At 63.9% G+C, this 56,533-nt stretch carries 53 protein-coding genes (2 of these 53 cut by a window edge); 35 read left to right on the forward strand and 18 right to left on the reverse strand.

Annotated elements, in window-relative coordinates; genetic code table 11:
- Positions 1-511, reverse strand: partial view of a LacI family DNA-binding transcriptional regulator gene (locus AC27VQ_RS01820; RefSeq protein ID WP_488714958.1) — the 5' end (the start) only. It extends 536 nt beyond the left edge of the window; 511 of the gene's 1,047 nt are visible here — the first part of the coding sequence; it begins with the start codon at positions 509-511; its stop codon lies beyond the left edge, outside the window.
- 252 nt (positions 512-763) lie between these two features.
- Positions 764-1,456 (reverse strand): fumarylacetoacetate hydrolase family protein, encoded by a 693-nt coding sequence (locus AC27VQ_RS01825; protein WP_488714959.1) that lies wholly within the window; start codon positions 1,454-1,456, stop codon positions 764-766.
- A 130-nt stretch (positions 1,457-1,586) separates the two neighbouring features.
- Between AC27VQ_RS01825 and hpaR the strand changes: the two genes are divergently transcribed.
- Positions 1,587-2,087, forward strand: a complete 501-nt coding sequence (gene hpaR, locus AC27VQ_RS01830) for a homoprotocatechuate degradation operon regulator HpaR (RefSeq protein WP_488714960.1) — start codon at positions 1,587-1,589, stop codon at positions 2,085-2,087.
- A gap of 18 nt (positions 2,088-2,105) precedes the next feature.
- Here hpaR and AC27VQ_RS01835 read toward each other — a convergent pair whose 3' ends face one another.
- Complete coding sequence (locus AC27VQ_RS01835) at positions 2,106-3,512, reverse strand: pyridoxal phosphate-dependent decarboxylase family protein (RefSeq protein WP_488714961.1); 1,407 nt, start codon at positions 3,510-3,512, stop codon at positions 2,106-2,108.
- A gap of 303 nt (positions 3,513-3,815) precedes the next feature.
- Between AC27VQ_RS01835 and AC27VQ_RS01840 the strand changes: the two genes are divergently transcribed.
- The 5 genes from AC27VQ_RS01840 to AC27VQ_RS01860 are packed head-to-tail and all read left to right on the forward strand — an operon-like array spanning position 3,816 to position 9,351.
- On the forward strand, positions 3,816-5,072 hold the full coding sequence (locus AC27VQ_RS01840) for a Tm-1-like ATP-binding domain-containing protein (RefSeq protein ID WP_488714962.1): 1,257 nt from the start codon (positions 3,816-3,818) through the stop codon (positions 5,070-5,072).
- Positions 5,069-5,713, forward strand: coding sequence for an HAD family hydrolase (locus AC27VQ_RS01845; RefSeq protein ID WP_488714963.1), 645 nt, complete (start codon positions 5,069-5,071; stop codon positions 5,711-5,713). Before AC27VQ_RS01840 ends, AC27VQ_RS01845 begins: the two co-directional genes overlap by 4 nt.
- Before the next feature lie 12 nt (positions 5,714-5,725).
- Entirely contained in the window at positions 5,726-7,084 is a 1,359-nt protein-coding gene (locus AC27VQ_RS01850; RefSeq protein WP_488714964.1) for an aspartate aminotransferase family protein, read from the forward strand.
- Position 7,085: 1 nt separating this feature from the next.
- Positions 7,086-8,369 carry an aspartate aminotransferase family protein gene (locus AC27VQ_RS01855; protein WP_488714965.1) on the forward strand — a complete coding sequence of 428 codons (1,284 nt, stop codon included), beginning with the start codon at positions 7,086-7,088 and terminating at the stop codon, positions 8,367-8,369.
- Between the two features lie 4 nt (positions 8,370-8,373).
- A complete protein-coding gene (locus AC27VQ_RS01860) occupies positions 8,374-9,351 on the forward strand; it encodes a phosphotransferase enzyme family protein (protein ID WP_488714966.1) in 978 nt (325 codons plus the stop codon).
- 36 nt (positions 9,352-9,387) lie between these two features.
- On the opposite strand, the gene AC27VQ_RS01865 is transcribed toward AC27VQ_RS01860, so the two are convergent.
- The 11 genes from AC27VQ_RS01865 to AC27VQ_RS01915 all read right to left on the reverse strand — a co-directional run bounded on the left by AC27VQ_RS01865 (position 9,388) and on the right by AC27VQ_RS01915 (position 19,219).
- Entirely contained in the window at positions 9,388-9,576 is a 189-nt protein-coding gene (locus AC27VQ_RS01865) for a hypothetical protein (RefSeq protein ID WP_313532026.1), read from the reverse strand.
- Between the two features lie 136 nt (positions 9,577-9,712).
- Positions 9,713-9,976 (reverse strand): cell division topological specificity factor MinE, encoded by a 264-nt coding sequence (gene minE / locus AC27VQ_RS01870; RefSeq protein ID WP_313532028.1) that lies wholly within the window; start codon positions 9,974-9,976, stop codon positions 9,713-9,715.
- Complete coding sequence (minD, locus tag AC27VQ_RS01875; protein WP_313532030.1) at positions 9,973-10,788, reverse strand: septum site-determining protein MinD; 816 nt, start codon at positions 10,786-10,788, stop codon at positions 9,973-9,975. The genes minE and minD overlap by 4 nt, the downstream gene beginning before the upstream one ends.
- 28 nt (positions 10,789-10,816) lie before the next feature.
- The gene (gene minC, locus AC27VQ_RS01880; RefSeq protein WP_488714967.1) at positions 10,817-11,572 is read right to left on the reverse strand and encodes a septum site-determining protein MinC; all 756 of its coding nucleotides are present in this window, start codon (positions 11,570-11,572) and stop codon (positions 10,817-10,819) included.
- Positions 11,573-12,056: 484 nt separating this feature from the next.
- Positions 12,057-12,515 (reverse strand): D-erythrulose-4-phosphate isomerase, encoded by a 459-nt coding sequence (derI, locus tag AC27VQ_RS01885; protein WP_488714968.1) that lies wholly within the window; start codon positions 12,513-12,515, stop codon positions 12,057-12,059.
- Positions 12,516-12,530: 15 nt separating this feature from the next.
- Complete coding sequence (locus tag AC27VQ_RS01890; protein WP_488714969.1) at positions 12,531-13,301, reverse strand: triose-phosphate isomerase; 771 nt, start codon at positions 13,299-13,301, stop codon at positions 12,531-12,533.
- Positions 13,298-14,071 (reverse strand): DeoR/GlpR family DNA-binding transcription regulator, encoded by a 774-nt coding sequence (locus AC27VQ_RS01895; RefSeq protein ID WP_488714970.1) that lies wholly within the window; start codon positions 14,069-14,071, stop codon positions 13,298-13,300. The genes AC27VQ_RS01890 and AC27VQ_RS01895 overlap by 4 nt, the downstream gene beginning before the upstream one ends.
- Before the next feature lie 79 nt (positions 14,072-14,150).
- On the reverse strand, positions 14,151-15,095 hold the full coding sequence (locus AC27VQ_RS01900; RefSeq protein ID WP_488714971.1) for a sugar-binding transcriptional regulator: 945 nt from the start codon (positions 15,093-15,095) through the stop codon (positions 14,151-14,153).
- 72 nt (positions 15,096-15,167) lie between these two features.
- Positions 15,168-16,103 (reverse strand): sugar phosphate isomerase/epimerase family protein, encoded by a 936-nt coding sequence (locus AC27VQ_RS01905; protein WP_488714972.1) that lies wholly within the window; start codon positions 16,101-16,103, stop codon positions 15,168-15,170.
- A gap of 7 nt (positions 16,104-16,110) precedes the next feature.
- Complete coding sequence (locus AC27VQ_RS01910; RefSeq protein ID WP_488714973.1) at positions 16,111-17,619, reverse strand: glycerol-3-phosphate dehydrogenase; 1,509 nt, start codon at positions 17,617-17,619, stop codon at positions 16,111-16,113.
- Positions 17,620-17,668: 49 nt separating this feature from the next.
- Positions 17,669-19,219 carry an FGGY-family carbohydrate kinase gene (locus tag AC27VQ_RS01915; RefSeq protein WP_488714974.1) on the reverse strand — a complete coding sequence of 517 codons (1,551 nt, stop codon included), beginning with the start codon at positions 19,217-19,219 and terminating at the stop codon, positions 17,669-17,671.
- 777 nt (positions 19,220-19,996) lie between these two features.
- Here AC27VQ_RS01915 and AC27VQ_RS01920 point away from each other — a divergent pair.
- The 15 genes from AC27VQ_RS01920 (at position 19,997) to apnL (ending at position 38,769) form a co-directional block, all read left to right on the forward strand.
- Positions 19,997-20,647, forward strand: a complete 651-nt coding sequence (locus AC27VQ_RS01920) for a DUF2291 family protein (RefSeq protein WP_488714975.1) — start codon at positions 19,997-19,999, stop codon at positions 20,645-20,647.
- Positions 20,644-22,185, forward strand: coding sequence for a sugar ABC transporter ATP-binding protein (locus AC27VQ_RS01925; protein WP_488714976.1), 1,542 nt, complete (start codon positions 20,644-20,646; stop codon positions 22,183-22,185). Before AC27VQ_RS01920 ends, AC27VQ_RS01925 begins: the two co-directional genes overlap by 4 nt.
- 13 nt (positions 22,186-22,198) lie before the next feature.
- Positions 22,199-23,236, forward strand: coding sequence for an ABC transporter permease (locus tag AC27VQ_RS01930; RefSeq protein WP_313532262.1), 1,038 nt, complete (start codon positions 22,199-22,201; stop codon positions 23,234-23,236).
- Between the two features lie 119 nt (positions 23,237-23,355).
- A complete protein-coding gene (locus tag AC27VQ_RS01935; RefSeq protein ID WP_313532260.1) occupies positions 23,356-24,303 on the forward strand; it encodes a D-ribose ABC transporter substrate-binding protein in 948 nt (315 codons plus the stop codon).
- Between the two features lie 117 nt (positions 24,304-24,420).
- On the forward strand, positions 24,421-25,275 hold the full coding sequence (locus AC27VQ_RS01940) for a DeoR/GlpR family DNA-binding transcription regulator (protein ID WP_488714977.1): 855 nt from the start codon (positions 24,421-24,423) through the stop codon (positions 25,273-25,275).
- A gap of 68 nt (positions 25,276-25,343) precedes the next feature.
- Positions 25,344-26,864: an FGGY-family carbohydrate kinase gene (locus AC27VQ_RS01945; protein ID WP_488714978.1), complete on the forward strand. Its 1,521-nt coding sequence runs from the start codon at positions 25,344-25,346 to the stop codon at positions 26,862-26,864.
- A 14-nt stretch (positions 26,865-26,878) separates the two neighbouring features.
- Positions 26,879-28,552: a glycerol-3-phosphate dehydrogenase/oxidase gene (locus AC27VQ_RS01950; RefSeq protein WP_488714979.1), complete on the forward strand. Its 1,674-nt coding sequence runs from the start codon at positions 26,879-26,881 to the stop codon at positions 28,550-28,552.
- A gap of 90 nt (positions 28,553-28,642) precedes the next feature.
- Positions 28,643-30,343 (forward strand): dihydroxyacetone kinase family protein, encoded by a 1,701-nt coding sequence (locus tag AC27VQ_RS01955; protein ID WP_488714980.1) that lies wholly within the window; start codon positions 28,643-28,645, stop codon positions 30,341-30,343.
- A gap of 316 nt (positions 30,344-30,659) precedes the next feature.
- Positions 30,660-31,487: a phosphogluconate dehydrogenase C-terminal domain-containing protein gene (locus tag AC27VQ_RS01960; RefSeq protein WP_488714981.1), complete on the forward strand. Its 828-nt coding sequence runs from the start codon at positions 30,660-30,662 to the stop codon at positions 31,485-31,487.
- Positions 31,488-31,610: 123 nt separating this feature from the next.
- The gene (locus AC27VQ_RS01965) at positions 31,611-32,552 is read left to right on the forward strand and encodes a D-ribose ABC transporter substrate-binding protein (protein WP_313528739.1); all 942 of its coding nucleotides are present in this window, start codon (positions 31,611-31,613) and stop codon (positions 32,550-32,552) included.
- A gap of 69 nt (positions 32,553-32,621) precedes the next feature.
- Positions 32,622-33,260, forward strand: coding sequence for a DUF2291 family protein (locus AC27VQ_RS01970; RefSeq protein ID WP_488714982.1), 639 nt, complete (start codon positions 32,622-32,624; stop codon positions 33,258-33,260).
- Between the two features lies 1 nt (position 33,261).
- Positions 33,262-34,806, forward strand: a complete 1,545-nt coding sequence (locus tag AC27VQ_RS01975) for a sugar ABC transporter ATP-binding protein (protein WP_488714983.1) — start codon at positions 33,262-33,264, stop codon at positions 34,804-34,806.
- Positions 34,806-35,873: an ABC transporter permease gene (locus AC27VQ_RS01980; RefSeq protein ID WP_488715239.1), complete on the forward strand. Its 1,068-nt coding sequence runs from the start codon at positions 34,806-34,808 to the stop codon at positions 35,871-35,873. The genes AC27VQ_RS01975 and AC27VQ_RS01980 overlap by 1 nt, the downstream gene beginning before the upstream one ends.
- Before the next feature lie 2 nt (positions 35,874-35,875).
- On the forward strand, positions 35,876-36,910 hold the full coding sequence (locus AC27VQ_RS01985) for a Gfo/Idh/MocA family protein (RefSeq protein ID WP_488714984.1): 1,035 nt from the start codon (positions 35,876-35,878) through the stop codon (positions 36,908-36,910).
- Positions 36,907-38,769 (forward strand): D-apionate lactonase, encoded by a 1,863-nt coding sequence (gene apnL, locus AC27VQ_RS01990; protein WP_488714985.1) that lies wholly within the window; start codon positions 36,907-36,909, stop codon positions 38,767-38,769. The genes AC27VQ_RS01985 and apnL overlap by 4 nt, the downstream gene beginning before the upstream one ends.
- A gap of 3 nt (positions 38,770-38,772) precedes the next feature.
- Here apnL and AC27VQ_RS01995 read toward each other — a convergent pair whose 3' ends face one another.
- Entirely contained in the window at positions 38,773-39,489 is a 717-nt protein-coding gene (locus AC27VQ_RS01995) for a transcriptional regulator NanR (protein WP_313528731.1), read from the reverse strand.
- A 150-nt stretch (positions 39,490-39,639) separates the two neighbouring features.
- Between AC27VQ_RS01995 and oiaX the strand changes: the two genes are divergently transcribed.
- The 3 genes from oiaX (at position 39,640) to AC27VQ_RS02010 (ending at position 44,100) form a co-directional block, all read left to right on the forward strand.
- Positions 39,640-40,896, forward strand: a complete 1,257-nt coding sequence (gene oiaX / locus AC27VQ_RS02000; RefSeq protein WP_488714986.1) for a 3-oxo-isoapionate-4-phosphate decarboxylase OiaX — start codon at positions 39,640-39,642, stop codon at positions 40,894-40,896.
- Positions 40,897-40,899: 3 nt separating this feature from the next.
- A complete protein-coding gene (locus tag AC27VQ_RS02005; RefSeq protein WP_488714987.1) occupies positions 40,900-42,201 on the forward strand; it encodes a four-carbon acid sugar kinase family protein in 1,302 nt (433 codons plus the stop codon).
- Between the two features lie 108 nt (positions 42,202-42,309).
- Positions 42,310-44,100, forward strand: coding sequence for a diguanylate cyclase (locus tag AC27VQ_RS02010; RefSeq protein WP_488714988.1), 1,791 nt, complete (start codon positions 42,310-42,312; stop codon positions 44,098-44,100).
- A 10-nt stretch (positions 44,101-44,110) separates the two neighbouring features.
- On the opposite strand, the gene AC27VQ_RS02015 is transcribed toward AC27VQ_RS02010, so the two are convergent.
- Positions 44,111-45,694 (reverse strand): Na+/H+ antiporter, encoded by a 1,584-nt coding sequence (locus AC27VQ_RS02015; RefSeq protein ID WP_488714989.1) that lies wholly within the window; start codon positions 45,692-45,694, stop codon positions 44,111-44,113.
- A gap of 109 nt (positions 45,695-45,803) precedes the next feature.
- Here AC27VQ_RS02015 and AC27VQ_RS02020 point away from each other — a divergent pair, with 109 nt between their 5' ends.
- The 9 genes from AC27VQ_RS02020 (at position 45,804) to AC27VQ_RS02060 (ending at position 53,508) form a co-directional block, all read left to right on the forward strand.
- Positions 45,804-46,451 (forward strand): SDR family oxidoreductase, encoded by a 648-nt coding sequence (locus AC27VQ_RS02020; protein ID WP_488714990.1) that lies wholly within the window; start codon positions 45,804-45,806, stop codon positions 46,449-46,451.
- A 42-nt stretch (positions 46,452-46,493) separates the two neighbouring features.
- Positions 46,494-46,691, forward strand: coding sequence for a hypothetical protein (locus tag AC27VQ_RS02025; RefSeq protein WP_488714991.1), 198 nt, complete (start codon positions 46,494-46,496; stop codon positions 46,689-46,691).
- Positions 46,692-46,783: 92 nt separating this feature from the next.
- The gene (locus AC27VQ_RS02030; RefSeq protein ID WP_488714992.1) at positions 46,784-47,785 is read left to right on the forward strand and encodes a LacI family DNA-binding transcriptional regulator; all 1,002 of its coding nucleotides are present in this window, start codon (positions 46,784-46,786) and stop codon (positions 47,783-47,785) included.
- A 161-nt stretch (positions 47,786-47,946) separates the two neighbouring features.
- Positions 47,947-48,981 carry a sterol desaturase family protein gene (locus AC27VQ_RS02035; protein ID WP_488714993.1) on the forward strand — a complete coding sequence of 345 codons (1,035 nt, stop codon included), beginning with the start codon at positions 47,947-47,949 and terminating at the stop codon, positions 48,979-48,981.
- On the forward strand, positions 48,978-49,289 hold the full coding sequence (locus AC27VQ_RS02040; protein ID WP_313528717.1) for a MocE family 2Fe-2S type ferredoxin: 312 nt from the start codon (positions 48,978-48,980) through the stop codon (positions 49,287-49,289). Before AC27VQ_RS02035 ends, AC27VQ_RS02040 begins: the two co-directional genes overlap by 4 nt.
- A gap of 76 nt (positions 49,290-49,365) precedes the next feature.
- Positions 49,366-50,310 (forward strand): substrate-binding domain-containing protein, encoded by a 945-nt coding sequence (locus AC27VQ_RS02045; RefSeq protein ID WP_488714994.1) that lies wholly within the window; start codon positions 49,366-49,368, stop codon positions 50,308-50,310.
- Positions 50,311-50,365: 55 nt separating this feature from the next.
- The gene (locus AC27VQ_RS02050; protein ID WP_488714995.1) at positions 50,366-51,571 is read left to right on the forward strand and encodes an NAD(P)/FAD-dependent oxidoreductase; all 1,206 of its coding nucleotides are present in this window, start codon (positions 50,366-50,368) and stop codon (positions 51,569-51,571) included.
- Positions 51,568-52,413: a sugar phosphate isomerase/epimerase family protein gene (locus tag AC27VQ_RS02055; protein ID WP_488715240.1), complete on the forward strand. Its 846-nt coding sequence runs from the start codon at positions 51,568-51,570 to the stop codon at positions 52,411-52,413. Before AC27VQ_RS02050 ends, AC27VQ_RS02055 begins: the two co-directional genes overlap by 4 nt.
- Before the next feature lie 147 nt (positions 52,414-52,560).
- Entirely contained in the window at positions 52,561-53,508 is a 948-nt protein-coding gene (locus AC27VQ_RS02060) for an MYG1 family protein (protein ID WP_488714996.1), read from the forward strand.
- 84 nt (positions 53,509-53,592) lie between these two features.
- Here AC27VQ_RS02060 and AC27VQ_RS02065 read toward each other — a convergent pair whose 3' ends face one another.
- Positions 53,593-54,117 carry a MarR family winged helix-turn-helix transcriptional regulator gene (locus tag AC27VQ_RS02065; protein WP_488714997.1) on the reverse strand — a complete coding sequence of 175 codons (525 nt, stop codon included), beginning with the start codon at positions 54,115-54,117 and terminating at the stop codon, positions 53,593-53,595.
- Between the two features lie 716 nt (positions 54,118-54,833).
- Between AC27VQ_RS02065 and AC27VQ_RS02070 the strand changes: the two genes are divergently transcribed.
- Entirely contained in the window at positions 54,834-55,520 is a 687-nt protein-coding gene (locus AC27VQ_RS02070; RefSeq protein ID WP_488714998.1) for a DUF2848 domain-containing protein, read from the forward strand.
- Between the two features lie 99 nt (positions 55,521-55,619).
- On the forward strand, positions 55,620-56,318 hold the full coding sequence (locus tag AC27VQ_RS02075) for a GntR family transcriptional regulator (protein ID WP_488714999.1): 699 nt from the start codon (positions 55,620-55,622) through the stop codon (positions 56,316-56,318).
- Between the two features lie 92 nt (positions 56,319-56,410).
- Here AC27VQ_RS02075 and AC27VQ_RS02080 read toward each other — a convergent pair whose 3' ends face one another.
- Positions 56,411-56,533, reverse strand: the final stretch of a protein-coding gene (locus tag AC27VQ_RS02080; protein WP_488715000.1) for an amidase. It continues 1,224 nt past the right edge of the window; 123 of the gene's 1,347 nt are visible here — the last part of the coding sequence; its start codon lies beyond the right edge, outside the window; its stop codon occupies positions 56,411-56,413.

A 56,533-nucleotide genomic window follows, 5' to 3' on the forward strand; every position in this document is an offset into this window, starting at 1 on the left:
TCTTTTGCGTGGCAAGCCCGACATCGGAGAAGACGCTGTCGAGATGATCGCTCTTGGGGTCGAAATCGGCGAAGACGACGTGGCGGGCATGTTGCCGCAGCCAAGCGATTTCATGATCGGAATGTTTGCCGATGACGATGACCCCGGAAGCGCTTTCGAGCAGCGCCGCCTCCGGCAGGTCGTCGGAATGGAAGACCTTCACGATCTCCGTCTTGAGATCGCGGCAACGCGTTTCGATGCCGAGGCGCACGCCGACATAATAGGGGTCGGAGATCTCGTCCGACGGCTCCAAGAAATGCACGATGACGAGTTTGGTAAGCAGGCTTGGCGCGACAGGGCCGTTCGCCTTGTTGCGGTTGCGCGGCGTCTCGTAATTGAGCGCCTCGGCCGTCTCGATGATCGCCTGCCGCTTGACGGGCGAGATCGACAAACCAGGGTCGTAGTTCAAAACGCGCGAGACCGTAGCGGAGGAGACCCCGACGGCCTTGGCGATTTCCTTGATCGTCACCATCCCGACATTCCGTTCCTTGCTCGCCGCAATGTGACACGGATTTGGGAAAATCGAAATCGCTTTCAGTAAATTTTTACTTCGGCACGACGCGCGAAAAACCCGCCCGGACGGCGATAACGGCGTGAATGCCGTATCTTGCCGGTATAACCAAGCGGTAAAATCTTCTCAAGGCGCGACGAAAGATTGACGCGGGAATGGCCAAACCGTCGCCGGTGGTAAAAAGCGCTGGTAAAAGCTCTTCGAGCGCCGTGCTCAGAGAACGGTGACTGAGATCGCCCCGAGCCCGTCGATTTCACCGCGCATCACATCACCCCGCTGTACGGCCCCGACGCCGGCCGGCGTGCCGGAGAAGATCAAATCGCCGGGTTGCAGCGTGAAGAGGCGGGAGAGATAGGCGATCATTTCCGGCACCTTCCAGATCATCTGGTTGAGATTGCCGTCCTGACGCACCGCGCCGTTGATCGAGAGCCGGATCGCGCCCTCGCTAAGGGGGCCGACAGCGCTTGCCGCATGCAGCGGGCCGCAGGGCGCGGACTTTTCGAAGGCCTTGGCAACCTCCCAGGGGCGGCCGTGTTTCTTCGCTTCGGCCTGGAGGTCGCGCCGCGTCATGTCGAGGCCGATGGCATAGCCGAAGACGCAGTCGAGTGCCTTTTCGACCGGAATGTCGCTGCCGCCGCTTTTCAGCGCGACGACCAGCTCGATTTCATGATGCACGTCCGAGCTGGCGGAGGGGTAGGGAAAGCCATCGGCGGGTGCCACCAGCGTGTCGGGGTTCTTCTGGAAGAAGAACGGCGGTTCCTTATCCGGGTCATGGCCCATCTCGATGGCATGGTCGGCGAAGTTGCGGCCGACGCAATAGATGCGATGCACCGGAAAAAGCGCCGCGCTGCCGTCAACCGGCAGGGTGGGCACCGCGGCGGGGGCGAAGACATAGGCTTGGGTCATGGCGGCTGCACTTTCGAGAGGCTGATTTGCGGCGGACCGTAGCATGGCGCCCGGCGGCAATCGACCCGTTCGTCCTGGCCTATACTGGCTTGCGATTGCGCGAACTCTAAAAATCGCGGATAGAGGCAGAATGACGAAGGATGCCTCAGTGGACATGGCCACCCCCAACACGACGGACAAGCCGCGGCGCGAACGCCGGCGGTCCCTGGCAATCGGTCTTCTCAAGGCGCGTGAAGCCGTCATGAGCCATTTCCGGCCGATTCTCGCCGATCATGACGTGACGGAGCAGCAATGGCGCGTGCTGCGGACGCTGTCGGATGCCGGCCTGCTCGATGCGACGGAAGTGGCGGAGAAGGCCTTCATCCTGGCGCCGAGCCTGACGCGCATGCTGCGCTCGCTGGAAGAGCGCGGCTTCATCAGCCGTCACAAGGACAAGGCCGACGGGCGCCGCGTGCTGCTCAGGCTCGAGCCGGCTGGGCAGGCGGTTATCGACGAGGTGATGCCGGATTCGCGCCGCGTCTATGCCGATCTCGACGCGCGCTTCGGCGGCGAGCGGGTCGAGCAGCTGCTCGACATGCTGGAAGAACTGGCCGCCCTCAAGCTCGAGGGCAAGGCGGGCGGCGAGGAATAACCCCGCCGCCGCGAGGGCTTACGTCAATCTGCGGGCGATTTCGGTGATCACGGCGAAAGCCGTGTCCGCGTCGTCGCGCGTCATCTCGAACTGGCCGGCCTGGAAGCGGATGGCGATGCGGCCGTCCACGCGTGTCTGTGTGAGATAGATGCGGCCGTCGTCGTTGATGGCATTGGTGAGTGCGATATTGTGCTGGTCGGCATCCGTGCCGCCCGTGTGGCGGAAGGAGAACAGCGACAGGACCGGCGCGCTGACGATCTCGAAATCCGGCTCCTTTGCAAGGCGTTCGGCCAGTTCCTCGGACCAGGCGACATGGTTGCGGATCATCGTGCGCAGGCCTTCCAGCCCGTGATAGCGCATCAGGAACCACAGTTTCAGCGCGCGGAACCGGCGGCCGAGCGGCACGGACCATTCCGAATAGTTGATGATGCCGTCATGGCCGTGGGTCTTGAGATATTCCGGCTGGATGGCGAGCGTGCGCACCTGATCCTCGGGGCTCCTGATGAACTGCACCGAGCAGTCGAAATTGGCGCCAAGCCATTTGTGCGGGTTGAAGACGATCGAATTGGCCTGCTCGACGCCGTCCCAGAGCGTGCGGAATTCCGGGCAGATCATCGCCGAGCCCGCCCAGGCCGCATCGACATGCAGGTAGAGGCCATGCGCCTTGACGACGGCGGCAACGTCTCGGATCGGGTCGCAGGCGCCGATCGAGGTGCCGCCGGTGCAGGCGATGACGCCGGCCGGGATATGGCCGGCGGCGAGATCGGCCTTGATGGCGGCGTCGAGCGCTTCCGGATCCATGCCGTTGAGCAGGCCCTTGGTCGGGATGCGCACGAGGTTCGCCTCGCCGATGCCGGCAATCCAGATCGCCCGGTCGATGGAGGTGTGCACCTGTTTCGAGGCATAGACGCGCACGGCCTTGTGCGCGGCAAGCCCTTCGCTGTTGCCCTTCCAGCCGAGCGCCTTCTCACGCATCACGAGGACGGCGGCAAGCGTTGCGGTGGAGGCGGAATCCTGGATGACGCCGGCAAAACCGTCCGGCAGGCCCATCGCCTGGCGCAGCCAGTCGACGACGCGGGTTTCCAGTTCGGTAGCGGCGGGGGATGTCTGCCACAGCATGCATTGCGCGGCCACCGAGGTCACGAGGTAATCGGCAATCACCGAGACCGGCGCGGCATTGGCCGGGAAATAGGCGAAGAAGCGCGGATGCTGCCAATGGGTCAGGCCATCGGGAATGATGCGCTCGAAATCCGCGAAGATCGCCTCCATTGCTTCACCGGCCTCCGGTGCCGCGACGGCAATCTGCCTGAAAATGTCGCCCGGTTGCGTCTGCGCGCGGACCGGCCGCTCGCGCAGTCCGGCACGATAGTCCGCACCCCAATCGGCCACCGTTCGCGACCATTGACGGAATTCTTCGCTGTCCATGTCTCACTCCCTGTCCGGTTGCCTTTCTCGGCGGTCGGATGCGCAATTGCAATGCCCCTCACGCGTGTCTGGGGATGAAATACTAAATATGTTAAATATCAAGCGAGTGCATTCAGGGTTCATTATATGAACCGTCGCTTCAAATATAGACTTGCAATGCGTTTCGTTTCTTGTCAGATTAATTCGCATGTTAAGTAATCTGCCGTGCCGCCGGAGGGGCGGGATGGGCAGGTCGGGCTTGACGCCGGAAGGACCAATGGATGTCCTGGCAGGGCCTGTCATAACAACAAGGAGGAATGGTTGATGAGCCTGAGCGCCCGTCCGCCGAAGATTCTGGTGATCGGTACCGGCGACACCAAGAGCGAGGAATTGCTGTTCATGGCCGAGATCATCGGCACGGCCGGCGGTGTTGCCGTCATGGTCGATGTCAGCGTACTCGGCGAGCCGCCCTATGCCCCCGCGCATTCCAAGCATGATATCGCGAGCGCCGCGGGCACGAGCATTCAGAACATCATCGACAGCGGCGATGAAAACACCGCCATGTCCTTGATGGCGAAGGGGGCGGCCGCGCTGGTGCGCGGGCTCTCCGAGGCCGGTGAGGTCGATGGCATGATCGCGCTCGGCGGTTCGCTCGGCACGGATCTCGCGCTTGACGTTGCCGCCGTGCTGCCGCTCGGCGTGCCGAAATTCATCGTCTCCACCATCGCCTACTCTCATCTCCTGCCGCCGGAGCGCATCGCGCCCGACCTCATGATGATCCTGTGGGCCGGCGGGCTCTATGGGCTGAACCCGATCTGCCGGGCGGTGTTATCGCAGGCCTGCGGCGCCGTCGTCGGCGCGGCGAAGGCGGCCGAACGGCCGGACCGTGCGCGGCCGCTGATTGGCATGACCTCGCTCGGCTCCTCCTGCCTCAAATATATGAAATTCCTCAAGCCGGAGCTGGAAAAGCGCGGCTACGACGTCGCCGTCTTCCATTCCACCGGCATGGGCGGCCGCGCCTATGAGGCTGTGGCCGCCGACCGGGGCTTTGCCGCCGTCTTCGATTTCTGCATCCAGGAAGTCACCAATGCGGAAAACGGCTCGGTCGTCACTTCGGGCCCGGATCGCCTGGAAAATGCCGGCCGTGCCGGCATTCCGCAGATCGTCGCGCCTGGCGCCGTCGACATGGTGGACATGCCCGCCTGGCAGGACACACCCGCGCGCTTTGTCGGGCGCCCCTATCATGCCCACAACCGGCTGATCGCCTCCGTCACCGTCTCGCCGGAACAGCGCCGCGACGTCGCCCGCGTCGTCGCCGCCAAGATGGCCGGCGCCATGGCCCCGGTCGCTTTCCTCCTGCCGACGCAGGGCATTCAGGAATGGGATCAGGAGGGTGAGCCGCTGCACGAGCCCGCCGCCCTCGAGGCCTTTCTCGACGAGATGCGCAAGGCCATGCCGGCAAGCGTCACCTTTGAGGAAGTGGATACGCATATCAACGCCCCCGACTTTGCCGTGAAGGCTTTGGAAGTCTTTGATCGCTGGGTCGTCGAGGGCATCGTCGTAAAAGGGCGCATCGCATGAGCAAGGCATTGATCCTCGATTTCGGTGGGGTCGTCACCCGCACGCTGTTCGAGACGCATGACATCACCGAACGTGCGCTGGGCCTGCCGGCAGGCACTTTGACCTGGCGTGGTCCGTTCGATCCTTCGACCGACCCGCTCTGGGTGTCCATGCAGGCGCGCGAGATCACCGAGCGCGACTACTGGATGACCCGCACCCGCGAAGTGGGCGCGATGCTCGGCGAAGACTGGACGGATATGAAGACCTTCGTGCAGCGCGCCCGTGGCGCGGATGCCGAGCTGGTGCTGCGCCCGGAAGCGCGCGACGCGATCCTGAAGGCGAAGGAGGCCGGCCTGACGCTCGCCATCCTCTCCAACGAACTCGACCTCTTCTACGGCGTCGAGTTCCGCAAGCGCTTCCCGCTGATCGAGCTTTTCGACGTCATCGTCGATGCCACCTATACTAAGATATTGAAGCCCGATCCGCGCGCCTATGAACAGGTGATCGCCGAGGTCGGCATCGACCGCGCCGACTGCGTGTTCGTCGATGACCAGTTGAAGAATATCGCGGGCGCGGCTGCCGTGAACCTACCCTATGTGCATTTCGACGTGCTCCAGCCCGCGCAATCCTATGCGCAAGCGCTGAAAATGCTTGGACTCTGAAAGGATATCCCCATGCGCGATTCCAACTTCCTGATCGAAAACAACGCCCGCCATCTCTGGCACCCCATGGCGCATCCCGCCGAAATGCAGGCCAAGCCGCCGCGCATCATCAATGGCGGCGCGGGCGTCGAGGTGGTGGATATCCACGGCAAGACGGTGCTGGATGCCGTCGGTGGCCTGTGGAACGTCAATCTCGGTTATTCCTGCGAGCCCGTGAAGCAGGCGATCCGCGACCAGCTCGACGCGCTACCCTACTATTCCACCTTCCGCGGCACGACCAATTCGCCGCTGATCGAGCTTTCCTATGAGCTTGCCGAATTCTTCAAGGAAGACGGCCTGACGCGCTCCTTTTTCACCTCGGGTGGGTCGGATTCGGTGGAGACCGCGCTCAGGCTCGCGCGGCAGTACCACAAGATCAACGGTCAGCCGGAGCGCACGAAATTCGTGGCGCTGAAGAAGGGCTATCACGGCACGCATTTCGGCGGCGCCTCGGTCAACGGCAATGCCAATTTCCGCCGCAACTACGAGCCTCTGCTGCCCGGCGTCTTCCACCTTGCCGCACCCTTCCCCTACCGCAACCCCTTCAACACGACCGATCCGGCCGAGATCGCGCAGGCGATCGCCCGCCAGTTCGAGGACGAGGTGGCCTTCCAGGGCGCCGACACCATCGCCGCCTTCATCATGGAACCGGTGCTGGGTGCCGGCGGCGTGATCGTGCCGCATGAGACCTTCATGCCGCTGATGCGCGCCATCTGCGACAAACACGGCATCCTGCTCATCGCCGACGAGGTCATCACCGCCTTCGGCCGCACCGGCGCCTGGACCGGCTCGCGCGGCTGGGGGGTCAAGCCCGACATGATGACGACTGCAAAGGCCATCACCAACGGCTACTTCCCCTTCGGCGCCGTGATGATCTCCGACAAGGTCGCGACGGCCTTCGAAAGCAACAAGGACAGTTTTGGCGCCATCGGCCACGGCTACACCTATTCCGGCCACCCGGTCGGTGCCGCTGCCGCCCTTGCGACGCTCAAGGAAACCGCCAAGGTCAACACGGCCGCCAATGCCGCCGCCCGCGGCGTCGAGCTGATGGCCGGCCTCGAAGGTCTGAAGGCGAAGCACGAACTGGTCGGCGATATCAGAGGCATGGGTCTGATGGCGGCGCTGGAGCTCGTATCCGACCGCGCCAAGAAGAGCGCGGCCGCAAAGGACGTGGTGCAGAAGGTTTACGATACGGCTTACGAGGCCGGCGTCATGGTGCGCACGTCGGGCGCCAATGTCATCATCTCGCCGCCGCTCATCATCACTGCCGCCGACGTTCAGAAGATCGTCTCGGCGCTCGATGAAGGTCTCAGCGCGGCGGAAGGCAAATAAGATGGCGGGCGAGGAGGCTCTGCGCGCGCGGCGCGAAAAACTGCTCGGCCGCAACATGTCGCTCTTCTACGAGGATCCGGTCCACCTCGTGAAGGGCGAGGGTGTGTGGCTGTGGGATGCGGACGGGAAGAAATATCTCGACTGCTACAACAATGTGCCGCATGTCGGCCATTGTCATCCGCGCGTGGTGGAGGCGATCTGCCGGCAGGCCTCGACGCTCAACACCCATACCCGCTACCTGCACGAAGGCATTCTCGATTATGTCGAGCGCCTGACGGGGACCTTTGACGGGAGCCTCGATACCGCTATCCTCACCTGCACCGGCAGCGAGGCGAACGATGTGGCGCTGCGCATGGCGCAGGCCGTGACCGGCAAGACGGGCGTGATCGCCACCGACTTCACCTATCACGGCAACACGACGGCCGTGTCGCAGCTTTCCACTCGCATGCCGCCGGTCGGCGGCTATGGCGGCCATGTCCGTCATGTGCCGGCCCCGGATGCCTATCGTCCGCTCGGCAGCGAGGGTGGCGCGGCTTTCGCAACGGCCTGGGCGACGAAGGTGGAGGAGGCGATCGCCTCCCTGCAAGAAAGCCCCTTCGGCTTTTCCGCGCTGATCATCGATCCCTTCTTCGCCAATGAAGGCTTTCCCGACCTGCCGGAGAATTTCCTTGCGCCGGCCGTGGCGGCAGTGCGCAAGGCTGGCGGCCTGGTCATCTGCGACGAGGTGCAGCCCGGTTTCGGCCGCACCGGCACCCATATGTGGGGCCATCAGAAGGCGGGCATCGTCCCCGACGTCGTCACGCTCGGCAAGCCGATGGCCAATGGCCACCCGGTCGGCGGTGTCGTTGCGAGCGCCGAGACGCTGAACGCCTTCCGCAAGGCGTTTCGCTACTTCAACACTTTTGGCGGCAATCCCGTCTCCTGCGCCGCGGCCATGGCCGTTCTCGATGTGCTGGAAGACGAGAAACTTCAGGCGAATGCGCTCGAAGTCGGTGCCTATGCGCGGGAAGGCCTGCAAAAGCTTGCGGAGAAGCATGCGCTGATCGGCAATGTGCGCGGCTCCGGCCTTTTCTTCGGCGCCGAACTGGTGCTCGACCGGGCGGAGAAGACGCCGGCCGCCGATATCGCCACCCGCGTCATCAACGGCATGCGCGAGCGCGGTGTGCTGATGGGCAAGCTCGGCATTCACCAGAATGCCACGAAGATCCGTCCGCCCATGCCCTTCTCTAAGGACAATGCCGACCTGATGCTTTCGACCCTCGACGACGTGCTGGGCGGGCTCTGAACCGATGGGCGGCATGGAGGAGATGCTGACGCAGCGGGCCATTGCAGCCCTTGCCCATTGGGACCTGCCGGAGCAGGTGCCCGAGCTGATCAAGTACCGCGAAAACGCGGTCTTCAAGGTGAAGCTCGCCTGGGGCGATCCGGCCGCCCTTCGCCTGCATCGCCCGGCCTATCATTCCCAGGCCGCCCTTGCCTCGGAACTCGCCTTCATGGCGAACCTGCGCGACCGGGGCCTCGCCGTGCCGCAGCCGATCCCGGCCGCGAACGGTGCCCTTCTCGTCGCCTTTGGCGACGGGCCTTACTATGCCGATCTCATCGGGTGGATCGATGGCGAACCGCTGGGCGAAACCGGTGTTCCGCTTGCTCAGGAAGGCCGCGACCTTCAGGCGATCTTCCGCGCCATCGGCCGGGAACTCGCGCTGCTGCATGGTGCTGCCGATGCCTTTCGCCAGCCGGTCGGTTTCGAACGCCCGGCCTGGGATGCCGCCGGCCTGCTCGGCGAGGCACCGTTCTGGGGCCGATTCTGGGATTGCGCCGTGCTGCCGGCCGAAGACCAGGCCTACCTGACGGCTCTGCGCGAAACGCTGATCGCGCGCCTCGCAGCCATTGCCCCCGGTCTCGACTACGGCCTGATCCACGCCGATATCGTGCGCGAAAACATTTTCGTGCGCAAAAATGCGGTCGCCTTCATCGATTTCGACGATTGCGGCTTCGGCTTCCGTCTGTTCGATCTGGCGACGGCGCTTCTGCGCAACCGGCGCGAGCCGTCCTATCCGGCGCTGCGGGAGGCCCTGCTCGAAGGCTATGCCGCGATCCGGCCGCAAGCGCAGTCGGAATTCGAGCATCTTCCGCTCTTCCTGCTCCTGCGCGCGCTCACCTATATCGGCTGGGCCGCCGCGAGGCCCGACCTTGCCGACAACGCCGCCCGCCTGAAACGCTACGTCGCCGACGTGCGCTCTCTGGCGGCGGATCTGGGTCTCTGAAAACGACAACCCCGCCGGAGCGGGGTTGTTTCAGTTTCAAGCCTGATGCTGGATGGGGTTGCCCGAAGGCTGGTGCACGATTCCGGCCCCCTGCTCGCATACTTCCACATGCCGTGTCAGCGCCTGATTGGAGAGGATGGCGCTGATCGTGGTGATGTCACGGCCCTGGTACTTGGGCATCTTCTGGGCGACTTTCAGTCTCTCCAGTAACGCTAAACGGCTCATGACGATCTCCTTTTCAGTGGTTTAAGAATGCGGCTCCGGCCTCTTCAAAGCGGCCGATGGTCCGGGTTGTGGTCCTTCTTCGGGGTTGCCCGACACCGCGGATCCTTCAGGGGCGCGGCAGTTGAATTGTGTTGCGTCAGGCGGCTTTCTTGCCGGCGTCGAACGGGATCTCGATGTCGACGGCGAGCGTCGAAACCTGCGGACCGCGTTCCATCTTGATCGAGACCTTCTCGTCATCGACCTGCATATGCTTGGAAATCGCCTTCAGGATTTCGTCGCGCAGCTTGTTGACGAGGTCGATGTCGCCGGTGGCGGCGCGCTCGTGGGCGAGCAGCACCTGCAGCCGCTCGCGCGCGGCCGGTGCCGATTGGCCCTTGGAAAAGAAGCGGAACAGGTTCATGCCGCCTTCCTTCCGAAGATCTTGCCGAAGAATCCGCGCTTGTCGCCGGGAATGGTGATCGGCAGGTTTTCGCCCTTCAGGCGGCGCGTCGCTTCGAAATAGGCAAGTGCGGGGGCGCTGCGGGTGTCGGCGAGCGTCACGGGGGCGCCGACATTGGAGGCGCGCAGCACGTCCATGCTCTCGGGAATGATGCCGAGCAGCGGGATGGAGAGGATTTCCAGCACGTCGTCGACCTTCAGCATGTCGCCGCGCTCGGCGCGCACGGCGTCGTAGCGGGTGAGCAGCAGGTGCTTTTCGACGCGCTCGCCGTTTTCGGCCTTCAGCGTCTTGGAATCGAGCAGGCCGATGATGCGGTCGGAGTCGCGAACGGACGACACTTCCGGGTTCGTCACGACGATGGCGACGTCCGCATGGCGCATGGCCAGCGTCGCACCGCGCTCGATGCCTGCCGGGCTGTCGCAGATAACCCAGTCGAAGGCGTTCTTCAGTGCCGCGATGACCTTCTCGACGCCTTCGGGCGTGAGATTGTCCTTGTCGCGGGTCTGGGAGGCCGGCAGCAGGTAGAGCGTCTCGACGCGCTTGTCGCGGATCAGCGCCTGGGTGAGCTTGGCTTCGCCCTGGATGACGTTGACGAGGTCATAGACGACGCGGCGTTCCGCACCCATGACGAGATCGAGATTGCGCAGGCCGACGTCGAAATCCACGACCACGACCTTTTCGCCGCTCTGCGCCAGCGCGGCGCCGAGGGCTGCCGACGACGTCGTCTTGCCGACGCCGCCCTTGCCCGATGTGACAACGATTACCTTACCCATGTACCTCTCCAGTGGTTGGGAATTCCGTTCAGCCGAGTGTCGCGGCCGTGATGGTTTCGCCTTCGAGCCAGATCTGCGCCGGCTTGCCGCGCAGGTTCTCTTCCATGTCGTCGGCGGTCTTGTAGAAACCGTCGATGGCGATCAGTTCCGCCTCCAGCTTGCGGCAGAAGATGCGCGCGGATGCATTGCCCGTCGTGCCGGCCATTGCGCGGCCGCGCAGCGGGCCATAGACATGGATCGAGCCGCCGGCAACGACTTCCGCGCCGGAGGCGACCGAGCCGATGATGGTGACATCGCCTTCCGGGAAGAAGATCGACTGTCCCGAGCGCACGGGCCGCGAGACGACGAGCGAAGGCGTGACCGTCGCGGGCGTGGCAACCTGTTCGACCACGACGTTCTCTACCGGATCGGCAGATTTCGCCTTCTTGGAAACGGTCTTCTCGTCTGTCGCAGGCGCCTCGAAATCGGCGGCCGGGCGGCCGTCGGTCATGGCGGGCGGCATGTCCGGGCCGAGCTGCGAGGTGCGGGCGCCCTCGATGCCCATGACGCGCACATTGCGGGTCGAGAGCTCGCTGACGAGATCGCGCAGTTCCTGACGGTCGATATCCAGCCCGTCGATGTCGAGCACGACGGGCCGGCGCAGGAAGAACCCGGCCGAACGGGCGGCCAGATCGTCAAGCCGCACCAGCCAGTCCTGGACAGGCAGCTCTGGGGTCAATGCGAGCGCAAGGAAGGAGCGCCCCTTGAGGCGGATCGGCCGGGGTTGAGTTAACACGTCAGTCATCTTGGTTAATTTTCGGTTGCTCCGGTGTAGCTGTGAAATGGTTAACAAATGGTTAATTTACAGCGCTGGCTGGTGCGAGGCATGCCGCGCCACAATGTGCTGTTTTGCGGGCGTGCGGGAACGCAGCCAGGGTGGAGCATACATCCGTGTTTTGGTTTAAAGTATTGAAAATAAATCGGTTTTTAAAATTACTGGAAATAGAGCGTCTCATGCCCGCCGTCAGGGCCGCGAGCAAATCGACCTGATGATGCAGCTATGGCTTCTGGGAGGATAGGGGGATTCGACTCATGCAAGAGCCGCCGGCCGCCATGGGGCGCCGGATGGACAGACTGAAAGGCCTGCGGCCAACCACGTCCTGTCCGAAGCCGCCGGGATGCAGGGCAATCGCGCGTCTGAAAGATGATTCGGTGTTGCCTTCGGGAGGCAGCGATTCGCGTCGCTCAGACCGGCGCAACCATTCAAATGCGCCGGCCCGATGCCGGCCTTATTTGCCGGCGTTGTACTTGGCGTCGACTTCGTTGATCGCCTGGACGTTGCCGGCCGAGCGGCCATTTTCGTCAAACGTCTGGGCGAGGTAGGCGTCGGCGATGGCCTTGGCCAGTTCCGAGCCGATGACGCGGGCGCCCATGGTGATGATCTGGGCGTTGTTGGAAAGGGCGGCGCGTTCGGCCGAATAGGTGTCGTGCGTCAGCGCGGCGCGGATGCCGGGCACCTTGTTGGCCGAGATGCAGACGCCGATGCCGGTGCCGCAGACGAGGATCGCGCGGTCGTATTCGCCGGCGATGATGGCCGAGGCGACGCGGTCGGAGAGGGTGGCATAGAAGGCATCCGGGCCGGCATCGGTGCGCGAGATTTCGTGCACGTCGTGGCTGGCCTTCAGGTGGTCGGCAAGGATCTTGGCGAGGCCTTCGCCCGCACTGTCACCGGCAATCGCGAGTTTCATGAGAATTCTCCTTCTTCAGATGGTGGCGGCTGAGCGCGCCAGGATTTCGAGATAGCCTTCAATCTTCCAGGCGGAACGGCCGATGAAGAGCCCGTCGATGTCGGGGCAGGCGATCAGTTCTTCGCAGTTCTGCGGGTTCACCGAGCCGCCATAGAGGCAGGGAATGCGCCGGCCAAGCACGTCTTCCGCCACCTTTGCGATTTCCGCATGGCGGGCATTGGCGTAATCGGCGGTGGCGGGAATGCCGTTTTCGCCGATCGCCCAGACGGGTTCGTAGGCGAGCAGGATTTCGGCCTGTTTCTGGGCGCCCTGGAGCTTGCCGAGGGCGCCGCGCACTTCCCTGGCGAGCACTTCGTCCGCACGACCGCTTTCGCGATCGGCCAGCGTCTCGCCGATGCAGATCAGCGGCACGAGGCCGTGACGCACCGCGGCTTCCGTCTTTAGACCGACCGTCTCGTCCGTCTCGCCGAAATGTTCGCGGCGTTCGGAATGGCCGAGCTCGACGAGGTCAAGGTTGCAATCCTTCAGCATGACCGGCGAGACTTCGCCGGTCCAGGCACCCTCATCGGCCCAATGCATGTTCTGCGCGCCGACCTTGACGGAGGTGTCGGCGAGCAGCGCCTTGACCTCGCGCACGGCGGTGAAGGACGGGATGACGAAACGCTGGATGCGGGGATTGCGGCCGCCATCGGCGGCCTTCAGGCCCTCGGCGAAGACTTTCGCCTCGGCAAGCGTCTTGTTCATCTTCCAGCTCGTGCCGACCCAGAAGTTCCTGCCCTGGCTCATGGTGTTGTCTCCTTCGCGATGCGCACCACGGTCTTGCCATCGGTGAGTTCGGCGGATGTATCGTGGGGCAGGTTCTTGTCTGAAACGACGGTGTCGAAATCGGCGAGATCGGCGAGCACATGCAGTGCCGTATTGCCGAAGCGCCTGTTGTTGATCATGAGGCAGGTCTGGCGGCTGGAGGCCATCATCGCCCGCTTGGTGCGCACCACGGCCTCGTCCATGTGGTAGGCGAGGCGGCCCGATGCCGCAGGGGCCGAGATGAAGGCGATGTCGGCGCGCAGGCGCGACAGGGCTTCTTCCGTGACGATGCCGAAATAGGCGTTGAACTTCGCGGAATAGACGCCGCCGACGGAAATCAGCGTCACGCCGGAAAGGCCCTTGGCGCGCTCCATGATCGCCGCATTGTTGGTGATGATGGTGATCGGCTTCTTCTCCGCGAGCACATCGCCGAGCACCGAGGCCATCGAGCCATCATTGATCATCACGGTCATGCCGGGCTCGACAAGCTCTGCGGCCGTCTCGGCCAGCGCGCGCTTGACGTCGGCCTCCTGCAATTCGCGGAAGCGGAAGTCGCTTTCGAACTGCGTGCCGGCATCGATCGTCGCGCCGCCGCGCACCTTGCGCAGCACGCCGGCCCGTTCGAGATCGTCGAGGTCACGGTGGATGGTCATCTTGGAGACGCCGAAACGCTCAGCGATATCATCGAGTTCGACGGCCCGGCTTTCGACGAGCAGATTGATGATCTCCTGCCTGCGCTCTTCCCGTTTCACCGCGTCCTCCCGCTGTCCGAAATTCTATAACACCATTTTCGACAGATTATAACATTGAAATTGTGATTTTGTGATTTTTCTATGCGGAGCTTTGCAGCAGCACGCGCGCCGTCCGTTCATCCGTGATCAGTCCGTGGAGCTTGTGGCTGTGCAGGACGGCGCGGATCGCCTCCGTCTTGGAGCGGCCGCCGGCGATGGCGACGACCCGGTCGCCGCCGGCTTCCGAAAAGGAAACGGCGAGCGTGCGCGCCGTCACCGATGTCTCAAGAATGCGGCCCTTGCTGTCGAAGAAGTGCCCGAGCAGTTCACCGACGCCACCGAGCGCCCGGATCTCCTCCAGCTCGTTCGGTTGCAGCATGCCCGATGTGACGAGATGGGCCTGGTTGTCGACCGTACCGATGCCCACGAGCTTGAGATCGGCGCTGCGGGCGAGGTTGAAGACCTCGCTAACGCCGCGCTGGGACAGCAGGACCTCGCGATCCTCCTCCGTATTGGCGAAGAAGGGCACGGGCATCACATAGGCCTGCGTGCCGGTCTTGGCCGCAAGCCGGTGCATGACATCGTAGGGATTGGCCGCATAGTTGCGGGTGAGGCCGCCGAGCAGCGAGACGAAGCGCGTGCCGCTGGCGCTGATGCGCGGCAGATGATGCACGGCGGCCGACAGCGTTCGCCCATGGCCAAGGCCGATGACGGCGACTTCGCCACGCTCGATCTCGCGCCGCAGGAAATCCGCGCCGACATGGCCGAGCGTCGTCAGCGCCAGCGCATCGTCGTCGACATCGGGCGCGACTTCGCAATAATCGAGCCCGTAGCGCTTGGAGAGTTCGACTTCGAGATTGACGCATTCGGCGATATCGCCATCGATGCTGACCTTCACCACGCCCTCGGCGACCGCGCGCGCGATCAGCCGGTGCGCCTTCACCGAGGGAATGCCGAGGCGCTTGGCCACGGCGGACTGGGTGAAGCCCCCGATATAGTGCAGCCAGGCGGCACGGACGGCGAGGGAATCTTCATTGTCGGTCATCGGCGATGTCCTGTCCTGCTCAGCAACCGGAAGCGGTTTTCCATCCAGTCTTAGCAAGCAGCCCGGATGCGGTCAGCCCAGCTTGAGATCGGATGCACCGGTATCGATATGCGGCGCCCAGAAGGCGATGCTTTCGGCGATCTGCGGAATGACCTGCCGGTCGTTCGGCTCGCGTTCCTTGAAGGAGAGTTCCAGGCAGATCTCGTTGTCGACAGCACCGCCCTCGGCGAAGGCTTTCAGCAGCGGTTCCGGCTGGATACGGCCTTTGGCGTTGAATTCCGCTGTAAAGGGGCGGTGGCCGCCCTTGTCCATCAGGCTCTGCTTGATGTGGATGATCGGCGAGATCTTCGGGACGGCGCGCGCCCAGGCATAGGGCTCAAAGTCGTCGGGGTTGCTGGACGTCACGTCACCATGGTCGATATCGGCCATCATCCACATGGGAATGGCCATGCCGGCGGCGGTCAGCCGGTCCTGGAGCTTGATGCATTCGGCAATGGTTTCGCCGAATTCACGGCCGATGCTCATCGGCTCCCAGAAGACATAGGAGAGGCCGGCGCCCTTGGCGTGATCGGCAACCTCCGCCCAGCAATCCACGGCGATCTGGATCAATTCCTCGCGGCGGACCGGATCGTCGAAATCCTTGTAGGTGAAGATGGCGAACTGCGTGCCGACGGAGGTGCCGCCGAGATCGCCGATGATATCGGCGAAGGTCTTGAACCAATCGACATAGTAGCGGCGCACGTCCGCATCGGGATGGCCGAAATGGTTGAGGCGGCCATAGGGGCCGGTCATGCCCGAGGTGACGCGCACGCCGGTGCGCTGAAGGGCCTTGTCCATCTGGCGGGTCAGCCGGCGAATCGTCGCGGCGTTCCAGCTCGGATTGATGAATTCGTGGGTGAGCTGAAGGTCGCGCAGCTTCAGGTCGCGCGCGACCGTTTCGATGAGGTCGTCGGGATCGGCGAAGCGGTTGACCAGCGGATTGGTGTTGAGCGAGAGCGTCAGCGGCATGGGAACCTCAGGCGGCGGCAAGCGGGGCGTTGAACCAGTCGGCGAAGGCCGCGCGTTCGGCTTCCGTCAGGTGCAGGTAGTGTTTGGTGCGGCGGTAAAGGACGTCTTCCACCCGCTGCGCCCATTCGCTGGCGACAAGATAGTGGGCCTCCGCCTCATAAAGCTGCCCGCCGAAATGGCGGCCGAGGCCTTCGAGGCTGGTGGCATTGCCGACGATCGCCTTGGTGCGGGTGCCGTAGAGACGGCCGTAATGCTGCACCAGCTTACGCGGCATCCAGGGATAGGCGTCGCGCAGGCTGTTGGCGAAGGTCTCGTAGTCGGCGTTCGGCATGTCGCCGCCCGGCAGCGGGGCCTTTTCCGTCCAGTCGCCGCCCATGTTCGGGAAGATGTGCTGGAGGCGGTGCATGCCGCGCTCGGCAAGCTCACGGAAGGTGGTGATCTTGCCGCCGAAGACGTTGAGCAGCGGCGCGCCGCCGGTCTCGTCGAGATCGAAGACATAGTCGCGGGTGACGGCGGAGGGGTTGCCCTTGCCGTCATCGAACAGCGGGCGCACGCCGGAGAAGGAATGCAGCACGTCCTGGCGGCGTAGCTTCTCCTTGAAATAGCGGTTCACCGCCTTCAGCAGGTAATCGATCTCCGCCTCGTCGGCCGAGACATCCTCGGCGCGGCCTTCATAGGCGATGTCGGTGGTTCCGATCAGCGCCTTGTCGCCTTCGTAAGGGTTGATGAAGATGACGCGCTTGTCGTGGTTCTGCACGAGATAGGCATTCGCGCCCGCCCAGAACTTCGGCACGATGATGTGGCTGCCCTTGACGAGGCGCACATTGCGCGACGAATTCGAGCCGGCGACGCGGTTGATGATATCGGAGACCCAGGGACCCGCGCAGTTGACGAGGCATTTGGCGCGGAAGGTTCTGACTTCACCGGTCACGCTGTTCTTCGTCGTTACCGTCCAGGCGCCGTTTTCGCGGCGGGCAGAGGTGGCGGGCGAGCGGGTCAGCACCACCGCGCCCTTTTCGGCGGCGCCGATGGCGTTCAGTGTCACGAGACGGGCGTCATCCACCCAGCAGTCGGAATATTCGAAGCCGCGCGTATATTGGTCGAGGATCGGCGTGCCCTCGGGGTCGCGCGTGAGGTCCAGCGTGCGCGTGCCCGGAAGCTTCCTGCGGCCGCCGAGATGGTCGTAAAGGAAGAGGCCGAGGCGCACGAGCCAGGTCGGACGATCCTCAGGGCTGTGCGGCAGCACGAAGCGCATGGGCCAGATGATGTGCGGGGCGGCATTGAGCAGCACCTCGCGCTCGATCAGCGCCTCGCGCACCAGGCGGAATTCGTAATATTCGAGATAGCGCAGGCCGCCATGCACCAGCTTGCCGGAGCGCGACGACGTGCCCTCGGCCAGGTCGTCCTTCTCGCAGAGCACGACCTTCAATCCGCGGCCCGCCGCATCGCGGGCAATGCCGGCGCCGTTGATGCCGCCGCCGATCACGAAGAGGTCAATACGCTCGGGCTCGTTCATTTGGGTCTCCTTCAGCGCAGCAGCAGAGCGCGGCGCACTCGTCGTTTCGTCAGCGTGCGGCCAGGATGTCCCAGGCCGGCGCAATGCCCCGGCGCACCTCGGAATAGGCGGCGAAGAGGCGGTCCATGCGTTCGGTGTCTTCGGTATCAGGCTGTTCGGCTTCGCCAAGCTCGGGCGTCACCCAGTCGGCGATGCAATCATCCATCGTGCGATAGGCGCCGATGGCGACGGCGGCCATCATCGAGGCGCCGGCAGCGCCCGCCTCTTCACGCGTGCTGACGCGCACCGGCGCGCCAAGGGCCGCACCCAGCGTGGCGCGCAGCGAGGCCGAGCGGGCGGCACCGCCGCTGACGCGCAGCTCCGAGGGGAGGGCGCCCATGGCGGCGTAACAATCGCGTGTCGCCATGCCGAGGCCTTCGACGACGGCGCGCACGAGATCGGGATAGCGGTGGCGGCTGGCGAGGCCGGTGAAATTGGCACGCGCACGGGCGTTGACGAAGGGGCCACGCTCGCCAGCCTCGGAAATATAGGGGTGGTAGAGCACGTTGCCCGGCTTGCTGGCGGCAATCCACTGGTCGACGCGGCCGATCATGTCGTTCAGCCCGACGGTGACGCCGAATTCGCCGAGCAGATCGGCGCCGAGCTGGAGCAGCCAGTCGAGATTGATCGTCGCGCCCATATTTGTTTGCACCTGGGTGACGACGCCGGGGATGGGCAGCGCGATGACATAGCCGGTGCGTTCGGCATTCAGCACGACGTCGGCCACGGATTTCGCCTGGAGATGCACGCCCGTCGAGCCGATGGCGGAACAGGCGGCGTTGCGGCCTTCGCTGCGCACGCCCGCACCCAGCGCCGTCATGCACATGTCGACATAGCCGAGGCAGACGGGCGTGCCCGCCTTGAGGCCTGCGGCTGCCGCGGCTTCCGCCGTGAGCGGATGCGTCGTTTCCGTGCCTTCGAGAACTTCGGGCAGCAGGTTGCGGCGGTGTGTCAGGCCAAGCGCTTCGAGCACGTCGCCGTCGTAGCAGCGGGTGCGGAAATTGCCGAAGGTGAAGCTCACCTCGGATGGGTCGGTGGCGCGCACACCCGTCAGGTTCAGGTAGAGCCAATCCTTGCAATGCATCGCGACTTCAGCGCCGGCAAGCAGTTCGGGGAAATGGCGATCCATATGGGCAAGCTGCGTGCCCTGCTGGCAAGTGTTGAGGCCGGTGCCGGTCGCCTCGAAGCGCTGGCGGTCGGCATCGCTTGCGGCAAGGCGCTCGACGGTCGGTGCCGCGCGGGCATCGAGCCACAACCAGGCATCGCCGACGGGGCGGTTGCCGGCACCGACGAGCCAGGTGCCGTCGCCCTGCGCGGTGACGGCAATGGCGGCAGTGCGTTCGGCGAGATCAGGCACCTTTTCGCCGAGCCCGCGCAAGGCGCGCGTGCAATCGAGCCAGGTCTGGTCGAGGGATTGCGTGACGGAGCCGTCGTCGCTGGTCTTGTAGCTGTTGCGTACGGAGGCGCTGGCGATCTGGCGGCCGGAAAGCGTGAAGGCGACGGCCTTCATGACGGAGGTGCCGGCGTCGATGCCGATGATCAGGTCTGCCGTCTCAGCCATGGTGCGCGCCCGCGCAGCCTGCGACAGCAAGCATCGCTTCGCCTGATCCGAAACAAAGCATTCCATCCTCCCGATCGTCTTTCGCTGGAGCGCGTGGTGTTCCGGCCAAGGTCGAGCGACCTTTCAAGGACTGTACCAAGGGATTAGCGAACCTCACGAGAAACATACCATAAAGTTATCATATGTCTCGTAAAATTTTTCGCGCAACGAATTATTTTTCAGTTATGCTGGATGGCAAAGGGAGGGGTTGACGGGAGCGGGCGTGTTGTGCCTTTGCTGCCGGTGCTTTGCTCCCAATACGACTGGCTGACGGACTTCTCTGTCTTGCGGAAACGCCGAAAATTCTTGTTTTTCAGATAGAAGCAGGAATTTTTGGCTTCTTCGCCAGCTTCGTTTCATTTGCTGAGGAGTGCGGCAATCCGATGGCGTCTCGTAACGAATGCCCGTTCCACATAGGTGGGAACAGGAAAAAAGAAGCCGAATTGTTTCAGGATAGCCTGAAAACGCCGATTGACAGCCTGTGTTAAATTAACATATATACTGGGACATATCACACACATATATCGCAACTGCGAAAAAGTGTGCACTGCAGCGCAAGGCGGATGAGGAGATCCGGCCGGCGCCGCTCATGGGGAGGGCATCATGACATGTTCCGTTTGGAAGGCATCGACACCCGGCCGCAGCGCCTTGGATGTGTCTCTCAGCCTGCTCTCGCCGACACCTCTCTCCCGGCGCCACCGCTGACGCTTCCATCGTTCAACCGCAAGGCCAATCGACATGACTGACGCGACGCTCCCGAATTCGCCCCAGCCCGTACGCAGCTACCGTTGGATCGGCATTGCCGCCGCCGTCGTGCTGGTCGGCGCCATGGCCTTCGACACGAAGATCGTGCAGATCGGTTCGGAGGCCGACGTGCAGGTCCAGAAATTCTCGCCGGAAGCTTTCGGCACGGAGCAGTTCCCGCTTATCAAGCAGAGCGTGGAGACGCGCGCAGCCGATGCGGTCGAACTGGCGCAGGCGATTTCCGCCGACAAGAAGGCGGCGAGCGAGAAATACGGCGTCAACACCTCCACCGGCCCGGTCTTCCCGGTCAAGTTCACCGGTGTGATCGGTGAGCGCAAGGCGAATTATAACGTCATCGCTGTCGAAGGTCTTCCGGCCGAGCTGACGCTGCGCGTCCAGACTGGTCCGGCACTGAACGGTACGGACCTGCGTGATGCGACCGGACAGATCGAATTCGGCCAGTTCAAGAACCAGATTGAGTATCAGGACGCGGGTTCGGCCATCAACAACGAGGTCAAGAAGGTCGTGCTCGGCGGCATCGATCCGGCAGCCCTTTCCGGCAAGACCGTTTCCGTCATCGGCGTGTTCAAGCTCGTCAATCCGAAGAGCTGGATCGTCACTCCCGTGAGGTTCGACGTCCAATGAGCGCGATCCCGGAAGCCGGCCCGAAAGGCGAAGTCGTTCTTGCCGCGCGCAACGTGGCCAAATCCTACGGCAACGTCCATGCCCTCAAGGGCGTCAATTTCGATATTCATCGCGGGCAGGTGACGACCCTGTTCGGCGAGAACGGCGCCGGCAAGTCGACGCTGATGAAAATTCTGTCCGGTGTGGTCAAGCCGACATCGGGCGACATCATTCTCGATGGGGAATCGGTCGTTTTCGCGTCATCCTCCCAAGCCCGTGACCGCGGTATCTCCATCATCCATCAGGAGCTCAGCCTCGCCCCGAACATGAATGTTCGCGACAACATCTTCATGGGTCGCGAAATCATGACGGCGACGGGCGTGGATTTCGCTGAGGAAGAGCGCCAGACGCGCCTCCTGATGGAAGAACTCGAAGAGGATATCGATCCTCTGACGCCGGTCGAGGACCTGCGGCTGGGCCAGCAGCAGATCGTCGAGATCGCGCGTGCGCTGTCGGTCAATTCGCGCATCCTGATCATGGACGAGCCGACCTCGGCGCTGTCGGCCTCGGAGGTCGAGGTGCTGTTCAAGGTCATCCGAGACCTCACCGGCCGCGGCGTCTCAATCGTCTATATCTCGCATCACCTCGAAGAAGCCTTGCAGATCACCCACCATGCGGTGGTGCTGCGCGACGGCACGATGACCGCCTATGCCGAGCGCAAGGACATCGATCTCGAATGGATCGTCCGCCATATGGTCGGCGATAATTTCGACCTCGGCTCCCCGCCCACCGGTTATGACATGGGGGCTGTCTCGCTCTCTATCGAAGGCCTGACCGTTCCCGATCCAGGCGGTGCCGGCTATTCGGTCGTCGACGGCATGTCGCTGTCGGTGCGCGCCGGCGAGATTGTCTGCATCTACGGCCTGATGGGCGCCGGGCGCACGGAACTGCTCGAAACCGTCGCGGGCCGCCTGAAGGCCACGGCCGGGAAGGTCGTGCTGAAGGGCAGGGACGTCACCGGCCAGTCGATTGCCGAATGCATCCGCGACGGGCTCGTGCTCGTGCCGGAAGATCGTCAGCGCGATGGCCTCGTACAGACCATGAGCGTCGGCCGCAACCTGTCGCTCGCCAGCCTCGGCGCTTTCACGCGCGGCCTCTTTACCTCCACGTCGCGCGAAGCCGGGCTCGTCGATAGTGCCATCCGCAAGGTGCATATCAAGACGGATGGCGGGGCGGCACCCATCGGCTCGCTCTCCGGCGGCAACCAGCAGAAGGTGGTTATCGGCAAGATGCTGGCGACGGACCCTGAAGTCATCCTACTCGACGAACCGAGCCGCGGCATCGATATCGGCGCCAAGGCCGAAGTCTTCAAGCTGCTCGCCGAACGCGCCAAGCAAGGGCTCGCCGTCGTCTACACGACCTCGGAAGTCGGCGAATGCCTCAGCATCGCCCATCGCATCGTCGTCATGCGGCGCGGCCGCATATCCGCTGAATTCGGTCCCGACGTGACCAAAGAACAGATCATGGCCGCCTCCGGCGAAGCCGTGCATGCCCACTAGGAGCGCTGAAGCCATGTCAGTCACACCTGCAATCCAGACCAAGGCAGTCAGCGGCGGCAAGCGCAAGAAGAGCTTCATCGAGCTCCTGTTCGAGGGCCGCGCCTTCTTTGCGCTGATCGCCATCGTCGTGGTCTTCTCGTTGATGTCGCCGAACTATTTCACGATCAGCAACTTCCTGATCATGGCCTCGCATGTCGCGATCTTCGGCCTGCTGGCCATCGGCATGCTGCTGGTCATCCTCAACGGCGGTATCGACCTCTCGGTCGGCTCGACGCTCGGTCTCGCCGGCGTCGTCGCGGGCTTCCTCATGCAGGGCGTGACGTTGCCGCAGCTGGGCATCATCCTCTATCCCTCGGTCTGGGTCGTGGTGATCCTGACCTGCCTGCTCGGTGCCGTCGTCGGCGCGGTGAATGGCGTGTTGATCGCCTATCTGCGCGTCCCCGCCTTCGTCGCAACGCTCGGCGTGCTCTATGTCGCCCGCGGCATCGCGCTCTTGATGACCAACGGCCTTACCTACAACAATCTCGGCGGCCGCCCGGAACTCGGCAATACCGGCTTCGACTGGCTCGGCTTCAACCGCCTGGCCGGCGTGCCGATCGGCGTGCTCGTGCTTCTCGTCTTCGCGGTCGCCTGCCATATCCTGCTGGCCCGCACGGCCTTCGGTCGCTGGCTCTATTCCTCCGGTGGCAACGAGCGTGCGGCGGAACTGTCGGGCGTTCCTGTCAAGCGCGTCAAGATCACGGTCTATGTACTGTCAGGCATCTGTGCCGCCGTCGCCGGCCTCGTTCTTTCCTCGCAGCTGACGTCGGCAGGCCCGACCGCCGGCACCACCTATGAACTGACGGCCATCGCCGCCGTCGTCATCGGCGGCGCGGCGCTGACGGGCGGCCGCGGCACGGTCATCGGCACCATGCTCGGCGCCTTCGTGATCGGCTTCCTTTCGGACGGCCTCGTGATCATCGGCGTCTCCGCTTACTGGCAGACGGTTTTCACCGGCGCCGTCATCGTTACCGCTGTTCTGCTGAACAGTGTGAAATACGGCCGTCGCTGAGACCAGCGGCGACCGACACCAACTGACTGCTATCGGGAGAGGCGGACCATCCAGTGGCCCGAGAGCGGAAAGTATTGCCGAAAATCGGCGCAACCGAACTCAACAAAGGGAGTGAGACCATGTTCAAAAAAGGTATGCGAGTCCTCTTCGCGGCAACTGCCGTCATGCCGCTGCTGTTCAGCTCTGCCTGGGCTGAAGGCCTGATCACCGTCATCGTCAACGATCCGTCGAACCCCTACTGGTTCACGGAAGGCGAAGTTGCCAAGAAGACCGCTGAAAGCCTCGGCTACACGGCCAATGTCGGTGCCCACAAGGGTGACACCAACACCGAGAGCAACCTGATCGACACCGCGATCACCAACAAGTCGGTCGCCATCATCCTCGACCCGGCAAATGCCGACGGTTCGGTCGGCGCGGTCAAGAAGGCCGTAGCGGCAGGCATTCCGGTCCTCCTCGTCAATGCCGAGATCAACCAGGAAGGCCTTGCCAAGGCGCAGCTCGTTTCGAACAATGCCCAGGGCGCGGCCCTCGGTGCCCAGCAGTGGGTCGAAGCGGTCGGCGACAAGGGCAAGTATGTCGAACTCTTCGGCGCACCCTCCGACAACAACGCCGCGACGCGTTCGAACGGCTACGAAACCGTCCTGACGCAGTATCCCGATCTCGAAAAGGCCGCCAAGGAAGTGGCTGACTGGGATCGCACCAAGGGCCACGACAAGATGCAGTCCATGCTGCAGGCCAATCCGGATATCATCGGCGTGATCAGCGGCAATGACGAAATGGCGCTCGGCGCCATCGCAGCGCTCAAGGAAGCCGGCAAGCTCGACCAGGTCAAGGTCGGCGGCTTCGACGGTTCGCCGGATGCTGTTGCCGCCATCAAGGCGGGTGAACTGCAGTACACCGTGCTCCAGCCGGTCGCCGTATTCTCGGAAGCGGCCGTCAAGCAGGCCGATAACGTGATCAAGAACGGCTCGACCGGTGTCGACACCGAAAAGCAGCTTTTCGATTGCCTGCTGATCACCAAGGACAATGTCGACAAGTACACCGCTCCCTTCGTTCTGAGCGAGTAATCGATACCGGGAGCGCCCTTTCGGGGCGCTCCCACCCTCATTCCCCGGGTCATCCCGGGTCAGCTTGGCATTTTCCTTGCCGCCCGATACGAGATACGAAAGCTCTCACCTCGAAGCATGGCAGGATCTCCCGTGAACAAAAAAGTCGACGTCAAGGATTTGCTCTCGGAAGAGCTTCCGAGCGACAGCCGGCATGCGCGCCAGCTGGTGCGGCGCCAGATGATCGCCGAGACGGTGATCGCCGAGGGCTCCATCCGCATCGAGGACCTGACCGAGCGTTTCGGCATCAGCCTGATGACGGCGCATCGCGATGTCGATGATCTCGTCAGTCGCGGCCTTTTCCGCAAGACGCGCGGCGTCGTTTCGGCGGCACCCACCAGCCTGATCGAATCCTCCGATGCCTACCGCGCGACCAAGCAGGCCAAGGAGAAGAAGGCGATCGCCAGGGCTGCCATGCAGTTCGTCGAGCCGGGGCAGGCGATCTTCATGGACGACGCCACCACTGTGCACGAGATGACGCGTTTCCTACCGGCCAAGGTGCCGCTGACGGTCATCACCAACTCGCTCGTCCTGATCAACGAGCTGAAGGAGGTCGTTGACCTCAACCTCATCTGTCTCGGGGGGCAGTTCTACCATTGGTGCAATGCCTTCATGGGGCATATCACCACCAACGAAATCCGCCGGCTGCGCGCCGACACCGTGTTCATGTCGCTCTCGGCCATCGTCGACGACGTGGTCTACCACCAGTCGCCGGAGACGGTTGCTACCAAGCGGGCGATGTTCGAAAGCGCGACGAAGCGCGTGCTGCTGGCCGATCACACCAAATTCGAACGGCGCGCGCTGCACCACTTCGCGACGCTCGAAGAGTTCGACGCCGTTGTTGTCGACGAGGATATCCCGATTTCCCACCTGTCGCGCATGCGCTCGAAGGGGATCAACGTCATTGTGGCGGACGGAGAACGGGCCGGCTGAGGGTTCCGCTGTTGCGGATACCTTGATGCTCGGTGCCGTTTCTCCTTCGCTTGAGAATGGAGACAGCGATGTCCTGCATCATGGGTATAGACAGCGGACTGACGGTCACCAAGGCCGTGATTTTCGACGCGGACGGAACGGTGCTCGCCATCGCCCGCCGCCGCGTTCCGCAATTGATCCCCGCGCCGCAGCATGTCGAGCGCAATATGGACGGCCTGTGGGCCGCGACGGCGGATGCCATCCGAGAAGCGGTCGCCGCCTGCGGCCGGCCGGCCTCCGATATCGTCGCGATTGCCGCGACGGCGCATGGCGACGGCATCTATCTGCTCGATGACGACAGGCGGCCGCTCGGCAATGCCATCGTGTCGCTCGACACGCGCGCCGATGCGATTGCCGACGCGTGGAACGAGAGCGAGATCGGCGAGCAGTCGCTGACCCTGACCGGCCAGAAGCCGCACGCCTCCGCGCCCTCCGCCATCCTGCGCTGGATCCGCGATCACGAGCCCGCGCGCTATGTCCGCATCGCGCATTTCATCGCCGCGAAGGACTGGCTGCGCTTTTGCCTTTGCGGAACGATCGGCACGGATCGTACGGAAGCGAGCACGTCCTTCACCAACGTTCTAACGCAGGACTATGCCGACGATGCCTTCAGGCTTTTCGGGCTGGATCGCCTTGCTGGTAAGCAGCCGCCCATGGCTGGCTCCACCGAGATCGTCGGCGGCGTGACGCCGGAGACCGCGCGTCTGACCGGGCTTGTCGCGGGCACACCTGTCATGGCCGGCCTGCACGACGTAACGGCGTCCGCGCTCGGCATGGGCGGTTACGGCGAGGGCGTGATCGCCGTCATCGCCGGCACCTATTCGATCAACGAGACGGTTTCGCCCACGCCCAAAGTCGATGGCCGCTGGTTCTGCCGCAACGGCATTCTGCCGGGCGAATGGAACAACATGTCCATCTCGCCTGCTTCGACGGCCAACTATGACTGGTTCATCGATCAGTTTTGCGCCGCTGATGCCAAGGCGGCAGAGGCTGCAGGCGAAAGCATCCATGCGATCCTCGGCAAGGAGTTCGAAGTTGCGCGCGAACGCCCCTCCAGCGCATTCTTCCACCCCTATCTCTTCGGTTCGCCCTTCGGCGGCGCCTCCAGCGCCGGCTTCTACGGCCTCAATGCCTGGCACGACCGCGGCGATCTGGTCCGCGCCGTGCTCGAGGGCATCGCCTTCAATCATCGCGTCCATGTCGATGCGCTGCGCGAAGGCTTTGCGCCTGCTACCGCCCGCCTGACCGGCGGCATCTCGCGCAATCCCGCGATGGCCGGCCTCTTTGCCGATATCCTTGGCCTGCCGGTCACGGCGACGCGCACGGAGGAGGCTGCCGCCTGGGGTGCAGCACTTTGTGCGGGCGCCGGCGCTGGGCTCTTTGCCTCGCCCACCGACGATCCCCGCGATCTCGCGTCGATCGAAACCACCTACCAGCCGGATCCCGGCCGGCAGAAAGCCTACGACGAGAAATACCGGGTCTTCCTCGATCTCGCCGGGGCCATGAAGCCGCTCTGGCCGGTGCTGCGGCGCCTTGGTGCCGAGAAATGACAGGAATGCCCATCATGACGGACACGACATCCGCGACGGTCGAGACCTTCGACGTCATCATCCTCGGCGCCGGCATCAACGGGGCAGGGCTCTTTCGCGATCTCTGCCTGCAAGGCCTGAAATGCCTCATTGTCGACAAGGCCGATTTCGGCTCGGGCACGAGTGCCGCCCCCTCGCGCCTCATCCATGGCGGCATCAAATATCTGGAGACCGGCGAACTCGGCCTCGTCGCGCAGTCGACGCTGGAGCGCAACCTGCTTTTGCGTAACGCGCCGCATTGCGTCGAGGCGCTGCCGACCTTCATTCCCTCCTTTTCGCTGATGAAAGGGGCGTTTGCGGCCTTGCGCACGCTGTTCGGCTCGACGACCGCGCCGCGCAGCCGTGGTGCCGTGCTCATCAAGATCGGTCTTGCGCTCTACGATCTCTATGGTGCGCGCCACCGCGTCATGCCGAAGCACCAGTTCTTCTTCCGCCGCAAGGCGCTTGAGGAAATGCCGGAAATCACGCCGCGCATCGTCGCGGGCGGCATCTATTACGATGCCAAGATCAGCCGGCCGGAGCGCCTCGTCTGGGAACTGGTGCGCGACGGTCTCGATGCCAGCCCGGGCTCCGCTGCGATGAACGGCACCACACTGCTCGGGCAGGAGGGGGGCGTGCTGCGCCTCCGAGATCCCAGTGGCGGCGAACGCCGCGTTCGCGCCGGCATCGTCGTCAACGCGGCTGGACCCTGGATCGATGTCGTCAACGCGACACTCGGCATATCCGGCAAGCTGATCGGCGGCACCAAGGGATCGCATATCCTTCTGAAGCACCCCGAACTGGTGAAAAGCCTGAAGGGCCGGATGATCTATTTCGAAGCCGACGATGGCCGCATCTGCCTCGTCTATGATTTTCTGGGCCTCGCGCTCGTCGGCTCGACGGATATCAAGGCCGACAATCCGGAGACGGTGCGCTGCGAGGAGGACGAGGTCGATTATTTCCTCGCCAGCCTCAGCTCGCTGCTGCCAAAGCTGGACTTCAGCCGAGACCAGATCGTCTATGCCTATAGCGGCATCCGCCCGCTGCCGGCGTCGGATGCCAGCAATCCCGGCCTGATCAGCCGCGACCATTCGGCACCCGTCGCTGAGCCGGGCGAGGGGCGGCCGTTTCCGGTCATCTCGCTCGTCGGTGGCAAATGGACGACCTTCCGCGGTTTTGCCGAGGAGGTGGCTGACACGATCCTCGCGCGTATCGGACGGAACAGAAAGACCAGCACGCAGATGCTGCCGATCGGCGGCGGGCGCGGCTTCCCGGTCGATGATGCGACGCGGCGTGCCTGGATTTCCGAGCGCACGGCGAAGAGCGGCCTGCCTGTCCAGCGCATCGAAGCCCTTCTCGCCCGATACGGCACGACGGCCGATACGGTGCTCGCCCATATCGCGCAGGTCGGCGATACGCCGCTGCCCCATGTCGATGGCTATGGGCGCGCGGAGATCGACTGGATCGTCCGCAACGAAATGGTCGGTCATCTCGCCGATATTGTCCTTCGCCGCACGACGCTCGCCATCGAAGGCAAGGTGACCGCGGCCGGCTTGAACGAGATCGCCGATATCGCGGCGGCTGCACTCGGCTGGGATGAAGCGCGCCGCGCCGCGGAGATTGCAGCGATTGCCGAGCATCTGACGGCCTTCAACCGCGTAAGCCTTTGAGGGTTCACGGTCCACGAGTGGCGCTTTGCTCTTTTCTCCGCGCCGTCCCTGTTGCATCTTCACGGGCATGATTGCCTGCGGGAGGCCCCTGTGACCAAGATCATCGACGACCCCGAAACCTTCGCCGCCTCCGCGCTTGCGGGCTTTTCCCGCGTTTACGGGCGTTATGTCCGGCTGGTGAAGGGCGGCGTCGTGCGCTCCACGGGGGTGCCGCAGGGCAAGGTCTCGGTCATCGTCGGTGGCGGCTCCGGGCACTATCCGGCCTTTGCCGGCTATGTCGGGCCGGGCATGGCCGATGCGGCGGTCGCAGGAGAAATCTTCGCGTCGCCTTCGACTGCGGCGGTTGCCCGCGTCTGCCGCAATGCGGACTACGGCGGCGGCATCATTCTCGGTTTCGGCAATTATGCCGGCGACGTGCTGAATTTCGGCGTGGCGGCCGAGCGCCTGCGCGCCGAGGGCATCGATGTGCGCATCGTTACCGTCACGGACGATGTGGCGAGCGCCCCGGCGGATCAGCACCTGCGGCGGCGCGGCATCGCCGGCGATTTCGTCGTCTTCAAGATTGCGGGGGCTGCGGCGGAGGCCGGGCTTGATATCGACGCGGTCGAGCGCATCACCCGGCATGCGAATGACCGGACGTTCTCCTTCGGTGTCGCCTTCGGCGGCTGCACCCTGCCGGGCGCCACGGAACCGCTCTTCACCGTACCGCGCGGCACGATGGCGCTCGGCCTCGGCATCCACGGCGAGCCGGGCATCCGCGATGCCGAAATCGTGCCTGCACGGGCGCTGGCGGAGTTGCTTGTCGAGACCGTTCTGGCAGAGCGCCCGGCCGGTGCGCGCCGTGCGGCCGTGCTGCTGAACGGTCTCGGCGCCACCAAATATGAAGAGCTTTTCGTGCTTTGGGGCGCGGTGGAAACCCTGCTTCAGGCGGCGGGCGTCGATCTCGTGGCGCCCGAAGTCGGCGAATATGTCACGAGCCTCGACATGCAGGGCTGCTCGCTGACGGTCTTGTGGCTCGATGCGGAACTGGAGCGCTATTGGCTCGCGCCGTGCGACACGCCGGTCTTCCGTCGCGGCGAAACCTTCCGCACGGAACCGGCGCCGGTTCGCGCGGGCGCCGAGGACGATGCGCCTGCTTTTGGCTCTGCGTCATCGGCGTCGCGGGAGAGTGCCCGCTGCCTTGCCGGCATTCTCGATGCCATGGTCTTGGCGCTGAGCGAGGCCGAGGCCGAGCTTGGCCGGATCGATGCCTTTGCCGGCGATGGCGACCATGGCCAGGGCATGCGCCGCGGCGCGACCGCCGCCCGCGAGGCGATCCATCAGGCCGTTGCGGCCGGTGCCGGTGCGCGGAGCGCGCTTGCGGTGGCCGGTGATGCCTGGGCGGACCGCGCCGGCGGCACGTCGGGCGCCATCTGGGGTCTGCTGCTGCGCTCCTGGAGTTCCGCCTTCTCCGATGAGGCGGCGTTCGAGGATGCCGATGTGGTCCGCGGCGCGCGCGCAGCGCTCGATGATGTGATGCGCCTGGGCGGCGCAAAGCCCGGCGACAAGACGCTGGTGGATGCCTTCGTGCCCTTCGTCGGCGCGCTGGAAACCGCCAAGGCCGACGGCCTCTCTCTCAAGGACGCGTGGCAGAAGGCGAGCGATACCTGCCGGCGGGCGGCGGAAGCGACCGCGCCGCTCTCGCCGCGGCTGGGCCGCGCGCGCCCGCTTGCGGAGCGCAGCATCGGCCATCCCGATGCCGGCGCGGTCTCGCTGGCCCTCATAGCCGCGACGATTGCCGCCCGTCTCTGACGGTTTTTTCGACGCGCTGGTCGCATCGAATATCCCATGCCGGATGTGACATTGAGCCGAACGTCGCGTGACGTTCGGCTCTTCTTTGTTTTTGTCGCGAAGAAAAGTCGTTTCATTCCAGCTTCTTAAGTGGCGGTATCGATGCGGATCGCCGTGCCGCCATCATGTGATGTTCACATAAACATAACATATCCGAATAGATAGTTATTGACTTGTTATACCAGTTGAGAAATATAGACCCATACCGGGCGACCGGTGGAGGAAATTTCCGGCCGGACAGGTTTCGTTCCGGCCGCGCGCATTAGGGAGGTCTTCGATGACATCGATCGCGTTGTTCGGCGCCGGCGGCAAAATGGGCTATCGGCTCGCCAAGAATCTCAAGGGTTCGCGCTTCGACGTCCGCTATATCGAGGTGAGCGACGCCGGCAAAAAGCGCCTGTCCGACGATCTCGGCCTCTCCTGCGTCTCCGCCGATGAAGGCCTCGACGGCGCCGATGTCGTCATTCTCGCCGTGCCGGATACGGCGATCGGCAAGGTTGCCGCCGGCATCGCCGACAAGCTGAAGCCGGGCACCATGGTCGTGGCGCTCGATGCCGCCGCCCCCTTCGCCGGCCACCTGCCGGAGCGTGCGGACCTCACCTATTTCGTCACGCATCCCTGCCATCCGCCGATCTTCAACGACGAGACGGATCCGGCCGCCAAGCGCGACTTCTTCGGCGGTATCGCCGCCAAGCAGCACATCGTGTCCGCACTCATGCAGGGTCCGGAAGAGGCCTACGGCCTCGGCGAGGAGATTGCCAAGGTCATCTGGGCGCCGGTCATGCGTTCGCACCGCGTCACCGTCGAGCAGATGGCGCTCTTGGAGCCCGGCCTGTCCGAAACGGTCTGCGCCTCGCTGCTCGTCGTCATGCGCGAAGCCATGGATGAGTGCGTGCGCCGCGGCGTTGCCAAGGAGGCCGCCCGCGACTTCCTGCTCGGCCACATGAATGTGCTCGGCGCGGTCATTTTCGAAGAGACGCCGGGCGTGTTCTCCGATGCGTGCAACAAGGCCATCGAGTTCGGCAAGCCCGTGCTGATGAAGGATGACTGGAAGCGCGTGTTCGAGCCCGCGGAAATCGCGGCCAGCATCCAGCGCATCACCTGATTATCCGGCGGGCTTCGTCCGCCGCTACCGGCGCCCAGCGCGCCGGACAAAGATTGCACCGGCGCGACCATGTTCAATGGAGGGATGGTCGCAGGGAGCCGGTGTCTAACCGGGAGGAGACATATGAATATTACCCGCAGACTGATCACCGTCGGCTTTGCTGCCGTCATGGCCGCAGGCGTCGCCATGCCGTCCTTTGCTGCCGACCTCATCGCCATCATCACGCCGAGCCACGACAACCCGTTCTTCAAGGCGGAAGCTGTCGGCGCGGAAGCCAAGGCCAAGGAACTCGGCTACGACACGCTGGTTCTGGTGCATGATGACGACGCCAACAAGCAGTCGCAGCTGATCGATACGGCCATCGGCCGCGGCGCCAAGGCGATCATCCTCGACAATGCCGGTTCGGAAGCCTCGATCGCCGCCGTTCAGAAGGCCAAGGATGCCGGTATCCCGTCCTTCCTGATCGACCGCGAAATCAACGCCACGGGCGTTGCCGTCTCGCAGATCGTTTCGAACAACTACCAGGGCGCGCAGCTCGGTGCGGAGGAGTTCGTCAAGCTGATGGGCGAGAAGGGCAATTATGTCGAGCTGCTTGGCCGCGAAGCCGATCTCAACGCCGGCATCCGCTCCAAGGGCTACCACGACGTCATCGACGAATATCCCGATATGAAGATGGTCGCCCAGCAGTCGGCCAACTGGAGCCAGACCGAAGGCTACTCCAAGATGGAGACCATCCTTCAGGCCAATCCGGATATCCAGGGCGTGATCGCCGGCAACGACACGATGGCCATGGGCGCGATCGCCGCCCTCCAGGCCGCCGGCCGCAAGGACGTCATCGTCGTCGGCTTCGACGGTTCGAACGACGTGCGCGACTCGATCAAGGCAGGCGGCATCAAGGCGACCGTCATGCAGCCGGCCTATGCCCAGGCCCAGCTCGCTGTGACCCAGGCGGATACCTACATCAAAACCGGCAAGGGCCCGGCCGAAGAGAAGCAGCTGATGGACTGCGTGCTCATCACGGCCGACAACGCCGCCAAGCTCGAGACCTTCGCGCTCTCGGAATAATCCTCCCGCGATGGCGCGAGGCGGGGGTGCGGCCCCGCCTCGCGTTTTCTATCTATTCGGAGATTGGGAATGCCAAGGTTTCAGGCTGCCTGTACACTCGTGCTCGCCGGCGCGCTTGCGCTTTCCGGCTGCAAATTCGTCAAGACCGAGGACGAACAGAAGCAGGCCGCGGCCGGCGCCTTCAATCCGGACAAGCTGGTTGCCGATATCTGGGATGCCAAGGTCGTGCCCTTCCTTCAGGAGCGTGCCGGCTCCTTCCAGGAGGTCTCGGCGCTTGCGACAAGCAATCTCGATGCGGCCGCTGAAAAATACGGCCACAAGGAAAAGCAGGGCAACGCGCCCTGGACCTTCGCCGCGAAGATCGACGGCGTGATCGTTGCAGAAGAGACGAAGTCCCGCGCCGGCTATGTCGACGTCGATGTGGACGGCGACCAGAAGGTCGATGTGCGCGTCGCCATCGGCCCGGCTGTCCGCGGCACGGCCATCCGCGACAGCCTGAAATTCGTGAATTTCAACGAATTCAAGAACCAGATCGAATGGGCGCAGTACGGCAAGTCGTTCAACACCCATGTGAACGGCTTGCTGCTTGAAAAGCTGGCACGTGAGGGACTGACGGGCAAGACGATCAAGGCGCTCGGCGCCTATCCGCTGCCGGCCAAGGGCCAGCTGCCGCTTTTCGTGCCCGTCACCATCACGGTCGGAGGCTGACATGAACGCCACCGACGACGGCGACGTCATTCTCGAACTGAAGGACATCACCAAGGCGTATTCCGGTATCGTGGCGCTGAAGAAGGCGGACCTGAAGCTCAGGCGCGGCGCGGTGAACGTGCTGGTCGGCGAGAACGGTGCGGGCAAGTCCACGATGATGCGCATCATCGCCGGCGTCGAGCGGCCGACGCTGGGCGAAATCTGGATGGACGGCGAGCGCATCCACCTCAACAGCCCGGCCGATGCGGTGCGCCACGGCATCGGCATCGTCTTCCAGGAGTTGAACCTTTTCGGCAATCTCTCGGTCGCCGAAAACATCTTCGCGACTCGCGAGATCACGCGCGGCCTGCGCGGCATCGACCACAAGGCGCAGGTCGAGAAGGCCAACGAGTTCCTGAACCGTCTGGAAGCCGGTATTACCGCCGATACGCTGGCTGAAGACCTGCCGATCGGCCAGCAGCAGCTCGTCGAGATCGCCCGCGCGGTTTCGCTCGACACGCGCATCCTCATCATGGACGAGCCGACTTCGGCGCTGAGTGCGGCGGAAGTCGACGTGCTCTTCCGCGTCATCGCCGATCTCAAGGCGCGCGGTGTGGCGATCGTCTATATCTCGCACCGGCTGGAAGAGCTGATGCGCATCGGCGACTACATCACCGTGCTGAAGGACGGCCAGATCACCGGCCATGCCATGGTCAAGGACATCGACACGCGCTGGATCGTGCGCTCGATGATCGGTTCGGACGCCAAGGACTTTGCCAAGCAGGTCGAGCATGAGCCGGGTGCGGAAGTGTTCCGCACGGAAGACATCTGCCTGCCGCGCGCACAGGGCGGCTATGCCGTCGACCATGTCTCGCTCGGCGTGCGCAAGGGTGAAATCCTCGGCATTTACGGCTTGATGGGTGCGGGGCGCTCCGAGCTCTTCGAATGCATCATGGGCCGGCACGAGCACTATACGGGGAAAATCTTCGTCGAGGGCGAGGAGCTGAAGGGGCGCGACACGACCCGGCGCATCCGTGAGGGCCTGTCGCTGATCCCGGAGGACCGACAGCGCGAAGGCCTCGTGCAGTCCATGTCGATTGCCGACAACCTTTCCATGGCAAGCCTGAGCCAGTTCCTAAAGGCTGGCTTCCACATCGACCTGAAGCGCGAGAAGGAGGCGATTGCCAACGCGATCCGCAACCTCTCGATCAAGGCGAAGAACCCGGATCTCGACGTCACCTCCATGTCCGGCGGCAATCAGCAGAAGGTCGTGATCGGCAAGGCGTTGATGACCGGGCCGAAAGTGCTTTTGATGGACGAGCCGAGCCGCGGCATCGATGTCGGCGCCAAGGCGGATGTTTTCCGCGCCATGCGGCGGCTGGCGGGCGAGGGGCTGGCCATCCTCTTCTCCACCTCCGACCTTGAAGAGGTCATGGCGCTCTCCGACCGCATCGCCGTCATGAGCAACGGCCGGCTGGTGATGGTGGTCGATCGGAAGGACGCCACCGAGGACATGGTGATTTCTGCCTCCGCAGAGGGACATAAAACCAAAAGGATGCATGCGTGATGACGACAGCAACGCAAACTGCCGCCACCGGCAACCACCTCTCCACCGGCTCGGCCCTGCTCACTCTGATGAAGCTTAGAACCTTCATCGCGCTCTTCGCGGTCATCATCTTCTTCTCGATCTTCGCGCCGAACTTTTTGTCGACCGCGAACATGATCCTGATGTCGAAACATGCGACGCAGAACGCCTTCCTCTCCATCGGCATGACCTTCGTCATCATCACCGGCGGCATCGACCTGTCGGTCGGCTCGATCGTCGGCCTGTGCGGCATGATCGCCGGCGGCCTCATCATGTATGGCGTGGCGCTGCCGCTCGGTTACACCGTCTATTTCAACGTGGTCGAGGTGGCGATCATCGTCGCCATCGTCGGTATCGTCATCGGCGCCGTCAACGGCCTGCTGATCACCCGGTTGAACGTCGCGCCCTTCATCGCGACGCTCGGCACGCTCTATGTGGCGCGCGGCATGGCGCTGCTCTATTCCGATGGCCAGACGCTGCCCAATCTCACCGGCCGCGAAGACCTCGGCAACCAGGGTTTCGCCTATCTCGGTTCCGGCTCTATCCTCGGCCTTCCGGTCTCCGTGTGGATTCTCATCGTCGTGGCGCTGGGGGCTGCCTATTTTGCCCGCTTCGTGCCGCTTGGCCGGCATATCTTCGCCGTCGGCGGCAATGAGCGGGCGTCGCGCATGTCCGGCATCCGCGTCAACCGCGTGAAAATGTTCGTCTATATGTTCTCCGGCTTCTGCGCTGCTATCGTCGGCCTCGTCATCTCCTCGGAACTGATGGCCTCGCACCCGGCGACCGGCACCAATCTCGAGCTGAATGCCATTGCGGCGGCCGTTCTCGGTGGTACATCCATGTCGGGCGGGCGCGGCACGATCGGCGGCACGATCATCGGCGCCTTCGTGATCGGGATTCTCTCGGACGGACTTGTGATGATGGGTGTGAGTTCCTTCTGGCAGATGGTGATCAAGGGTCTCGTGATCATCGTCGCCGTGGTCGTCGACCAGGCGCAGCGCCGCCTCCAGCAGCGCGTCACCCTGATGCAGATGGCAAAGGCAGGCTGAGCATGACGAAGACCAAGGGTGCGCTGATCGGCTGCGGTTTCTTCGCCGTGAACCAGATGCATGGCTGGCAGGATCTTGCCGATGTCGAGATCGTCGCCATCTGCGACCGCGATCCCGAGCGCCTGCGCATCGTCGGCGACCAGTTCAGGGTTTCGCGACGCTATCAGTCGGCGGAGGAGATGTTCGCCGATGGCGGCTTCGATTTCGTCGATATCGCAACGACGGTCGGCAGTCATCGTGCCTTGGTCGAGCTTGCTGCGAGCCACAAGGTGCCGGCGATCTGCCAGAAGCCCTTCGCGCCGACGCTGGCCGATGCCAAGGCCATGGTCGCCGCTGCCGATGCCGCCGGCATCCCGCTGATGATCCATGAGAATTTCCGCTGGCAGACGCCGATCCTCGCCGTCAAGGCGGTGCTGGACAGCCGCGCGATCGGCGAACCCTTCTGGGGCCGCGTCTCCTTCCGCTCCGGCTTCGACGTCTTCTCCGGCCAGCCCTATCTCGCCAAGGGCAAGCGTTTTATCATCGAAGACCTCGGCATCCACTCGCTCGACATCGCCCGCTTCCTCTTCGGCGATGCCAGCCGCATGACCGCCCGCACGCGCCGCATCAACCCAGATATTGCCGGCGAGGATGTCGCGACCATGTTGCTCGACCATGACAACGGCATCACCTCGATCGTCGATGTCAGCTACGCGTCGAAGCTGCCGGAAGAGCCCTTCCCGGAGACCTTCGTCGAGATCGACGGTGCCAGGGGCACGCTGCGCCTCGGCAAGGATTACAAGCTGATGGTTCATGGCCCTGACGGCACGGTACAAAGCGTTGTCGCGCCGAACCTGTTGCCTTGGGCATCAAGGCCCTGGCACAACATTCAGGAGAGCGTCGCGCTCATCCAGAAGCACTGGGCAGAGAGGCTGTCGCAAGGCCGCGAGCCGGATACGTCCGGCCGCGACAACCTGAAGACCTTCGCCCTCGTCGAGGCCGCCTATCTCAGCGCCGAACGCGGCGAGACCATTGCGATTGCGGATCTACTCGCATGAGCGGCGATCTGCTCAGGCTTTACGGCACGAATGAGCGCGAGCCCGAAAGCCGCACGCTCGTCGCCGGCGACCTGAGCGTGACGCTTCAGGACGGCAATCTGCGCACCCTGCGCTTTCGGGGGCACGAAGTGCTGCGCGCCGTGGCGTTCCTCGTGCGCGACAAGGATTGGGGCACTTGTAGTGCCGAGATTGCCGATCTCCGGATCGAGGCCGCGGGGCCGGGCTTTTCCGTTTCCTACAAGGCCCGTTTTACCGCGCCATCCGGCGCTAATCTCGACTGCGCCATCACGATAGCCGGCACGGAAAAGACCGTCACCTTCTCCGCCGACTGCGTCAGCGATGCGGATTTCGAGACGGCGCGGGCGGGCTTTGTGGTGCTGCATCCCGTCATCGGTGTCGCAGGACAGCCCGTCACTGTCCGCCACGGTGATGGCCGCGTCGAGCAGGCGCACTGGCCGGATCGGATCGAGCCGTGGCAGCCTTTCAAGGAGATTTCCGCGATCACCCATCAGGTGGCGCCCGATATTGCGGCCGTGACGGAATTCGTCGGCGACATCTTCGAGATGGAAGACCAGCGCAACTGGACGGATGGGTCCTACAAGACCTATGTGCGCCCGCTCGCGCTGCCGTGGCCTTACCGCGTTCCAGAGGGGGAGCCCTTCAGCCAGAAGGTCGTCGTCGAGATCGAGGCTGTGGACGATGCCGCCCCGGCAGTCGGCACATCGGGCGCCATCACGCTGCAACTGACGCCGACGAAGCGCCGCTTTCCGGAGATCGGCGTCGGCCTGCGCCCGGAATGCCTGGAGCAGGAGCATGCCGCGCTCGGCGCTCTCAAAACCATTGGCGCACGACACCTGATCGCGCATTTCGACCCCGGTGCTGGCCATGGTCTGCCGGCCTTGAAGGGCTATGCCGAGCTCTCCGAACGATCCGGTCTCAACGTGACGCTGGAAGTCGCGGTGCCCTGCAAACGTCCGCTGGACGCGGAGATGGCCGAGCTTGCCGCGCTCGTGCGGGAGGCCGTGCTGGTGCTCGACACGCTGTTCGTCTGCCCCGCGGTCGATCGCCAGTCGACACCGCCGGGCAGCATCTGGCCGGACTGCCCACCGCTGGAGGATGTCTATGCCGCAGCGCGGGCGGCCGTTCCGGGCGTGCGCCTTGGTGGCGGCATGATGAGCTATTTTACCGAGCTCAACCGCAAGCGCGTGCCGGGCGACCTCATCGACTATGTCAGCCATTGCACGAACCCGATCGTGCATGCCGCCGACGATCTCTCGGTCATGCAGACCTTCGAGGCGTTGCGTTTCGTCGTCAGCTCGACCCGCGTCCTCTATGGCGAAAAGCCCTATCGCATCGGCCCCTCTACGATCGCCATGCGGCAAAACCCCTATGGCAGCGCGACGAAAGACAATCCCTCCGGCGGCCGCATTCCGATGGCGAATGTCGATGCCAGGCACAACGGCCAATTCGGCGCAGCCTGGACGCTGGCCTATGCTGCAACCGTTGCGACGGCGGGGCTGGAGGTCCTGACGCTTTCGACGCTCGCTGGTCCGTTCGGGCTGATTGCCGGCGAAGGGGAGGTATCGGCGCGAGGCGAGCTGCGGCCGCTCGCGCATGTGCTTGCGCGCCTTGGGACTGTGAGCGGACAAGAGGTCCACGCCGTTGAGACGTCGCGCCCGGATGCGGTGCTCGGTCTCGCGTCGAAGGAGCGTCTGCTCATGGCCAACATCACGCCGGAGGTGCAGGCGGTGATCCTGCCGTCGCCGCCGCGTGCGGTCATGCTGATCGGTGGAGAGACTTTGCCCGTGACCGGACAGGTATCCTTGCCGCCCTATGGCTGCGTTGAGATCGTGCTCTGACCCTTACTTCTGCCCCTTTAGGGCATAAAGCGCGCGAGAGCGTTCGAGATGTTTGATCATCGCCTTCTCGGCAAGGTCTGCATTGCCGTTCTCGATGGTGCGGATGATTTCCTCATGCTCGGCGAGCGTGAAAGTCTCGCGGCCGGTCCAGATGAGCATTTCGGTATGATAGGATTTCAGCCAGCCCAGCATGGCCCCGCTGACGGCCGCGAAGATCGGATTGCCCGAAATTTGCGCGATATACTGATGGAATTCCATATCGGCATCGATGAAGGCGTCGGCATCGCCGAGGTTTGCCTTCTGCTTGTCGAGCAGGGCGCGCAGTTCGGCGATATGTTCGGGCGTCGCCTTGGTGGCGGCCTCGCGGATCATGCCGCGCTCGAAGAAGATGCGGGCGCTCTTGAGATGCTCAAGCGAGTCGGAGGAGCCGGACAGCATCATTTTGGCCGGCAGGTCCACCTGGCGGATGATGGATTCGGCGGTGATGCGCAGCACCTTGGCGCGCTCGCCCTGCGAAATCTCGACGAGACCCTTGCCGGCAAGCGCCTGCATGGCCTCGCGGATCGCCGGACGGCCGACGCCGTAGCGCTCCATCAGTTCGCGCTCGGAAGGCATGTCGTCGCCGGCTTTCAATTCGCCGGTCTCGATCATGGCCTTCAGCCGCGCGAAGACTTCGTCGGAGAGTTTTTTGCGGACGATCGGTTCGGAAACGACGTTCATGAGTCACCTGGTTTCGACAGGTTTGAATATGCACCAAGTTCCTTCGCCGCAACAGCTTTCGCGGCAATCGGCTTGCAATAACATAAATACTCATTATACCAGTTGAAAAGCCTTAACAAGCGCTATGCCATGCCTGCGGGAGGAGAAAACGTGATCCGTCTGACCTATCGGATAGAGACGCCGGGTTCGGTGGAGAAAATGGCGTCGAAGATCGCCAGCGACCAGTCGACCGGGACCTTCGTGGCGCTGCCGGGCGAGACGGAAGAATTGAAGGCGCGCGTTGCCGCCCGTGTCGTTGCCATCCGCTCGCTGCCGCCGACGGACCGCGCCTCCTTTCCCGATGAGGCGGGTGACGCCACAAGCTTCAACCGGGCGGATGTCGATATCGATTTTCCGCTGGATGCCGTGGGAACCGATCTTGCCGCACTGATGACCATAGCGGTCGGCGGTGTCTTCTCCATCAAGGGCATGACGGGCATTCGTATCGTCGACATGAAGCTGCCGCCGGAATTCGCCGCTGCCCATCTCGGGCCTCAATTCGGCGTCGCCGGCAGTTTTGCGCTCACGGGTGTCAAGGGCCGGCCGATCATCGGCACGATCGTCAAGCCGGCGCTCGGCCTGCGGCCGCATGAAACGGCCGAGATGGTCGGCGAACTCATCGAGGCCGGCGTCGATTTCATCAAGGATGACGAGAAGCTGATGAGCCCGGCCTATTCGCCGCTGAAGGACCGCGTCGCGGCGATCATGCCGAAAATCCTCGACCATGAGCAGAAGACCGGCAAAAAGGTCATGTATGCCTTCGGCATCAGCCATGCCGATCCGGACGAAATGATGCGCAACCACGATCTGGTGTTGCAGGCCGGCGGCAATTGCGCCGTCGTCAACATCAACTCGATCGGCTTCGGCGGCCTCGCCTTCCTGCGCAAGCGCTCCGGCCTCGCGCTGCATGCCCATCGTAACGGCTGGGATATCCTCACCCGCCATGCCGGCCTCGGCTTTGAATTCTCCGTCTGGCAGCAGTTCTGGCGCCTGCTCGGCGTCGATCAGTTCCAGATCAACGGCATCCGGGTGAAATATTGGGAGCCGGACGAGAGTTTCGTGCGCTCCTACAAGGCGGTGACGACGCCGCTGTTTTCGCAAAAGGATGTGGCGCTTCCGGTCATCGGCTCCGGCCAGTGGGGCGGGCAGGCACCTGATACGATCGCGGCGACGGGCGGCTCGACGGAGCTGCTCTATCTCTGCGGCGGCGGCATCGTCAGCCATCCGGGCGGGCCGGGGGCAGGGGTGAAGGCGGTGAAGCAGGCCTGGGGGGCGGCCGCTTCAGGCGTGCCGCTCGCGACCTATGCGAAAGACCATCCCGAACTTGCGCAATCCATCGAAAAATTTGCCGACGGCAAGGCGGCCTGAGCCATGACGCGTCCTCTGATCAGCTACTACGGCGACGATTTCACTGGTTCGACCGATGTCATGGAGGCGCTGGCCTCGAACGGCGTCGAGACAGTGCTCTTCCTGAAACTGCCGGATGCGGACCTGCTGTCGCGCTTCTCCGGCGTTCGAGCCTATGGGCTGGCCGGTACCAGCCGCAGCGAAACGCCTGACTGGATGGAGGTGCACCTCAGCAAGGCCTTCGGCTGGCTGAAGACGCTGGAGGCGGAACTCTGCCACTACAAAGTCTGCTCGACCTTCGATTCCGCGCCGGACGTCGGCAATATCGGCCGGGCCATCGAGATCGGCCGCGCCGTCTTCGGCGAGGCAACGGTGCCGCTCATCGTCGGCGCGCCGCAGATCCGTCGCTACACGGCATTCGGTGAACTCTTCGCTGCCTATCAGGGCCGAAATTATCGCATCGACCGTCACCCCGTCATGGCGCGCCATCCTGTCACGCCGATGGACGAGGCGAATGTGCTGCTGCACCTCGCACGTCAGACGACGCTTTCGTCGGCACTGGTGGACAATGTCGCGCTGCTGGGCACGCCCGAGCCGGAGGCTGCCGATATCCTGCTGCTCGATGTGCTCGATGCGCCGACGCAGGCGGCGGCGGGTGGCTTGCTCTGGAACCGGCTGCGCGCGGAAAGCCGCTTCGTCTGCGGCTCCTCGGGCATCGAATACGCCCTGATCTCCGCCTGGCGAAAAGAAGGGCTGATCGGCGACAAGCCGGCCTTTGCCGATGCCGGCCCGGTGGACCAGATCGCCGTCGTCTCGGGAAGCGTTTCCCCGACGACGGAGCGCCAGATCCGCCATGCGCTTGCCCATGGTTTTGCCGGCGTGACGCTCGATCCGGTCGCCCTGTCCAGCCCGGACAATGCCGCGACGATCGCGGCCGCCATCGAAGCGGGTCTCAAGGTCTTGGAAAGCGGAGAAAGCGTCCTGCTCTACACCGCACTCGGACCTTCGGCCGATCGGGGCGGTGAACTTGATTCCTCCCTCGGCGCGCGCCATCGCCTCGGTCGGGCGCTTGGCCGCATCCAGTCGGAACTCGTTGGGCGCGCCGGCCTCTCGCGCGCCATCGTGGCGGGCGGGGACACATCCAGCCATGCGCTCGGCGAGATGGGCATTGCCGCCCTCACGCTGAAAATGCCGCTGCCGCAGACGCCGGGCTCGCCGCTCTGCATCGCCCATGGCGGACCTGCGGATGGCTTGCAGATCGCGCTCAAGGGCGGCCAGGTGGGGGGCGACGACTATTTCAGCATGATCCGGGCGGGCGCGGCATGAGGCTGGGGTTCAGCTTCCCCTTGTCTTGTCTGCATCCGTGCTGCCCATAGCTGCAATCTGCAATGGTTTCTTAATCTTCGCTCAAGCCGCTGCTGGCAATGTGGTGGCATGAGGATAACCACAATCACCAACTGGGCCTATGGCATTACGGTCGTTCTGACTGCGCTGTCGGGTGCCGCCTTCATCCTGTCGTCGCGCAGCGCGCTTGAGGAGCGTGCGGCCGCCGAGCAACATCTCGTGCTCGACACGCTTGCGGAAGAGCTGGCCATCGGCGCCGAAATGACAAGCGACGAGGCGCGGCTTTATGTGATGCGCGGCGAGGCGCGTCACCTTGAGGCGTTTCAGGCCGATGAAGGCGAGGAGCACAAGCGGGAGGCGGCTGCGGCCAAGCTCGCCTCCCAGAGCCTGACGCCGGCGGAAGCGCAAGCACTGCTAGCCGTCGATGCGGATGCGGAGGAGCTGGACAAGGTCGAACGCGCAGCCATCGACGCCTATCGGCGCGGAGACAAGGCCGCGGCGCAGGGCATGTTGTTCGGGCCGGAGCGTGAGCGGGTTCAGAAGGCGCTCCTCCAGACCGTCGCCCATTTTCGTGATCTGACGGCCGCGCGAACAACCGCTGAGCTGGACGCGGCACGCATACGCAGCAACACCTGGAGCCTCGTCGCCAAGATCATGCTGGCGGCGACGGGCGCCCTGTTCGTCGCCGTGCTCTACTTCGTTCTGCGGCGACGCGTCGCGATGCCGCTGAAACGCATGACGGGCATCGTCAGCCGCCTCGCCAAGCAGGATTACACCGTCGAAGTGCCGGTTGATCGGCGAAGTGACGAAATCGGCGAGATGAACGAGGCCATCGAGATATTCCGTGCCAATCTGATCGAGCGCGAACGCCTCGATACAGAACGGCGTGCCGACCAGCACACGAAGGATCTCATCCTGCAGATGATGCACCGCGTGCAGGCATGCCAGAACCAGGCGGAATTGACGGATGTCATCGTTCGTTTCGCCCCGCAGATCTTCCCTGGTCTTGCGGGTGGTCTCTATGTGCTAAGCGAAGCCAACACGTCCCTGCTGAGGGCTGGGGCATGGCTCGAACCGCAGCATTCGGCGGCGGTGTTCCCCGCTGCGGAGTGCTGGGGGCTCCGGCGCGGCCGCTCGCATCACAGCAGCGGAAACGGCTCCGACGTGCCGTGCCAGCACATCGATCCGCCCGGCGTGACGGCGCTCTGCGTCCCGCTGACGGCGCAGGGCGACATGATCGGCCTGCTTTATCTCGAAGAGCGGGAGGCTGACACGCTCGGACCGGCCGGGCCACGGCTCTATCTCGAACTGATCGCCGAAAATGTCGGCCTGGCGCTCGCCAATCTGCAACTTCGGGAAAAGCTCACGACACTCGCCGTCAGCGATCCGTTGACCGGCCTCTTCAATCGCAGGTTCCTGGACGAGACGCTGCAACGGCACGCCCGCGACCACAGGCAGGACCCGCTCGCCTGCCTGATGATCGATATCGATCACTTCAAGCGTTTCAACGACCAGTTCGGCCATGATGCGGGTGATCTCGTCATGCAGTTCGTCGGGCAGACGCTACGCGAGACCTGCGCACCTCTCGGTAACGCGTTCCGCTTCGGCGGGGAGGAGTTTACCGCACTCCTGCCCTTCCTCGAGGAGGAGGAAGCCGTAGCCCTGGCCGATACGCTGCGCGACAAGATCGGCAGCGTCACGCTCTCCCATGCTGGCCAGATTCTCGGCACGGTCTCCGTCTCCGTGGGCGTGGCGGCCGCTCCGACCGGTGGTTCCGTGGAGACATTGGTCACCCGCGCGGATGCCGCCTTGCTGGAAGCCAAGGCCAAGGGACGCAACCGGACGGTTTCGGCGAGCGCCCTGAAAAAGGGGCCCGCTTGAAACACCGCTCTCAGCCCTTTGCGGAGATCGCGCTCAGCTCTTCGAGGTCGAGGTCACGTTCCAGCTCGTGCAGCGTCTCGTCATCGATATCGCCGGCACGGTGGAGGCGGATGAGTTCGCGGCGGCCGCTTGCGACCACTTCGAGGACCAGATCGAAATGGGCGTGCAGCAACGGCGTGTAATGTTCGGTGCGTTCGGCATAATCGACGATCGCCACGGCGCGGCGCTGGTATTTGTCGAGCAGCTGCGGATGGATCAGCTTGCCGTCGCCGTCATAGGCGCGTTCCTGAACCGTCGCGAACTGCGCCTGCGCCATGGTCATTTCGGCTTGGCTCATCGAGAGCCGGGGTTTTTCCGAAATGGATTCGCTGAGGCCGGCCCATTCGATGACCGTGCCGAGTGTCATGCCCTGGATGAGCACTGTGCCAAGAATGACCGCGAAGGACGTGACGAGGATGAAGTCGCGGCCCGGAAAGCCCTCGGGCACGCTGAGCGCCAGCGCCAGCGTCACCACGCCGCGAATGCCGGCCCAGCCCAGCACGATCCCGCCGCGGGCGCCGACCGGCGGGTAGCGCTTGAGGCCGAGCGCGTTGCCCAGGACGATCGACAGGTCCGAGGCAAAGACCCAGGCGAAGCGCGCCAGCGTCAGGGCGACGAGGATGATGAGGATCGGCACGCCCCAGGTGGCGGTAACCACGTCAAGGCCGCCGCCGCGCTCCACCACGCCGCGCAGCGAAAGGCCGATCAGGATGAAGACGGCCGCTTCCATGAGGAAGACGACTACGGTCCAGAAGGAGGTGCCGCGCATGCGCGTTGCGGCCGAAAGCACCGTATGCTGGTGCCAGCTGGCAATGAGCCCGGCCATGACGGTGGCGATGACGCCGGACACGTGAAGATACTCGCCGAGCAGATAGGCGGTCCAGGAGACGAGGGCGGTGGCGGCGATCATCAGGTATTCGTCGCCGAGATGGCGCACCACCACGACCCACACCATGCCGACGGCAATGCCGACGAGCGCGCCGCCGATGGCCAGCACGAAGAAGCTGCCGACGGCCTCCGAGGCGCTGAAGGCGCCCGTGACGCCGGCGGCGATCGCGAAGCGGAAGAGCACGAGGCCGCTCGCGTCGTTGAGCAGGCTTTCGCCCTCAAGCAGGATCTGCAGGCGGCGCGGCAGTTTCACCCTTTGCAGGATGGCGCGGGCGGAGACGGCATCGGGCGGCGAGACGATGGCGCCGAGTGCCGCGCAGGCCGCCCAAGGCAGCGCGGGAAACAGCAGATGCGTGACGACGGCGACGACGGCGGCGGTGAAGAACACCGCGCCGACGGCGAGCGAGAAGATGCCGATGAGATGCCGGCGCAGCCGCCCGACGGCGATGGTCCAGGCGCCATCCAGCAAAAGCGGCGGCAGGAAGATGACGAGCACGAGTTCCGGATCGACCTCGATGGTCGGCAGTCCCGGCACGAAGGCCAGCATCGCCCCGCCGGCCAGAAGTGCTACGGACGGCGGCAGGCCGAGCCGATGGGCAGCGTAGTGCAGCGCGATGATCGCCACGAACATGCCGATCACGAGCTCGAACAGATGGGTCGGGGCCATGGGCTTCTCCGCGGCGGTGTCGGGCCAATCGACCCTGGGGCTCAAGGCCTTTTTATCAGCGCGTTTTGCGCAAACGCAATTGCGTCGGAACCGCTGGCGGCGAGAACGCATGGAAATCACGCTCTCGATCCCTGCCGTAATACGGTTCGCGGACAAGACCGGTGCGAATCCCGTGCCGGCGGATGTGCGCGATACGGCCCGCATCGCCGCTGCGCTCGACGGCGTCGAGGTCGATGTCCTCGTCAACAATGCCGGAATCCTCTCGACCCGCGCAGCCTTCCAGGACATCGATCCCGCCGAGATCGACGCGATGACCGACGTCAACCTCAAGGCGCCGCTGCATCCGACGCGCGCCGTGCTGCCCGGCATGGTGGCGCGCAAGCGCGGGCACCTGATCTATATCGGCTCCAGCGGCGAGCAGGCGCCTTATCCGAACATGGGCGCTTACGGTACCTCGAAGGCCGGGCTCAGCCTGTTTTGCGATAACCTGCGCTGCGACCTGCTCGGCACGTCGGTGCGGGTAAGTGAGATCGTCCCCGGCCGCGTCCAGACGGATCTCTACCGCACCTCGATTGCCAACAACCAGGCACAGGCCATACTTTATGACGGTTACCGGCCGATCCAGCCCGAACACATCGCCCGCATCGTCAATGACGTGATCGCACTGCCCGTCTATGTCGATGTCGCCCGCGTCGAGGTTTTTCCGACCGATCAGGCGACGGGTGGTGGTACAATGGTGAAATACGAGGCGGAGTGACAGGTCTAGCCGTCAGCGTCCGCCGTGTCTGTGGAGGAGGCCATGAACGACAAAGCTGACAAAGAGAAGAGCGCGGAGCGGCCCGATCTGGTTCGAAACTATCGCCCCGTCGCGATCCGCTCGGTTGTTGCTGCCCATGCGATTATCCCGAAATCTCGACCGGATGCGGGTTTCGAGCCACCCGCGACGGGCATAGGTTTTGCCCTTCCGGCCGGTTTTCACAATCCGCCCGACGATTGAACCAGGATATTGCCTGGACGGTGCCGCGATTGCTTTCGGGGCAAAGCTGCGCGTAGGATTTACCGCAAGGCACTACCTTTCGAGGACCGGGATTGAGCAAGGCAGGCTACAAGGACATCGCGCGTGAGGCGGGCGTGGGCACCGCGACGGTCGAGCGGGTGCTCAACGGGCGCGGGGGCGTCCGGCCGGAGCTTGTCGAAAAGGTCGTCGTTGCCGCACGAAGCCTGAACTATCCGCGCCTGCTGCCCGATACGCATCGCGGCCTGCTGCGGATCGATGTCCTCATGGTGCGCCCGGAAACCACCTTCTACCGGCGCCTCTCCAAGGCGTTCGAGCAGATCGCCCACAGCATCGATCCGCTCGTGGTCGTCCATCGCCGCTTCGTCGAGGAGATGAACCCGCAGGAGATCGCAAAGGCGATTGCCTCGACCGACTATCCGCGCGCCGGGCTCATCCTCGCCGTTCCCAACAGTCCGCTTGTCAAGACGGCGGTGGAAGGCCTGGCCAGCAAGGGCCTGCCCATCGTCCATGTTGTCACGCGCGCCTCCGAGCATCCTGTCGAATTCGTCGGGATCGACAACTATGCGGCGGGCCGCACGGCGGCGCATTTCATCAGCCGCATGGCGCGGGCCGAGGGGCCGGTCGTGGCGCTCTGCCATCCGATCTATCAAGTGCATCGCGACCGGGTACGCGGCTTTTCGGATTATTTTAGCGATCACCCCGGTCCGATCGCCTTCGAGTGGCTCGGCTTCACCCGCGATGAAGAGCATTTCAGCGCCGAGACCCTGGCGATGGCGTTGCGTATGTATCCCAACCTCGTCGGCCTCTACAATGTCGGTGGGGCAAACTCGGCTGTCATCGATGTTCTGCGCCGTAGCGGATGCGGCAAGCACCTTCTGTTCATCGGCCATGAACTGACCGATTACACCCGCGCGGCTCTCTGCGACGGCATCATGGATGTGGTGCTCGATCAGGCGCCGGAGGCGCAGGCGCAGCGTGCGCTGGATATCATCCTGCGCAAGGTCGGGCTGACCGAGATCGAGCCGGACCGCAAGCCTATTCGCTTCATCACCATCACGGCCGAAAGCCTTTGATCTATTTTGATCAATGAAGTCTTCGGCCCCCGTGGCTCTTCCTGATAATCTTCAAATCGGGAGGAGGGACGGGGCGCCGCAAGGTGCGACCGCCGCAAGGCAAATCCTGCGCTCTCCATCACTGTGACGATTGTGCGGGCGAAAGCCCGAAGGAGAGCGCAATGGACGACCTCAAATATGGCACGCGCAACAAGCGCGGCGACTGGGCGCCGAACACGCCGGTGGAAACCGCGCCGCTGTTCGTTTTTCCGCCAAGGCTGATGGCGGTTCTCAAATGGCTGCCGCACTATTTCTTTCCGTGGAATGCCATCTTCGCGGCCTCGGCCGTCGCCTACTGGGCCTGGGTCGTACCCTCGGTGGAGACGATGCAGACGCTCGGCATCGGCTGGGCGCTCTGGCTCTACGCGGTGAATGCCGTCTGCGTCTTCCTGTTCTACGGCGCCTTCGAGCTTCATCTCTATGTGCTGAAGCGGCAGGAAAACCGTTTCAAATACAATGGAAAATTCCCCGCCGACCAGAAGAACAGCGTCTTCTGGTTCGACCGCCAGAACATCGACAACATGCTGCGGACGTTCCTGTCCGGCGTGACGATCTGGACGGCCATCGAGGTGACGATGCTCTGGGCCTATGCCAATGGTTATGCGCCCTGGCTAAGCTTCGCGGAAAATCCCTGGACGCTGGCGCTGGTCGCGCTCGTCGTGCCCGTCATTCACGAATTCCACTTCTTCTGCATTCACCGGCTCATCCACGTGCCGTTCCTCTATAAGTGGGTACATTCGGTCCACCACAATTCGGTGAACCCGTCGCCGTGGTCGTCGCTATCGATGCATCCGGTCGAGCATTTCCTCTATCTCGGCACGGCCTTCTATCATCTGATCCTGCCGTCCAATCCGATCCTGATGCTTTACCAGCTGCACTATGCCGGTTTCGGCGCCATTCCCGGTCATGTCGGCTTCGACAAGGTGGAAGTGGGTGAGGACAAGCTGGTCGATAGCCACGCCTATGCGCATTACCTGCACCACAAGTATTTCGAGGTGAATTACGGCGATGCGCTGATCCCGCTCGATAAGTGGTTCGGCACCTGGCACGACGGCTCGGCCGACGGCGAGGCCCGCATGCAGGAGCGCTATCGCAGGCGCAAGGAAAAGCTCGCCGCCCGCAAGGCCCGCACCGAAATTCAGGGAGCCGCAGAATGACCTGGATATCCGCTTGCAAATTCGAAGACATCGAACAGGAAGGCGCCGTCCGCTTCGATCATGGTGGCCGCACCTATGCCATCTACCGTGGTCCGGATGACGGGATCTACTGCACGGCAGGCCTGTGCACCCACGAGGCGATCCATCTCGCCGACGGGCTGGTCATGGATTTCGAGGTGGAATGTCCCAAACATTCCGGCGCCTTCGACTACCGCACCGGCGAGGCGCTGCGCCTTCCCGCTTGCGATAACCTGAAAACCTATCCGGCCGAAGTGGTCGACGGAGAGGTGCGCGTGGCCCTCGGCTAGGGCTGCGTTTCGAAGACCAGGCCCGTCGGGCCTCCGGTGTGCGATCGGGTGAGCCGGCACCCATTGGGAGGATACCATGAAATCCATGTGCCTGGCGGCCGTTCTGGCCGCCTTGATGGGAAGTGCTGCCTTTGCGGAGACGATCGGCGTCTCGATGCAGAGCTTCGACAACAATTTCCAGACGCTTTTGCGCGAAGGCATCAGCGCCCGGGCCTCGGAGGTGAACGGCGTCAGCGTGCAGGTCGAGGATGCGCAGACCGACATTTCCAAGCAGCTCAACCAAGTCAACAACTTCATCGCTGCCGGGGTCGATGCCATCGTCATCACGCTGACCGACACCTCTGCCGCAGCCGGCGTCAGCGAAGCCGCCGCCAAGGCGGGCATTCCGCTCGTCTTCCTCAATCTCGAGCCGGAAAACATCGCCAAGCTGCCGGAAAAGCAGGCCTATGTCGGCTCCAAGGAGACGGATGCTGGGCGGCTTGCCGGCGAGGCGGCCTGTTCTCTGCTGAAGGAAAAGGGCAAGGCCGCGGATGCGCAGGTCTATATCCTGATGGGCGATCTTGCCCACCAGGCCTCGCGCGACCGCACCTCCTCGTTCAAGGAGGCGCTTTCGGCCGGTGCGTGCAAGGGTGTGACGATCGCCGACGAGCAATCGGCCGCCTGGACGCGCACCAATGCCATGGACATGACGACGAACTGGATCACGGCGGGCCAGCCGATCGACGTCGTTTTCGCCAACAATGACGAAATGGCGATCGGCGCCGTCCAGGCGTTGAAGGCAGCCGGTGTTTCGATGGACGATGTCGTGGTCATCGGCATCGATGCCACGCAGGACGGTCTGGCAGCCATGGCGGCGGGCGAGCTTGATGCCACCGTTTTCCAGAATGCCAAGGGTCAGTCGGCCAGTGCTGTGGATGCTGCCGTTGCGCTTGTGCGCGGTGAGCCGGTCGAAAAGCAGGTCTGGGTACCGTTCGAACTCGTCACGCCCAAGAACATGGCGGAATACGCCAGCAAGAACTGAGGCTTAACGGCTGGCGCGTCCGCGCGCCGGCTTTCCCTTTCTCGGAGGAAATCCCATGAGCGGCATCGTTATCATTGGCGCCGGCGAAGCCGGCACACGGGCGGCCTTTGCCCTGCGCGAAGCGGGCTTTTCCGGGCCTGTCACGCTCGTCGGCACGGAGCCGCATCTGCCCTATGAGCGCCCGCCGCTTTCCAAACCCGTGAACAGTGTCGTCCGCATGAAAACGATCTGCTCGGTCGAGACGCTTTCGGCCGCCGGCATCGATTACCTTCCCGGCATGTCGGCAACGCAGATTGACGCCGCCCGTCGCCATGTTCTCCTCGGCGACGGGCGCGCACTTTCCTATGATCGGCTGCTGCTGGCAACGGGCGCGCGGCCGCGCCGCCTGACCAGCCCCGGCGCCGAACGGGCGCTCGATTTTCGGACCTTTTCGGATGCCGATGCGATCTTTTCGCGCGTGGCGACCGGCGGAACCGTAGCGATCATCGGCGGCGGGCTGATCGGCATGGAGCTTGCGGCGGTGCTGCGCGGCAAGGGTGTCGGCGTGCATGTCATCGAGGCGGCGCCGAAGACGCTCGGGCGCGCCGTGCCGCCGCGTTTTGCGGCGCGCTTGCAGGCGCGGCATGGCGAGGAAGGGGTTCACTTCCATCTCGGGCAGGGCCTTGCCGAGATCGGATCGGGAACCGTCGTGCTCGCCGATGGCACCGTGGTTCCGGCCGATATCGTCGTCTCCGCCATCGGCGTGGTGCCGGATATGGAAATCGCTGAGAAGGCGGGGCTCGCCGTCGGTAACGGCATCCTGACGGACGCATTCCTGCGCACCAGCGACCCGCATATCTTTGCGGCCGGCGATTGTGCGGCCGTGGCACAGCCGGGCGGTGGCCATATGCGTTTCGAAAGCTGGCGCAATGCGCGCAGCCAGGCCGAAACCGCCGCCCGCAACATGGCGGGTGCAGCCGAAACCTTCGCCGCCATTTCCTGGTTCTGGTCGGATCAATACGATCTCGGCTTTCAGGTCGCCGGCCTGCCGCAGCCCGGACACCAGAGCATCCTGCGATCGCTCGAACAGGGCGAGCTGGAATTCTACCTCGACGACGGGCGCCTCGTCGCGGCCGCCGGTCTCGGTGCCGGCAACAGCCTCGCCAAGGAGATCAAGCTCGCGGAAATGCTGATCGCGGCGGGCATCTGCCCCAATCCTGCGGCCCTTGCCGATCCCGCAGTGAACCTCAAGGCGCTTCTCAAAAGCGCACGGGCCGCCTGATGCAGAGACTGCATATTTTCCAGTCGCTCTGGGCCATGGAACGCCGGCGTACGGATGGGCACGAGCGAAGCCTTGCCGAAAACATAGCGATGATCGTGGAGGCGGGCTTCGACGGCATCAGCGCACATTATACCAAGCGCGCGGACGTCGTTTCCTTCAACGAAACCATCCGTGGCACGGGTCTCAGGATCGAAGGGGTCTGCTTTCCGCGCTCCGTCGATGACCTGCGCCTGCCGCTGGAACTGGCGGCGGAATTCCCGGTCAGCCACATCAATCTGCAACCCGATGTGCGGCTGCGCCGGGTCGAGGATTGCCTGCCGCTGCTCGATGGCTGGATGCGTCTTGCCGAGGAGGCCGGCATTCCCGTCTTCATCGAAACGCATCGCGACCGGATGACGACGGACCTGTTTTTCACGCTCGATCTTCTCGATCGCCGCCCGGACCTGCCGCTGCTGGCCGACCTCTCGCATTTCCTCGTCGGCCGCGAATTCGCCTTTCCGGTCGAGGAGGAAAACCATGCGCTGATCCGGCGAATTCTCGACAATGCCCAGGCCTTCCACGGCCGCGTCGCCTCGCGCGAGCAGGTGCAGATCGAAATTTCCTTTCCGCACCACCGCCCCTGGCTCGATCTGTTCCTCGGCTGGTGGGATTACGGTTTCCGCCAATGGCGCGCCCGGTCCGCCGAGGATGCGGCACTCGTCTTCACCTGCGAACTCGGCCCAAAACCCTATGCGATCACCGGCCGGGACGGCAACGATACGACGGACCGCTGGGCGGAAGCCCTGCTGCTTCGCGACATGGTGCGTGATCTCTGGGATGCGGGCGCCTGCCCGCAAGCCTGACGCGACGAGCCGTGGTTCGCCGAAGCGGGCGCGTTCCGAGCGTGCCGCAGTCGTGAAATCCTGCCGGCAGGTCATCGGCCCTTGAAACGCGGGCGCCCAATCGATATCCGAGCGTCTCAAGACAGAACTCTCGATAGGTTGATCAGCATGGAACCCGATTTCCTCGTAACGCATTCCGGCGGCTTCCATGCGGATGAGCTGCTGTCGAGCGTGATCCTGACGCGCCTTTTTCCGAAGGCCCGCATCGTGCGCAGCCGCGCGCCGGAATGGATCACGCCCGCCAGCGACAGGATCATCTATGACGTCGGCGGGGCCTTTGATCCGGCCGCCGGGATTTTCGATCACCATCAGCGCGGCGCGCCCTTGCGCGACGACGGCCAGCCATTCAGCTCCTTCGGGCTGGTCTGGCGCCAGTTCGGCCGGGATTATCTGAACGCCATCGGTATTCCCGCCAACGATATCGACGCCCTGCATGCAAGCTTCGACCTCGATTTCGTGCTGCCGGTGGACCTGATGGACAATGGTGCCCTGAGTCCTTCCGAGGCAGGTGCGCTGGCCAAGTTGACGCTGCCCGTCCTGCTCGAAACGCTGAAACCCGTCTTCGACGACAAGGAGCCGGGTGCGGACGACCGGGCGTTCCACGAGGCGCTTGCGATCGCCCGCGGTTTCGTGGAGGCGAGCATAAGACAGGCGGCTGCGAAACTGCGCGCCGAGTCGATCGTGCTTCGGGCGATCGCGGCGGCTGGCGACGGGCGGGTGCTGGAGCTTCCCATGGGCATGCCGTTCCGTCCCGCGATCGTAAAGGCCGGTGCCGACCATCTGCTGTTCGTCGTCCATCCGCGAGATACCGACTGGTGCCTGACCGGCATCCGGCGCTCGAGTGACGGGTTCGAGCTGCGCGCCGATCTGCCGGCGGCCTGGGCTGGGCTGACCGGCGGAAATCTGGCGGCGGTCTGCGGCGTGGCCGGTGCCACGTTCTGCCACAACGGTCGGTTCATCGCCGCGGCGACGACGCGGGAGGCAGCACTCGAAATGGCGCGGATCGCGGTCGCCCATGCGCTTGCACCGCAACGGACCGTCGCTGCCGCACCATAAACGGTCTCCGACCGGGAAGCTCTATCTCTTTGTTTTCACGCAATTCCGAACGCAAAACCGCTGCACACTTTTGCTGGAATTGCTCTAGGATCGCATCTTGCGCTGCTCGGCCTTGTACCGCAGCAGCGCGAGGCTTTCCTCGGTGCCGGACACGAGCTGGGCGGCGATGCCGGCGAAGGTGCGGAACTGTTCGGGGTCGAGCCCGGCAAAGATCGCATCGTTGACGGGACGCTGGGTTTCGGCGAGTTCGGCGAGCAGGGCGCGTGCCTTGTCCGTTACCTTGACGATGACGCGCCGGCCGTCTTCGGGATTGGCGAACTTGTCGACGAGCCCGGCCTTGACGAGCTTGGCCACTTCCAGCGTCACGAAGGCGCCGGACTGATGAAGATGGTCGCTCACCTGGCTGATGCCGACATCGGCATCCTTGGACAGGTGCTCGATGGCGATCAGGATGGAGAAGGCAGGGCCGGAAAGGCCGATGACCTCGCCGAGCCGGTTGCGGATTTCCAGAAGCCGCGTGCTGAAGCCCAGCGCATCGTGGATCATCTGCCGGAAGGGCGCATCATCGCCATCCTCGAGCAGTTCTGTCCTGCTGATCGTCACGGGCATGTCTTCGTCCTTCAGCTTTGCAAGCTACCTAGCTGAGGCGAATATATAGAGCGGTCCGAAGATCCACTCAATGTCAATATGGGACCAATTGCGGGCCAATCGCGCTGCTGCACTCGATTGAAGCGCGACGCTGCCGCGTTCAATGACGACATGCGTGCCTGGCTTCAGTGAGAAGGTAGCGTCGTGCTGGGTTTGGGGGGCGGCATACGAGACATCGAGAAGGCAGACGCTGGGCATCGGACATTCCCATGACTTTCCGATGAAGCGCTCTGGTATCGTTTCCCTGTTGTTTAGCCGTCGCCCCGGCGCGTTGCAGATTTAGGAGATCGAGACGCGCTGGATCATCCGTTCGGCGGCATCGCGTCCCGGCTGGCCCTAGGTGATGGTCTGCCGGATGTGAGACTGATCACCGACGTCGAGCATGGCGGCCACGGCGACCGGGCAAAGAACCTTACGATAGCTGGTCATCTCAATTCTTCTCGGCCCGGACTGCGCCGGGTTCCGATTTGTTTTCGGCCACGCGGCATCGCCGCCCGAAGCGATGCTCCGGAACTGAAATCCGGCGCTGGTTTTCCTCGTCCTGCTCCCTGTTTTGATGATTGCGGAATTCCATCCACTGTGCCACATAAACTACAGTGAAATATCACTGACATTTAAATTTCTGCCAAAGCGATCTTTAATGGCCATCGCGGCGGCCGAGCACGGAGCCGTACCGCATGCCCACACTCAATCTCACGCTGGAAAGCCGCGAGGGCCGCAAGCCAATCGCCTTCACCGTCGCAAACCTCGTCATCGCCGGCTGGGCCGGTCGCAACAAGGAGGCGATGGAGCATCATATTCGCGAACTGGAGGCACTCGGCGTCGCCCGCCCTGCCGTTACGCCCACCTACTACCGCGTGGCCGCCGCCCGCCTGTCGACCGCCGATCTCGTCGAGGATGCCGGTACGGCCGGCAGCGGCGAGGCCGAGGCGCTTTTGCTCGCCAAGGACGGCAAGCTCTATGTCGGCGTCGGTTCCGACCACACGGACCGCAAGGTCGAGACCTATGGCGTCACCGTCTCCAAGCAGGTCTGCGACAAGCCCGTCGCCGCCACCGTCTGGCCCTTCGAGGAGGTCGCCGGCCATTGGGACGACCTGATCCTGCGCAGCTATGCCGTCATCGACGGCACGCGCGTGCTCTATCAGGAAGGGCCGATCTCCGGCCTGCTCGCGCCGCAGGACCTGATCGGCGGCTGGGCCGCGGATGGAAAATTGCCGGATGGCACCGCCATGTTCGGCGGTACGATGCCGGCCATCGGCGGCGTGCGCCCGGCAAGCCGCTTCGAGGGCGAGCTGGACGATCCGGTTCTGGGCCGCAAGATCGCCTTCGGTTATGACGTGAAGACGTTGCCGATTGCGGGTTGATCTGCTCAAAGAGGAGGCAATCCGCGTGCTGCGGCCGGCGAGTCGATCCCGATCGACGTCGCCGGCCGCGCCGGCGCAACGACGATCCGGAACGGAACGATGACGGCCGAAACATTTCCTGCCGAAACCGACGACGCAACACCAGGCCGACGCCGACGCGGCGATCCCGTCGTCTCGCTGCGCGATACGGCCTATGATGCCATCAAGCGCCGCATCATTACCTGCGACCTGAAGCCCGGCGAGGTTTTGAGCGAGGGTGTATTAAGCGCCGAACTGAACATCGGCCGCACTCCCGTGCATCAGGCGATCGACCGCCTGGCCGCCGACGGCCTGATCGACGTGCTGCCGCGCAAGGGCATCATGGTCAAGCCGATCAGCCTCAACGAAATCTTCGACATCATCGACGTGCGCCTCGTCAACGAGGCTTTTTGCGTGCGAAAAGTCGCGGAGCTGGCCGAGGCCGCTGACATTGCGCGTCTTTCGGACAATCTCGACGCGACCTGGCAGGCCGCAAAAGACCGCGAAATCGAGGCCATGATGAACCTCGACCGGGCCTTCCACGCGCTGCTTGCGGGAAGCTCGCGCAATTCCATGCTGCCCGACATCATGGGCAACCTGCACGACCGCTCGACGAGGCTGTGGTTCATCTCGCTGCGCTCCAACGAGCACCATGTCCGCGTCTGCGAACAGCACGCCGCCGTCGTGGAGGGCATCCGCAAGCGTGATCCCGACCAGGCGGAAAAGGCGATCCGCGAGCATATCGAGGCTTTCAGGGAAAATATCGTCCGGCAGTTTTAAGGGTAGTCTTCGGGAGGATGTTTGCCCTCGCTCTGACCCTCTCCCCGCTTGCGGAGAGAGGGTGACGGTAGCCGCTGAGACTATCTGTCCGCTTAGCGCCGCAACGCGGCCTCGACTGCCCGTGCATTGGCAAACAGCGCCGCATCGCGCCCGCCCGCCGCCGCCAGCATCAGACCCACCGGGGCCTCGCCCTTGCCATGCGCCGGCAGCGAGAT

Source organism: Shinella sp. 20P9.1.1 (assembly GCF_057798995.1).

Coding starts and splice junctions, on each gene's coding strand:
- AC27VQ_RS01980 (WP_488715239.1), top strand. CDS start 34,806: ATGACGACAGCAACGCAAACTGCCGCCACCGGCAACCACCTCTCCACC.
- AC27VQ_RS01985 (WP_488714984.1), top strand. CDS start 35,876: ATGACGAAGACCAAGGGTGCGCTGATCGGCTGCGGTTTCTTCGCCGTG.
- AC27VQ_RS02070 (WP_488714998.1), top strand. CDS start 54,834: ATGCCCACACTCAATCTCACGCTGGAAAGCCGCGAGGGCCGCAAGCCA.
- hpaR (WP_488714960.1), top strand. CDS start 1,587: ATGACGAAGGATGCCTCAGTGGACATGGCCACCCCCAACACGACGGAC.
- AC27VQ_RS01845 (WP_488714963.1), top strand. CDS start 5,069: ATGAGCAAGGCATTGATCCTCGATTTCGGTGGGGTCGTCACCCGCACG.
- AC27VQ_RS01855 (WP_488714965.1), top strand. CDS start 7,086: ATGGCGGGCGAGGAGGCTCTGCGCGCGCGGCGCGAAAAACTGCTCGGC.
- AC27VQ_RS01905 (WP_488714972.1), bottom strand. CDS start 16,103: ATGCCGCTGACGCTCTCGCTCAACACCAATCCGCTGGTCAACCGCTTC.
- AC27VQ_RS01920 (WP_488714975.1), top strand. CDS start 19,997: ATGACTGACGCGACGCTCCCGAATTCGCCCCAGCCCGTACGCAGCTAC.
- AC27VQ_RS01900 (WP_488714971.1), bottom strand. CDS start 15,095: ATGACCGACAATGAAGATTCCCTCGCCGTCCGTGCCGCCTGGCTGCAC.
- AC27VQ_RS01940 (WP_488714977.1), top strand. CDS start 24,421: ATGGCAGGATCTCCCGTGAACAAAAAAGTCGACGTCAAGGATTTGCTC.
- AC27VQ_RS01930 (WP_313532262.1), top strand. CDS start 22,199: ATGTCAGTCACACCTGCAATCCAGACCAAGGCAGTCAGCGGCGGCAAG.
- AC27VQ_RS01865 (WP_313532026.1), bottom strand. CDS start 9,576: ATGAGCCGTTTAGCGTTACTGGAGAGACTGAAAGTCGCCCAGAAGATG.
- AC27VQ_RS02035 (WP_488714993.1), top strand. CDS start 47,947: ATGGACGACCTCAAATATGGCACGCGCAACAAGCGCGGCGACTGGGCG.
- AC27VQ_RS02075 (WP_488714999.1), top strand. CDS start 55,620: ATGACGGCCGAAACATTTCCTGCCGAAACCGACGACGCAACACCAGGC.
- AC27VQ_RS02060 (WP_488714996.1), top strand. CDS start 52,561: ATGGAACCCGATTTCCTCGTAACGCATTCCGGCGGCTTCCATGCGGAT.
- AC27VQ_RS01915 (WP_488714974.1), bottom strand. CDS start 19,219: ATGGCTGAGACGGCAGACCTGATCATCGGCATCGACGCCGGCACCTCC.
- AC27VQ_RS02010 (WP_488714988.1), top strand. CDS start 42,310: ATGAGGATAACCACAATCACCAACTGGGCCTATGGCATTACGGTCGTT.
- derI (WP_488714968.1), bottom strand. CDS start 12,515: ATGAAACTCGCGATTGCCGGTGACAGTGCGGGCGAAGGCCTCGCCAAG.
- AC27VQ_RS01850 (WP_488714964.1), top strand. CDS start 5,726: ATGCGCGATTCCAACTTCCTGATCGAAAACAACGCCCGCCATCTCTGG.
- AC27VQ_RS02050 (WP_488714995.1), top strand. CDS start 50,366: ATGAGCGGCATCGTTATCATTGGCGCCGGCGAAGCCGGCACACGGGCG.
- AC27VQ_RS02065 (WP_488714997.1), bottom strand. CDS start 54,117: ATGCCCGTGACGATCAGCAGGACAGAACTGCTCGAGGATGGCGATGAT.
- AC27VQ_RS02015 (WP_488714989.1), bottom strand. CDS start 45,694: ATGGCCCCGACCCATCTGTTCGAGCTCGTGATCGGCATGTTCGTGGCG.
- AC27VQ_RS01945 (WP_488714978.1), top strand. CDS start 25,344: ATGTCCTGCATCATGGGTATAGACAGCGGACTGACGGTCACCAAGGCC.
- AC27VQ_RS01950 (WP_488714979.1), top strand. CDS start 26,879: ATGACGGACACGACATCCGCGACGGTCGAGACCTTCGACGTCATCATC.
- AC27VQ_RS01970 (WP_488714982.1), top strand. CDS start 32,622: ATGCCAAGGTTTCAGGCTGCCTGTACACTCGTGCTCGCCGGCGCGCTT.
- apnL (WP_488714985.1), top strand. CDS start 36,907: ATGAGCGGCGATCTGCTCAGGCTTTACGGCACGAATGAGCGCGAGCCC.
- minD (WP_313532030.1), bottom strand. CDS start 10,788: ATGGGTAAGGTAATCGTTGTCACATCGGGCAAGGGCGGCGTCGGCAAG.
- AC27VQ_RS01925 (WP_488714976.1), top strand. CDS start 20,644: ATGAGCGCGATCCCGGAAGCCGGCCCGAAAGGCGAAGTCGTTCTTGCC.
- AC27VQ_RS02020 (WP_488714990.1), top strand. CDS start 45,804: ATGGAAATCACGCTCTCGATCCCTGCCGTAATACGGTTCGCGGACAAG.
- AC27VQ_RS01860 (WP_488714966.1), top strand. CDS start 8,374: ATGGGCGGCATGGAGGAGATGCTGACGCAGCGGGCCATTGCAGCCCTT.
- AC27VQ_RS02040 (WP_313528717.1), top strand. CDS start 48,978: ATGACCTGGATATCCGCTTGCAAATTCGAAGACATCGAACAGGAAGGC.
- AC27VQ_RS01825 (WP_488714959.1), bottom strand. CDS start 1,456: ATGACCCAAGCCTATGTCTTCGCCCCCGCCGCGGTGCCCACCCTGCCG.
- AC27VQ_RS02045 (WP_488714994.1), top strand. CDS start 49,366: ATGAAATCCATGTGCCTGGCGGCCGTTCTGGCCGCCTTGATGGGAAGT.
- AC27VQ_RS02025 (WP_488714991.1), top strand. CDS start 46,494: ATGAACGACAAAGCTGACAAAGAGAAGAGCGCGGAGCGGCCCGATCTG.
- AC27VQ_RS01835 (WP_488714961.1), bottom strand. CDS start 3,512: ATGGACAGCGAAGAATTCCGTCAATGGTCGCGAACGGTGGCCGATTGG.
- AC27VQ_RS01910 (WP_488714973.1), bottom strand. CDS start 17,619: ATGAACGAGCCCGAGCGTATTGACCTCTTCGTGATCGGCGGCGGCATC.
- AC27VQ_RS01890 (WP_488714969.1), bottom strand. CDS start 13,301: ATGAGCCAGGGCAGGAACTTCTGGGTCGGCACGAGCTGGAAGATGAAC.
- minC (WP_488714967.1), bottom strand. CDS start 11,572: ATGACTGACGTGTTAACTCAACCCCGGCCGATCCGCCTCAAGGGGCGC.
- AC27VQ_RS02005 (WP_488714987.1), top strand. CDS start 40,900: ATGACGCGTCCTCTGATCAGCTACTACGGCGACGATTTCACTGGTTCG.
- AC27VQ_RS01840 (WP_488714962.1), top strand. CDS start 3,816: ATGAGCCTGAGCGCCCGTCCGCCGAAGATTCTGGTGATCGGTACCGGC.
- AC27VQ_RS01965 (WP_313528739.1), top strand. CDS start 31,611: ATGAATATTACCCGCAGACTGATCACCGTCGGCTTTGCTGCCGTCATG.
- minE (WP_313532028.1), bottom strand. CDS start 9,976: ATGAACCTGTTCCGCTTCTTTTCCAAGGGCCAATCGGCACCGGCCGCG.
- AC27VQ_RS01995 (WP_313528731.1), bottom strand. CDS start 39,489: ATGAACGTCGTTTCCGAACCGATCGTCCGCAAAAAACTCTCCGACGAA.
- AC27VQ_RS01975 (WP_488714983.1), top strand. CDS start 33,262: ATGAACGCCACCGACGACGGCGACGTCATTCTCGAACTGAAGGACATC.
- AC27VQ_RS01935 (WP_313532260.1), top strand. CDS start 23,356: ATGTTCAAAAAAGGTATGCGAGTCCTCTTCGCGGCAACTGCCGTCATG.
- AC27VQ_RS01960 (WP_488714981.1), top strand. CDS start 30,660: ATGACATCGATCGCGTTGTTCGGCGCCGGCGGCAAAATGGGCTATCGG.